We start from the raw sequence: 56827 nt of genomic DNA, 5'->3' as shown, positions 1-56827 counted from the left end.
CCTCACGTACGCCGTCGGGTTCGCCGCCCGGCCGCTGGGTGCGCTGGTCTTCGGTCACTACGGGGACCGGCTCGGACGCAAGAAGCTGCTGGTGATCAGCCTGTTGATGATGGGCGGCGCCACCTTCGCGATCGGGCTGCTGCCCACGCATGCCACGGTCGGCTCGGCCGCGCCGGTGCTGCTGACCGCGCTCCGGCTGGTCCAGGGCTTCGCGCTCGGCGGCGAGTGGGGCGGTGCGGTCCTGCTGGTGTCCGAGCACGGGGACGCCGAGCGCCGCGGGTTCTGGGCGTCCTGGCCGCAGACCGGCGCCCCTGCGGGCCAACTCCTCGCCACCGGTGTGCTGTCGGCGCTCACCGCGCTGATGTCCGACGCGTCGTTCACGTCATGGGGCTGGCGCATCCCGTTCCTGCTGTCCGGGGCGCTCGTCATGGTCGGCCTGTGGGTCCGCCTGTCCGTGGACGAATCGCCGGTCTTCAAGGCCGCGTTGGCCCGCGCCGAGGCCCGCAAGGCGGCCGACAGCGAGACGGTGGAGAAGATGCCGCTGGTCGCGGTCCTCCGCCACCACTGGCGCGATGTCCTCGTCGCCATCGGCGCCCGGATGGCCGAGAACATCAGCTACTACGTCATCACCGCCTTCATCCTCGTGTACGCGGTCCAGGCCGCCGACGTCTCCAAGCAGACGGCGCTGAACGCCGTACTCATCGCCTCCGCCGTGCACTTCGCGGTGATTCCGGCCTGGGGCGCCCTGTCGGACCGGATCGGCCGTCGGCCGGTCTATCTGCTGGGGGCGGCCGGTGTCGGCCTGTGGATGTTCCCGTTCTTCTCCCTCGTCGACACGGCGAGCTTCGGCAATCTGATCCTCGCGGTCACGGTCGGCCTGGTCCTGCACGGCGCCATGTACGCCCCGCAGGCCGCGTTCTTCTCCGAGATGTTCGCGACGCGGATGCGCTACTCCGGCGCCTCGATCGGTGCGCAGTTCGCCTCGGTCGCGGCCGGTGCGCCGGCCCCGCTGATCGCCACGGCGCTGCTCGACAGCTCCGGCGGGTCCACGCTGATCTCGCTGTACGTGATCGCCGCCGCGGTCGTCACCCTGATCGCCGTCGGTGTCGCCAAGGAGACCCGGCACCGCGACCTCGCCGACGTCGACGGGACCGACAGCACGGAGGCCGCGGTCGGCAGTCCCCGGGCGGCCGACGCCGCGCACCGCGTCTGACAGCGCCCGGTCCGCCGACCCCGTACGCCCCGCGCGTGCGGGGTCGGGCGTACCGGGTCAGCGTATGTCCGGGCCGGACAGCCGGTGCAGCCGCAGCGCGAGCTGGATCTCCAGGGAGCGCTCGGGCGACTGCCAGTCGGGGCCGAGCAGATGACCGATCCGCTCCAGGCGCTGCGCCACCGTGTTCACGTGGACGTGCAGGGCGTCCTTCGTACGGGCGGGGCTCGACCCGGCCGCGAAGTAGGCGTCGAGGGTGCGGACGAGGTCGGTGCCGCGGCGCGCGTCGTAGGTGACGACCTCGCCGATGGTGCGGGTCACGAAGCCGGTGAGGTCCCGGCTGTCGGCGAGCAGCAGTCCCAGGAATCCGAAGTCCTCGGCCGCCGCGCCCTCCCCCGTCCGGCCCAGGACGCGGAGCGCGTCGAGGCAGCGGCGCGCCTCCGCACAGGCGACGGCGGCCGTCTCGGTGCGGATGGCGAGCCGGTCGACCGGGGCGGAGGCGCCGACGGTGACCGTCTCGTGGATCGCCGTGGAGAGCCGCTTGGCGACCAGGGAGGCGAGCGCGGACGCCGTGTCGTTCGCGGCGAGCGGGAGCAGCAGCACCGTGCCGCCGTCCCGCGCGGCGGCCAGCCCGTGCCGGGTCGCCGCGAGATGTCCGGCGGCCGCCCCCAGGCGGCGGCGCGCGGCCGCCTCCTCCTCGGCGTCGGCCGCGACGGTCTCCAGACGGGCCGCGAGCACCACATGGGTGGCGTCCAGGTCGGCGTCGAGCCGGGACGCGCGCTCGCGCAGCAGCCGCGGGTCCCGGTCGCGCGCGTCGAGCAGGTCGTCCAACAGCTCGCCGCGGACCCGCTGTTCGGCCTCGGACGCGGAACGCCGGGCGAGCAGCAGCAGTGAGGTGACCATGGCGGCGCGCTCCAGGGTGCGCTGGTCGACCGGGTCGAGGCCCGGGTGGCCGCGCAGTACCAGGGCGCCGAGCAGCTCGCCGCCGGCGGCGACGGCCGCGACCCAGTCCTGGTCCCGGCGCACCGCGTGCCCTTCGGCGCGGGACGCTTCGAGTGCCTCCGCGGGGGCGGCCCCGGCGTCGGTGAACTCCACGGTGCCGTCCAGGACCTGGGAGACGGCGGCGGCCACGTCGTGCACGCCGCCGCCGCGCAGCACCAGCTCGGCGAGCCGGTCGTGCACGTCGGACGCGCGCTCGATGACTCCGCTGCGGTCCCGGATGATCTCGTTGGCCCGCTCCAGGCCGGCGAGTGCCTCGCGGGTCTCGGTGAGCAGGTTCGCCGCGTCGATGGCCGCGGCGGCGAGCGCGGCGAAGGAGCCGAGCAGCGCGATCTCCTCGCGCTCGAAGACCCGGGTCCTGCGGTCGGAGGCGAACAGCACGCCGATCACCTGGGAGCCGAGCATCAGCGGCACCCCGAGGATCGCCTGGAGCCCTTCTTCCTGGACGCCGGCGTCGATGGTGCTGGTGTGCTGGAACCGTACGTCCTGCCCGTAGTTGTCCGTCACGTACGGGCGGGCGGTCTGGGCGACGAGCCCGCCGAGCCCCTCCCCCATGCCGAGCCGCAGCTGCTGGAAGCGGGCGGCGACCGAGCCCTCGGTGACGCGCATGCGGGTGTCGCCCCTGACCGGGTCGTTCAGCGTCAGGTAGGCGACGTCCGTGCGCAGCAGGGAGCGGGCGCGCTGCACGATGGCCTGGAGGACGGCGTCGAGGTCGCGCAGGCCCGCAAGGTCGTGCGCGGTCTCGAACAGAGCGGACAGCTCGGCCTCGCGGCGCCGTCTGCCCTCCATCTCCTCGCGCACCCCGAGCGCGAGCCGCTTGGCGGCCTCCAGGGCCGTGATCCGGGCGGCCGGGGCGCCGTCGGCGCGCGCGAGCAGCACGGGCTGCTCGTAGGCGTCGGCGGACGCGCCCCGGGCGAGCAGTTCCAGGAACGGGGCCTGTGGATCCGCCGCGTGCGGCGGGTCGGCGGCCGCGGCCGTGTGCGGTTGGTGGTGCGACATGCTCAACAGGATTACCCGTCGTACGGCCGGCCCCGCCAGCCCTGTGGACAACTCGAACGATCACAGAATTGCGGTCACTCGACCGAGTGACCGCAGAAGCCGAGAAAGGCCCGAAAACGCAGCAATCAGCGCATCAGTGGGCGGTCCAGCCGCCGTCGAGGACCATCGACGTCCCGGTCATGAACGACGCCTGCGGCGAGCAGAGATGGGCCACCGCCTCGGCGACCTCCTCGGGTTCGATGAGCCGCTTGACGGCGCTGTCCCGCAGCATCACCTGAGCCAGCACCTCTTCCTCGGGGATGTCGTGCGCGGCGGCCTGGTCGGCGATCTGCCGTTCGACGAGGGGGGTGCGCACATAGCTCGGGTTCACACAGTTCGAGGTGACGCCGTGCGCGGCGCCCTCCAGAGCGACGGTCTTCGACAGTCCTTCGAGCCCGTGCTTGGCGGTGACGTAGGCGGACTTGTAGGCGGAGGCGCGCAGCCCGTGCACCGACGACACGTTCACGATGCGGCCCCAGTTCTGTCCGTACATGTGCGGCAGCGCGCCGCGGATCAGCCGGAACGGCGCCTCCACCATGAGCGTCAGGACGGTGTGGAACACGTCGGTGGGGAACTCCTCGACGGGGCGCACCAGTTGGATCCCGGCGTTGTTGACGAGGACGTCGGTGCCGGCCGCCGCGGCCTCGGCGGCGTCGAGGTCGGTCAGGTCCAGGACGTACGGCTCGATCCCGGGGGCCGCTTCGGCCAGCGCGTCGAGTCCGGCGGCGTCCCGGTCCACCGCGCGCACTTTGGCGCCCGCGGCGGCGAGGCGCAGGGCGCAGGCCCGGCCGATGCCGCCGGCGGCGCCGGTGACGAGTGCGGTGCGTCCGCCGAGGTCGAGCGGCGCGGCGGAGGGTGCGGTGGCAGGCGTGAGGGGCGTCATGGTCCGCACCCTAGGCAGTCGCTGAGCACCCCCCGATGTGGTCAGAACCCATACTTCACTGCCCGATCATGGCCGCGGACCACGTCGGCCGCTCACGGCTGTGTCGGCGGCCCGTGGGCAGGTCGACCGGGGCGGCGGAGCCCGGTGGTATCGCCCCGTCCGCAGCCGCGACGCCGGACACATCTGGCTGCGGGAGGCCGCCGTTCACGTGGGCCGAAGGCTTTCGGACCACGCTGTCCCTCAGGCTCCGCCGGCCCTGACGAGTCCGGCCTCGTAGGCCATGACGACGAGTTGGGCGCGGTCGCGGGCGCCCAGTTTCGTCATCGCCCGGTTGGCGTGGGTCTTGACGGTGAGCGGGGTGACGAAGAGGCGTTCGGCGATCTCGTCGTTCGACAGGCCCATGGCGACCTGCGTCATCACCTCGCGCTCCCGCGGTGTCAGGGAGGTGAGACGGTCCGACGCCGGGGCACGGTTCGCGTGCGGCTGGGACAGGACCCGGGCGATGAGTTTCTGCGTGGCGGTCGGGGACAGCAGGGCCTCGCCGCCCGCCACCACGCGGATCGCGGCCAGCAGGTCGGGCGGGTCGATGCCCTTGCCGAGGAATCCGCTCGCGCCGGCGTGCAGCGCCTCGAAGACGTAGTCGTCGTCCTCGAAGGTGGTCAGGATCAGGACGCGTACGCCCGCGAGGTCCTCGTCCTCGCCGATGAGGCGGGTGGCGGCGATGCCGTCGGTCTCCGGCATGCGGATGTCCATGAGGATCAGGTCCGCGCGGTGGGTGCGGGCCAGTTCGACGGCGGCCCGGCCGTCCGCGGCCTCGGCCACGACCTCCATGTCCGGCTCGTTGTCGATGAGCAGCCGGAAGGTGCCGCGCAGCAGCGCCTGGTCGTCGGCGAGCAGGATTCGGATGGTCACGCGGCGTCCTTCGGGGTTTCCGGCAGGGGCAGTCGGGCGTGCACGTGGAATCCGCCGTGCGGTGCGGGTCCGGCGGTGAGGGTGCCGCCGAAGGCGGTGGCGCGCTCTCTCATGCCGATGAGTCCGTGGCCGGTGCCGGGACCCTGCTTCGCGGTGCCATGGCCGTCGTCGGCCACCTCGATCTCCAGTGTGCGTTCGCCGTAGGTGAGCGTGACCTCGGTGAGGGAGGCCCTGGCGTGCTTGTGGGTGTTGGTGAGCGCTTCCTGGACGATGCGGTAGGCGGCCAGGTCCGTGGCGGGGGCGAGTTGTCGGGGCGTGCCGTCGCGGGTCACCCGGATGTGCTGGCCCGTCTGCCGGAATCCGTCCACGAGACCGTCCAGGTCGTCCAAGCCGGGGGTCGGTGCGAGGGAAAGAGGTGTGTCGTCGTCCGAGTAGCGCAGCAGTCCGACCGTGGCCCGGAGTTCGTCCAGGGCCGATCGGCTGGTCTCCTTGATGGCGCCCAGCGCCCGGTAGGCCTTCTCGGCGTCGGTGCGTACGAGGTGCTGGGCGACGCCCGCCTGGGCGTTCACCAGGGTGATGTGGTGGGCGACGACGTCGTGCAGTTCACGGGCGATGCGCACGCGTTCCTCGGTGACCCGGCGACGCGCTTCCGCTTCGCGGGTCTCCTCGGCGTGCAGGGCCCGTGCCTCGATCGACGCGAGCCGTTCGCGGCGCACGCGCACGACGACGCCGAGGCCGGTGGCCAGCATCAGCAGGTCGAACCAGAGCAGCATGTCGCCGCTGACCGCGGCCGGGCGGGCGAGCACCGTTCCGGCGGCGGAGAGGGTCGCCGCGGCGATGGCGCCGGAGATCCACGCGATGCGCCCGGGGCGCAGCAGGCCCACGGTGTAGAGGGCGACGATGGCCGGTACGGCGACCATGGCGCTGTTCTCGCCGACCGTCACCTGGGTGATCTGCGCGGCGACGACCGCGGCCACCACCTGGACCGGCCATCGGTAGCGCAGCAGCAGGGGCAGGCAGCTGAGGGCCACCCAGGCCACGCCCGCCATGCTCGGCCGGTGCCAGTGGCCCCCGCCGGCGAAGGCGGTCGCGGGTACCGCCGCGAGCGTGATCACCAGAGGCGGTGTCACGTCCCTGACCCCGGTGTGGGCGGCCAGCCACTCGCGCCAGCGCTTTTCCATGTCCTGCACTCCTTCACCGTACGTACTGCGGGCCGGGCCACGACGTCGCGTCGTCGCCCGGCCCTGCTGCGCCGGACCCCGGCGCGGGGGTTACAGCCGCACGGATTCGGTGCCTGCCCGGTCGCCGTCGGGCGTCTGGGGCGTGGGCGGAGCGGCGGACCGGCGGGCCAGGGCCTCGCCCTCGATGTCGACCTTGGGCAGGAGGCGTCCCAGCCACTTCGGGAGCCACCAGGCGTGCCGGCCGAGCAGCGCGAGGACGGCCGGTACGAAGGCCATGCGCACGACGAACGCGTCGAACAGGACGGCGATGGCGAGCCCGAAACCGATCATCTTGATCATGGATTCGCCGGCGCCGACGAATCCGGAGAACACGGCGATCATGATGAGCGCGGCGGCCACCACCACGCGGGCGCTGTGCCGGAACCCGGACTCGACCGCCTGCCGGGGCCGCTCCCCGTGGGCGTGCGCCTCCCGCATCCGTGAGACCAGGAACACCTCGTAGTCCATGGCGAGTCCGAAGACGATGCCGACCAGGAAGATCGGCATCAGGCTCATGATCGGGCCGGTCTGCTGCACGCCCAGGAGCCCGGCGAGCCAGCCCCACTGGAAGACCGCGACGACCGCGCCGAGGGACGCCAGCACCGACAGGAGGAAGCCGGCGGCCGCCTTGAGGGGGACGAGGACCGACCGGAAGACGATCATCAGGAGCAGGATGGCCAGCCCGATCACGAGGGCGAGGTAGGGGATCAGCGCGTCCTGGACCTTCTGGGCGATGTCGATGTTCATCGCGGTGCTGCCGGTGACCTTGAAGGTCGCACCGGTCGTCTTCTCGGTGGCGGGGCGTTCCGCCCTGATGGTCTTGACGAGGTTCTTGGTCTGCTCGGCGGTGGGGCTGGTCGACGGGGTCGCGGAGAACATGGCGGTGTCGCCCGCGTCGTTGAACCGGGCCGGGGTGACGGAGACGATCCCGTCGGTGCCCTTGATCTCCCGGCTGATCGTGGAGACGGCCGCCTTCGCGTCGTCGGCTCCCCGGGCGTCCACGACGATGGTCAGGGGGCCGTTGAACCCGGGGCCGAAGGCCGCGGCGAGGTCGTCGTAGGCGCGGCGCTCGGTGGTGGACGTCGACTGGGCCTCCGCGCCCGGCATGCCCAGTTGGAGGTCCTTGGCCGGGAGCGCGATCGCGCCGAGTGCCGCGACGGAGGCGAGGAGGACCAGCAGCGGGCGGCGCAGGACGAAGCGGGCCCAGCGGCTGCCGCCGTTGTCCCTGCTGCCGCCTTCTGTCGCGGGGCGGCTCTTGCGGGAGCGGCGGGAGAGGACCGCGTTCGGCCAGAAGCCGAGCAGCGCGGGGACGAGGGTCAGCGCGATGAGCACGCTGATGACGATGGCGCCCGCGGCGGCCAGACCCATCTTGGTCAGCATCGGGATGCCGACCACGGAGAGCCCCGCCAGGGCGATCACGACGGTCATGCCCGCGAAGACCACGGCGGACCCGGCGGTTCCGGCGGCGATGGCGGCCGCTTCCTGCGGCACGTGGCCCTTGGCCCGCTCCTCGCGGTAGCGGGACACGATGAACATCGCGTAGTCGATGCCGCAGGCCAGGCCCAGCATGCTGGCGAGGGTGCCGGTGGTGGAGGACAGGCCGAGTGCGCTGCCCAGGGCCGTGACCGCGGCCATGCTCACGCCGACGCCGAGGATCGCCGTCAGCAGCGGGAGCCCGGCGGCGGCGAGCGAACCGAAGGTGATGAGCAGGACGACGGCGGCAAGGACGATGCCGATGACCTCGGACGACCCGCCGGCCTCGGTCTGGGCCGACAGAACGTCTCCGCCCGCCTCCACGGTCAGGCCCGCGTCCCTGGCGTCGTCGACCGCGTCCTCGAGAGAGGACTTGCCGGCATCGCTCAGGTCGGCGGAAGCCACCTTGTAGGTCACGGTCGCGTACGCGGTCGAGCCGTCGTCGCTCACCGTGCCCGCGGTAAACGGGCTCACCGCCCCGGAGACCTGCGGGGAACTGTGAGCGGCCTCGTCGACGAACTCCGTGATCGCCGCCTTGTTCGCGGCGGCGGTGACCTGCTGCCCGTCAGGGGCCACGAACACGATGCGGGCGCTCGCCCCGTCGGCCGCCGCGCCGGGGTAGCGCTGCTGGATCAGGTCGAACGCCTGCTGGGCCTCGATGCCCGACATGGCGTGGGAGTCGTCGGGCGCGGCGGGCGCCAGCACGGCGCCCACACCGACGGCCGCCAGGATCGCAGCCCACGCCAGGGCGAAACGCCATCGCCGCCAGAAGGCCAGCCGCGCCAGTCGGTAGAGAAATGTAGCCACGGGGAGATGTCTCCAGAGTCGGCGTCGAGGAATTCGGGTCTCCTCGACCCTCCTCGACCGCCGGTCTCACGTCGTCGCCCCAGCGCAGACATCCGGATCTACTACGAACGCGGCAGACGCAGGCCCTGCCGGCTCACGACTCCGGGCCGCTCGCCCCAGGACCAGGACCAGGACCAGGGCCGGTGCCGGGGCCAGGGCTGGTGGTGCGACGTTCGGTGGGCCCGGTCGCGGTCATGTCGAGCAGGAGCAGGGCGTCGTGGTCGGGGCTGCCGGGTTCGGCGGTGTAGACCCCGATGCGTTGGCCGGGGGTTCCCTCGACGTGCAGGGACTGTGAGGTGAGGGTGACCGGTCCGACCTGCGGGTGCTGGAAGACCTTCTGCGCGGGCTTGCGGCCGGTGACCTCGTAGCGTTCCCACAGGCCCGCGAAGTCCGGGCTCTTGAGGAGGAGTTCGCCGACGAGGTGAGTGAGGTCGGGGGCGTCGGGGGCGGTACCGGCGACGGCGCGCAGCCGGGCGACGCAGTGGGTGATCTGCCGGTCCCAGTCGGGGAAGAGATCGCGGGCCGCGGGGTGCAGGAAGAGGTAGCGGGCCAGGTTGCGGTGCTTGCCCGGCCAGTCGTCCAGGCCCGCGTACAGGGCGAGGCCGCCGGGATTCCAGGCGAGCAGGTCCATGCTGCGGCTGATGACGTAGGCGGGGTTCGGGCGCAGCGACTCCAGCAGCAGCTTCAGGTGGGGTCGGACGGTGCGGCTGGGCGCGGGCGGCGGTTCGGACACGTAGCGGGCGGCGCGGGCGGCGAGCTCACGCAGATGCTGGTGTTCCTGGTCGTCCATGCGCAGAGCGCGGGCGAGGGAGTCGAGGACGGCGGGGCTGGGGCGGGTCTCCTTGCCGCGCTCCAGGCGCACGTAGTAGTCGATGCTGATCCCGGCCAGGGTGGCCAGCTCCTCGCGGCGCAGCCCGGGGGTGCGGCGGATGCCGGCGCCGACGGTGAGGCCGGCGTGCTGGGGGCTGGTCTGGGTGCGGCGGGCGCGGAGGTAGCGGCCCAGCTCGGCGCCCTCACCGTGCGCGCTTGTCGATGCCATGACGCCAGTCTCACCCGCCGGGCAGCCGCCGCGCAGGGCAGAGGGGGGCCCTGTCATTACCCCGAAGAGCCCGCCCTGCCACAGCGGCGCGATCGGGGCGAGGGTGGAAGCACAGGACGCCGGCCCCTCGCCGCCGACCGGCACGACCTGCCGGGCCGGGCGAGAGTGAGAGGCCGGGCGACATTACGGATCGGAAGAAGCCGAGATGCGGTACATCGAGCTGCGTGACCTGGAGGTTTCCCGGACAGGTCTGCCGCCCGCCGCGGGCGACGCCCACAGTTCGGCCCGGGCTCGGCTGCTCGAACGCTGATCCCGTCCCACCCGGCACGCCGCGCCCCGCGCGCGTGTGCCACCTCAACCCTCGTTTGGAGTAACAGCTCTCATGCGTGCAGCCGTGATGTACGGAGCCGGCGACGTCCGCGTCGAGGACCGGCCCGACCCGAAGATCGTGAAGCCGACCGACGCGGTGGTACGCACGCTGGCCGCGTGTGTGTGCGGCAGCGATCTGTGGCCCTACGCCTCGATGCCCGCGACCCGCACCGGCCGCCCCATGGGCCACGAGTTCCTCGGCGTCGTCGAGGAGACCGGTGCGGACGTGACCGGCCTGAGGACCGGTGACCTGGTCGTCGCCCCGTTCACCTACAGCGACAACACCTGCGACTACTGCGCCAAGGGCCTGCACATCTCGTGCCGCAACGGCGGCCGGTACGGCTTCGAGGGCGTCGACGGCGGGCAGGGCGAAGCCGTCCGCGTCCCGTACGCCGACGGCACCCTGGTCAAGCTCCCGGTGGCCGCGGACTCCGCGCTGCTGCCGTCCCTGCTGGCCCTGTCCGACGTGATGACGACCGGCCACCACGGCGCCGTCACCGCCGGGGTCACCCACGGGGACACCGTCCTCGTCGTCGGGGACGGCGCGGTCGGCCTCTGCGCGGTCATCGCAGCGAAGCGGCTCGGCGCCGAGCGGATCGTGCTCGCAGGCCGCCACGAGAGCCGTACCGGCCTGGGCCGCCACTTCGGCGCGACCGACGTCGTCGCGGCACGCGGCGAGGAGGGCGTCGCCCGCATCCGCGAGCTGACCGGCGGCGTGGACAAGGTCGTCGAGGCCGTCGGCACCCGCCCGGCCCTCGACACCGCCATCGGCGCGGTCCTGGACGGCGGCACCATCAGCCGTCTCGGCGTCCCCCAGTACGAGCAGGGGCCCATCGGCCCTGCCGAGTTCATGCGGAACATCACCCTGACCGGCGGCGCCAGCCCCGCCCGCGCCTACATCGAGCAGCTGCTGCCCGACGTCCTGGACGGCACCATCGCCCCCGGCCGCGTCTTCGACCGGACCTTCAGCCTCGACCAGACTCCGGACGCCTACCGGGCCATGGCCGACCGTCAGGTCCTCAAGGCCCTCGTCCGCCCCTGACCACCGGCCTACTGGACTGCATGACGGAAAGCGCACTCCGACGGGACCGATGCCGTCGGCCCTGCCCGGGGCCGACGGCGGCGCCCCGCCCGGACCGATCCCGTTTGCCCGACTGGAGGCGGGGCAGGCGAAGTGGAGTGCTTGGGACCACAGGCGCAGCCGCGGGAGCAGTGTGCCCGGACGCCGGTCCACGTGCCTCTCGCGGTGACATCCTTGGCCGCACGTCTTGAGGAGCACTCCCTGATGGCGACGCGTCACTCGCACGACGACGCCCCTGACACCCAGCAGACCTTCGAACGTCTCGCCCAGGCGGATTCGGGGCCCGAACACGACTTGTTGAGCACGGAACTCGTCGAAGCATGGCTGCCCATGGCTCACCGCATCGCCGGCCGCTTCCGCAACAAGGGCGAGAACCAGGACGACCTGAGGCAGGTCGCGGCGATGGGCCTGGTCAAGGCCGTCGACCGCTACGATCCCGAGCGCGGCGCCTTCGTGCCGTACGCCGTGCCGACCATCACCGGCGAACTGCGCCGCCACTTCCGCGACCACACCTGGGACGTGCGCGTGCCCCGACGCGTGCAGGACCTGCGGAACCAGGTCCGCAGCACCCGCCGCGAGCTGATGGACCGGCCCGGCCGCCACCGCGAGCCCGACATCGAGGAGATCGCCGCGGGGGCCGGTCTGACCCTCGACGAGGTCCGTACCGGTCTTGGGGCACTGGAGAGCTACAGCGCCCTGTCACTGGACGCCGAAGTCGGCGCGTCCGACGACGAGTTCAGCTTGACGGACACGCTCGGCGAAGCCGAGCCCGGCTACGACCTCGTGACCGACCGCGAAGCCGCCAAGGACGGCCTCAAGCACCTCGCCGAACGCGAGCGGACCATCCTCTACCTGCGCTTCTTCGAGGACATGACGCAGGCGAACATCGCCGAGCGGCTGGGCATCTCCCAGATGCACGTGTCCCGTCTGATCACGCGCAGCTGCGCACAGGTCCGCGAGTACGCCGACGGCCCGGCGGCAGAACGGCAAGCCGCCTGAGTTCCGGTGCGGGCGACCGGCGCCGGCTCCGGACTGCCTTCAGCCGACCTTCGGGCCGTGCCGCAGCGAGGCGCGGACGCTGAAGGAGTGGCCGGCCGGGTCCGCGTACAAGCGGGCCCTGGTCGGGCCACCGCGGCCCGTCGCCTCGATCGGTGTGCCGCCCAGGGCCACGATGCGGCGCTCGAGTTCGTCGAGATCATCGGCTGCGACCAGGAAGTCGACATGGGCCTGGAGCGAGTCCTCGGGCCGGGGCCAGCTGGGCGGGGTGGCGTTGAGATCGCGGCGGAACCCCATGCGCAGCCCGCTCGGCGACTCGATGTCGATGCGGTCCGCGGTGGCCTCGGGGCACAGCTCGGCCTCCAGCAACTTCACGTAGAAATCGGCGAGTTCCTCGGGTTCCGAGCAGTCCAGCACGATCGCGCCCGTGGTGATCAGTCCCATGTCCCCTCCTTGGCTTGCGCACCGGGTCCGCGGCCGGAGGCCGACGAAGCGACTTCCGCCTCCGGGACCACAGATCATGTACCCAGCCCCTGTGCCCACACGCCTTCGGTGTGCACCGGCGGGCGATGAGAACGCCGAACGGCCAGGAAGGAGGCGCTAGCCTTCACAGGTGCAGACACGCTCGCAGGACAAAGACCCACATCAATGGGCTGCCGTGCTCGTCGCGTCCTCCGCCGGTGGCATCGAGGGCCTCGGCACACTCCTGGGCGGGCTGCCGACCGGCCTCTCGGTTCCGGTACTGGTGGCCCAGCACCTGAACCGCTCCCGCGAGACGCACATCGTGAGCATCCTGCAGCGCTCCACCGGCCTGCCGGTCACCCTCGCCGAGGACGGGCAGCACGCCGAGGCGGGCACGGTGTACATCGCGCCGCCCGACCATCACCTGTGCGTCCGGGCCGGAGGCATGCTCGCCCTGACCCGTGAGGAGCGGGTCAACGCCGCCCGCCCGGCCGCCGACCCCCTCTTCGAATCAGCGGCCCAGATCCTCGGCCCCGGGATCGTCGCCTGTGTCCTGAGCGGCTCGGACGGCGACGGCGCCCACGGGGTGGAAGTGGTCAAGGCCCGCGGCGGCATCGTCGTCGTACAGGACCCCGCGACGGCCGACTTCCACGGCATGCCCAGAGCCGCGATCCGTACAGGACAGGTGGACTTCGTGCTGCCGCTCGAAGCCATCGCGCCGGCGATCGTCGATCTCCTGCGGCAGAGTGTCGATCAAGCGCCCGGCCCGGGGCAGCTCCCCTCCGCGTAGCCCGTATGCGAACGGACCGCTACCCGTCCTCCGAGCGCCGCCCGGGACGTCTCACACCGCCGACGAACCACTCTCGAACCATGTCGGCCCGTCCTGCGCGGCCTGCTTGATCCTGAACGTGCCGTGCTCGTCCAGCGGCGGCAGGGCGTCCAGTTCGAACCAGCCGACTTCGAGCGACTCGTCGTCGTTGACCCGGGCCTCGCCGCCGGTGGCACGGCACAGGAACGTGATGTCCATGAACTGGCACTGGTCGCCGTTGGGATAGGTGATCGGGCTCTTCGTGGCCTGGACGAGGACGACGCGCTCGGCGACGCACTCGACCCCGGTCTCCTCGAACACCTCGCGCGTGGCGACGTCCGCGGGCTGCTCGCCCGGCTCGGCGATGCCCGCCGGCACGGCCCAGCGGCCGGTGTCGGTGCGGCGGCCGAGCAGCACCCGACCCTGGCCGTCGAAGACGACGGCGGTGACGCCGGGCAGGTAGAGGAGCTGGTGGCCCGCCGTGGCGCGGATGGCGCGGATGTATTCAGGGGTAGCCATACGCGCGACCCTAACCGTTCGCCGGTTCGCTGTTCGATCGGGTGGTGGCTCCGCGTCCCCTGCGGGAGCGGACGACCGCCCAGGCCAGCCCGCCGGCGCCGAGAGCGGTCAGCAGCACCTCGGGCAGGACACCCACACGCGTGGCCAGGGTCTTGGTGGTCCGCCTGGGAACCTCGGCGATCAGGGTGTCCGCCTCGAACATGCCGGTCTTCTGGGCGATGGAGCCGTCGGGGCGGATGACGGCGCTGACGCCGCTGGTCACCGGGACCATGACGGCGCGGCCGTGCTCCACGGCGCGCACCCGGTCCATGGCGAGCTGCTGGTAGGTCATCTGGCTGCGCTCGAAGGTGGCGTTGTTGCTCGGCACGGACAGGATCTCGGCGCCCTCGTCGACCTGGTCGCGGACCACGTCGTCGAACGCGGCCTCGTAACAGGTGACGTTGCCGATCTTGGTGCCCGCCATGTCGAAGACGACGGCCTTGTCACCGGGGACGAAGTTGCCCGCCCGGTCGACGTCCTTGCTGAAGATCCGGAAGAAACTGCGGTACGGCATGTACTCGCCGAAGGGCTGCAGGTGCCGCTTGTTGTACGTGGCGCCGGGACCGGTCTTCGGGTCCCAGAGGATCAGCTGGTTACGTGCGTTGCCGTCCTTGTCGGTGACGACGGCGCCGACCGAGATCGGGGCGCCGACCGCCGTGGCGGCCTTCTGGATCTCGTCGTAGGCGTCCATGTTCACGTACGGGTCGATGTCGGAGGAGTTCTCCGGCCACAGCACCAGGTCGGGCTTCTCGACCGTGCCCGCCTTTATCCTGGCGGCGAGCTTCATGGTCTCGCGCACGTGGTAGTCGAGCACGGCCCGGCGCTGGGAGTTGAAGTCGAGGCCCATGCGCGGCACGTTGCCCTGGATGAGCGCCACGCGCGCCGTGCCGTTCTCGGCGTCGTTCGACACGAGCGGCATGGCGGCGACTCCGGCGATCACCGGCGCGACGGCGCACACGGCCGCGACGGCCACGCCCCGGTCGCGGAGCAGACGGGCGCCGCTCTCGCTCCGTGATCCGCTCCCGCTCGGTGCCGCGGCCTCATCGGTGGTCTTGTCGGCTGCGAGGGCCCTGTCCGCGTCGCGCACCTTCTTGAGGTGCAGTACGCGGAGTACGAATCCGCCCAGACCGAAGCCGCAGAGCACCACGCCGAAGCCGAGCAGCGGGGTGCCGCCCAGCGAGGCGAGCGGCAGGAACACGCCGCTGGGCTGCCCGAAGGCGACCTTGCCCCAGGGGAACCCGCCGAACGGGAACCGGGCGCGCAGCGCCTCGTCGGCGACCCACACACCGCTCGCCCACAGCGGCCACAGCGGCAGCCGCGACACGTAGGCGATGCCCAGGCCGGCCAGCGCGAGGATCAGGGCCTCGGCGGCGGCGAGCGCCAGCCACGGCAGCGGGCCCACGTCCACGCCCGTCCAGGACAGCAGCGGCACCAGGTAGGCGAGCCCGAAGACGAGGCCGAGGCCGAATCCGGCCCGCAGCCGCCGCCCGTGCACGGCGATGCCGAACAGCGCGAACGCCAGCGGCGCGAGCCACGGCAGTTCGCGCGGCGGGAAGGTGACGTACAGGAGAAGCCCGGCGATCGCCGCGAGGACGACCGGTGCGAACCGTCGCAGGCGAAAGCGGCGTGCGGGCTGCGCGTCGGGCTCGTCGGACGGGGCGACGGGAGGTGCGGTGGCGGTCACCCGGGGAGTGTACGGCGCACTGCTGTCACGCAGGTCGGCCGGGCTTCGGGGGCGCCCGGCGAACACGTCGGCCCTGCCCCGCCCGCACGGGAGCGGTGACTGCCACAGTCACCACGGTCGGGTCCGGTGCGGTGGCGATGCGCGAGGCGCTCATCATGTCCTCCTCGTCCCTCAGCAGATACGGGGCAATTGCTCTCCCTGCGGCATGTCGACGAGGCGTCCCGCGCCGACCAGCGTCCGCAGCTCCACCCGCCCGGCCGGTCCGGGCGCGGCGGATCCCAGCCGTACCGCTTCCGTGCCCTCCGGCAGCGTGCGCAGGGCGTCGAGGGCGGCGTCCGCGGTCTCCGGGGCGACGAACGCCACCAGGCAGCCCTCGTTGGCGACGACCAGCGGATCCAGTCCCAGCAAGTCGCAGGCGGCGCCGACCGCCTCGGGCACGGGCAGCGCGCGCTCCTCGATCGTGACGCCGATGCGGGCGTCCCGCGCGATCTCGTTCAGCGCCGCCGCGAGTCCGCCGCGGGTGGGGTCGCGCAGTGTGTGCACGGACTCGCCGAACGGGGCGAGCGCGGTGACGAGCCGGTGGAGGGGGCGGGTGTCGGAGGCGATGCTCGTCTCGAAGCCGAGCCCCTCGCGGGTGGAGAGGATGGTGGTGCCGTGCAGGCCGATGGGTCCCGAGAGCAGAACCGCGTCGCCCGGGCGGGCGCGGGCGACGGACGGGGTGAGGCCGGGGATGCGGCGGCCGATGCCTGTGGTGGTGAGGAACAGCCGGTCGGCAGCGCCGCGTCCGACGACTTTGGTGTCGCCCGTGAGGACGGGCACGCCGACGTCACGGGCGGCCTTGCCCGCGGACTCCAGCGCGCCGCGCAGTTCCTCCAGCGCCAGGCCTTCCTCGGCGATGACGGCGACGGCGAGCGCGATCGGCAGGGCGCCGCGCATGGCGAGGTCGTTGACGGTGCCGTGCACGGCGAGGGATCCGATGTCGCCGCCCGGGAAGACGAGCGGGTCGACGACGAACGAGTCGGTGGAGAGGGCCAGGTCACTGTCGCCGGGCAGCAGCGCGGCGTCCTCCAGCGCGCCGTCCTGCGACGCGCCCAGGGCGGGCAGGACGAGCTCGCGCAGCAGTTCGGCGGACATCCGGCCGCCCGCGCCGTGCCCCAGGAGGAGCGTCTCGCGGTCGTGGCCCGGGGGCGGGCAGGCGAGGGTCATGGCGCGCTCCTCACGGTCGTGGCGTCGTCGCGGTCGGCGGTGCGGCGGCGCCCCGCCGAGTGGAACGCCGCGCAGGTCCCTTCCGTGGAGACCATGGGGGCGCCGAGTGGCGTGCGGGGTGTGCAGCGGGTGCCGTAGGCCGGGCAGTCGGTGGGCAGCGCGGCGCCGGTGAGGACGGCGCCCGCGATGCACTCCGGGTCCTCGACCGGGTGGAGTCCGTCGACCTCGAAGCGGCCGGCCGCGTCGAACCGGGCGTACTCCGGGGCGAGTTCGAGACCGCTGTCCTCGATGAGGCCGATGCCGCGCCAGGCGCGGTCGGTGACGCGGAAGACCTTCGCGAGGGTCTCCTGCGCCGTGGTGTTGCCGTCGCGGCGCACGGCACGCGCGTACTGGTTCTCGACGATGTGCCGCCCCTCCTCCAGCTGGGTCACGGCCATCAGGACGCCTTCCAGGAGGTCGAGCGGCTCGAACCCGGTGACGACGACGGGGACCCGGTAGTGGTCGGCGAGGGGTTCGTAGGCGCGCCAGCCCATGACCGCGCAGACGTGCCCGGCCGCGAGGAACGCCTGCACCTCGCAGTCCGGGTCGTCGAGCAGTGCGGTCATCGCGGGCGGCACGAGGACGTGGCTGACGAGGACGGTGAAGTTGGTCAGGCCGAGCCGGGCCGCGTGCAGCACGGCCATGGCGTTCGCGGGGGCGGTGGTCTCGAAGCCGACGGCGAGGAACACCACCTGCCGGTCGGGCAGCCGCGCGGCGAGCCGGACGGCGTCCATGGGGGTGTAGACGACACGGACGTCCGCGCCGCGGGCGCGCAGCGACAGCAGGTCGGTGGTGGAACCGGGGACACGCAGCATGTCGCCGAAGCTGGTGAACACGGTGCCCGGCGTGGCGGCGATCGCCATGGCCCGGTCGAGCGTCTCCAGCGGGGTGACGCAGACCGGGCAGCCGGGGCCGTGGATCATACGGATGCCGGCGGGCAGGAGTTCGTCGATGCCCTGGCCGACCAGGGTGTGCGTCTGCCCGCCGCACACCTCCATGATCCGCCAGGGGCGGGTGGCCGTGGCCGTCAGCTCCACGATCAGCCGCCGGGCCAGGACCGGGTCGCGGTACTCCGCCAAGTACCTCATCAGGTGGCCGCCGCCGGTCCGGCGAAGTCCATCCGGACGTCGACGACCCCCTCGACGGCTCGTGCGAGGCGGGCGGCGACGGGCACCAGGTTGCGATTGCCCAGTGCGCCGCCGAAGGTGACCACGCCGTCGGTGACGGTGACGGTGACGGGCGCGTCGGGGAAGAGGTACGCGGCCACGGTGCGGCGCACCTCCTCGGCGATGTCCTCGTCGGAGCGGAGGAACACTTTCAGCAGGTCGGAGCGGCTGACGATGCCTTCGAGCATGCCCTCGGTGCCGACGACGGGCAGCCGCTTCACCCGGCGGTGGGCCATGATGCGGGCCGCCTCGGAGAGGGTGGCGTCGGGGCGCACGCACACGGCGGGACTGGTCATGAGCTCGCCGGCGCTGACGGCGCCGGCCTTGGCCAGATCGGACAGGCGGTGCAGTTGCTCGCGCCGGTCGGGGTCGGCGTCGCGGAACTCCTCCTTGGGCAGCAGGTCTGCCTCGGAGACGACACCGACGACGCGGCTCTCGCCCTCCAGGACCGGGACGGCGCCGACCTTCCACTGGTCCATGAGTTCGACGATGTCCTTGAAGAGGGCGTCGCGGCCGACGGCCACGACGGTGTGGGTCATGACGTCACTGACGGTGTGCGGGCTGACGCTCACGGCAGCCTCCTCGGGGGCGGTGGTACTCGCTCGACGGTGAGGTCGAGGAAGTGGGTGGAGCAGGAGATGCACGGATCGTGGTTGCGGATGATCCGTTCGCACAGGTGCGTGAGTTCGGCGTCGTCGGCCGCGGCCCGGGGGCCGTCCTGAGCGCGCAGGCGCTGTTCGACGACGCGCCGCAGGTCCTCCTCGATGGCGCCCTGGTTCTGCGCGGTGGGCGGCACGAGGCGGGCGTCGGTGACGATGCCGTCGGCTTCGAGGACGTAGCGGTGGTAGAGCGTGCCGCGCGGGGCCTCGGTGGCGCCGTGCCCGGTCCCCGCGCGGGGGGTCACGTCGACGAAGGGCCGGGCGGGCGGTTCGTAGGCGTCGATGAGGCGCAGGGCCTCGTCGACCGCGTACACGGTCTCGACGGCGCGGACGAGGATGCTGCGGAAGGGGTTGCGGCACTCGGCACCGAGCCCGGCCTCCTGTGCCGCCTGCCGGGCGACCGTGGACAGCGCGGGGCCGTTGATCGCGTACCGGGCGAGGGAGCCGGTGAGGTGGCGGCGCCCGCGCAGGGTGGCGTGCAGGGCGGTGGAGTGCGGGACCTGTTCCTCGACGACCTCATGGGTGAAGTCGCGCAGTGCGAACCGGCGCAGGCTGCCGCCTCGCCGGGTGAGCACGGTGGGGGTTCCGCGCTCGATGGCGTACGTGCCCGGTTCGGACAGGGCGAGGAGGTCGTGGTCGCAGTCGGCGTCCGGGAAGTCGAATCCGGCGGTCCAGCGGACGGTGGCCCAGGCGTCGTCGAGCGCGCGCCGCAACCGCTCGGCGAGGGGCTCCAGTTCGGCCTTGGCGGGCGCCCGGTGGAAGCCGCCGACGCGGACGTTGACCGGGTGGATCGCGCGCCCGCCGAGCTGTTCGAGAAGGACGTTGCCGGCTTGCTTCAGGCGCAGTCCCCGCTCGACGTCGGCGCGGTGGGTGCGGGCCAGGTCGACGGCGCCGTCCCGGCCGAGGAAGTCGGGGGCGTGCAGCAGATAGATGTGCAGGGTCTGGCTCTCGATCCACTCGCCGCAGTACAGCAGCCTGCGCAACCCCCTTATGTCGTCGGGCACTTCTACTCCGCACGCGTCCTCGATCGCCGCACAGGCGCTCATCTGGTAGGCGACGGGACAGATGCCGCACACGCGGGCCGTGATGTCGGGCGGTTCGGTGTGGGCGCGGCCGCGCAGGAACGCCTCGAAGAATCGCGGGGGTTCGTAGATCCGCAGCCGGGCCGAGGTGACGTCGGCGCCGTCCACCGTGAGGTGCAGGGCGCCTTCGCCCTCGACGCGGGCGAGTGAGCCGACGTGCAGGACACGGGTTCCGCGGTGTGTCACGACCTCGGCTCCTTCGCGAAGGCGGCCACGTTGAAGGTGCTCAGTAAGCGCTCGGTCGCCGGGTCGTCGAGCCCGTCGCGGTGCAGTACGGGGATCAGCGCGGGCAGATTCACCGTGCCCGCCGGGCCGAAGCAGCCGTAGCAGCCACGCCCGTACGCGGGGCACAGCGCGCCGCATCCCGCGTGGGTCACCGGCCCGAGGCAGGGCGTGCCGTGGGCGACGGTGACACAGACGGTGCCGCGCCGCTTGCACTCGAAACAGACACTGTGATCGGGGATGTCGGGCTTGCGTCCGGCCAGGAACGCCGTGATCACTTCCAGGAGTTGGCGGCGGTCGACCGGGCAGCCGCGCAGCTCGAAGTCGACCTCGACGTGGGCGGAGACCGGCGTGGAGGTGGCGAGGGTGTCGAGGTACTCGGGGCGGGCGTAGACGACGCGCCGGTATTCCTCGACGTCGGCGGTGTCGCGCAGCGCCTGGATGCCGCCCGCGGTGGCGCAGGCCCCGATGGTGACCAGATGCCGTGCGGCGGCGCGGATCTCTCGGATGCGGGCGGCGTCGGCCGCCGACGTGATCGAGCCTTCGACCAGCGCGAGGTCGTAGGGGCCGGGCCGCACCGCGCCGGAAGCCTCCAGGAAGTGGGCGATCCGCACTTTCCCCGCCAGGGCGAGGAGTTCGTCCTCGCAGTCGAGCAGGGTGAGCTGACAGCCGTCGCAGGAGGCCAGCTTGAAGACGGCCAGCGAGGGTGTGCCCATCGGGATCACAACTCCCTTGTGGACATGAGGGGTTCCGCCCGGTCGAACCCGATGACGGGGCCGTCGCGGCAGAGCAGGACCGGGCCGAGCTGGCAGTGCCCGCAGTGGCCGGTGGCGCAGCGCATGTTGCGTTCCAGGGAGACCCGGATCCGGTCGGCGGGCACGCCGCGGTGGACGAGGTCGCGGGCGGTGGCCCGGATCATCGGTTCGGGTCCGCACACGAAGGCCGTGGTGGAGGCGGGGTCGAAGTGCGCGCGGTCGAGCAGGCGGGTGACGAGGCCGATCTCGCCGCGCCAGTAGGGGTCCGGGTGGTCGACGGTGACGCCCGTGTACGCGGTGGGCCAGCGCCGCGTCTCCACCCGGGAGACGAGGTCGCCGGGGCTGCGGGCGCCGACGAGGACGTTGACGCGGCCGTAGTCCTCCGGTGCGGCGACGGCGTGTCGCACCAGGGGGCGCAGCGGTGCGAGTCCGATACCGCCGGCGACCACGAGTACGTCCCGCCCGCGCGCCGCCTCCAGCCCCCAGCCGGTGCCGAACGGGCCGCGCAGGCCGACGGTGTCGCCGATCCGCTTGCGGCACAGGGCGGCGGAGACGGCTCCGACCTCGCGCACCGTGTGGGCGAGTCCGTGGCCGACGGTCGGCAGCGAGCTGACCGACACCGGGATCTCCCCCACCCCGAACGCGTAGACCATCGCGAACTGGCCCGCCTCGAAGGGCGCGAGCCACCGCGCGTCCGGTTCGAGGCGCAGGGTGACGGTGTCGTGCGTCTCGTCCCAGCGGTCGGTCACCCGGTAGGCGACCGGCACCGGGCACGTGGTCATCGGGGGAATCCGCTGCCGTGCGGTGCGTACAGGTCGAGGAGGCGGATGCGGGCCGCGAGCAGCCGGTGGCCGATCACCTCGCCGACCCAGTGGCCGATCCGGCGGCCCAGTTCCGGGTCGGCGTCGCACATCTCCCGCACGCGCGCCGCGTCGAACTCGTGGGCGCGCACCGGGCTCACCGTCTCCGCGCCGAGCTGCCACAGGTACGGCGCGAACAGCCAGGACCAGCCGACGAGTTCGCCGAAGCCGAGCGTCTCGATGACAGCGGCCCGGCGTCCGGGGACATGCATGTCGAGGGCGACCGTGCCGGAGCGGATGATCCAGAAGCGGTCGGCCCGGCCGCCCTCCTCGAACAGGCGCGCGCCTTCGCGGAAGTTGACCGGCCGCGCCAGGCTCATCAGACGCCCTCGGTGCTCGGCGGGGAGCGCCTGTCCCATCCGCGGAGTGGTCGTGGCGATCATCGTCCTGCCTCCTTCGCGAGTGCGGTGACTTCCTCGGTGATGTCGATGCCGACGGGGCACCAGGTGACGCAGCGGCCGCAGCCGACGCAGCCCGTCGAGTCGAACTGGTCGTGCCAGGTGCCGAGTTTGTGGGTGAGCCACTGCCGGTAGCGGCTGTGTGGGGTGGCCCGTACCGGACCGCCGTGCAGCGACGAGAAGTCCAGATCGAAGCAGGAGTCCCAGCGCTGCCACCGCTCGGCGTGGTCGCCGGTGAGGTCGGTGACCTCCTCCGTGGTGGTGCAGAAGCAGGTGGGGCAGACCATGGTGCAGTTGCCGCAGCTCAGACAGCGGGCGGCGACGTCGTCCCAGCGTTCGGCGTCGAGGCTCGCGCCGAGCAGGGCCCGCAGGTCGAGCGGGGGCATGGCGCGGCCCATCCGGTCGCGGGCGGCGTCGACGGCCGCCCCGGCGCGCTCGGCGGTGGCCGGGTCCCCTTCCTCGTAGGTCCCGTTCGGCAGCCGGTCGAGGATGCGTGCGCCCTCCGGACTTCCCGCACGCGTCAGGTAGCGGGGTCCGGTGGCGTCGGCGAGTTCGGTCAGGGCGAGGTCGTAGCCCGGGTCTGCCGCGGGGCCGCCGCCCATCGACACACAGAAGCAGGTCGCCCCCGGTTCGGTGCACTCGACGGCGACGAGGAACGCTCCGTCGCGGCGGCGGGCGTATCCGTCGTCCTTGTAGTGGCCGCCGGCCAGGACCCGGTCCTGGAGGGCGATGGCCCGCAGGTCGCAGGGGCGTACGCCGAGGAACGCGTAGGACGGCCGTTCTTCCTGGTACGCGGTCACGGTCAGGGAGCCGTCCGCGTCCTGTGCGGCGTCCCAGACCTTCTGGCGCTGCGGGTGCAGGAAGTTCTTCCAGGACTGGGGTCCCGAGGTGTGGGCGAAGGCGGCGCCGTCGGTGCGCCGCGTCAACCGGTAGCGTCCCGCGTCGAGTTCGCTGCCCACACCCCAGGGCAGGTCGTCGGCGCCGTCGAGCGGGGCGAGGACGACGGCGCCGTCCCTGACGGTCGGCCCGACGACGGTGCGGCCGTCGGCGATCAGCACCGCGACGAGGGCGTCGAGCCCCGCCCGGCCGAGGACCACCGCGTCCCGGGCGGCCGGCTCGGTGGCATCGCGTTCGCTGGAAGCACCCATGATCGTCCTCGCGTCTCCCTCGTCCGCTGCGTCGGGCCGTCACCTCCACGGTCGGCGCCCGGGGCGGACCGCGGCAGGGGCCGACCGGTCCCCCGCCGTGCCCGGGTCGCCACCCGCCGACGGCCGTCCGGCCCTGCCGTCCGGTGGCGTGCGGTGCCACGGTGGGACAAGGCTTCGACGCCGTTCCCGAGAGGTGGTGTTCGCCGTGGGGTTCGAGGGTTCGACGGCGGGTCCGCGGGCGACCGGCCGGAGGGTCGGCGAAGCCGCCCGGCACCCGCGCGGGACCGACCGGTCCGGCACCGCCGAGCTGCTGATGGCCGGCGTCCGGCGGCGGCCCGGTCGTGCCGGTCCGCGACCGGGCCGGGCGGGTCACGCAGTGCTGTGCCCGGTGACCGTCGCCCCGCGGCACGGTGACCGCCCGCGTTCCGCAACCGTCCCTCGTCCGGAAGGAGTCGGCCCGTGAGGGGGATCGCCGCACCGCTGCGCGGCGTAGCGGCGGTGGTGCTCGACACCGACGGTGTCATCACCGATTCGGCGCATCTGCACGCCGCGGCGTGGAAGTGTGCGTTCGACACCTTCCTGCGCGCGCACCCGCCCGAACTGCTCGAGAAGCAGGGGCCGTTCGACGTACTTGTCGACTATCCGCTGTACGTGGACGGCAGGGCGCGGCGGGACGGCGCGGCCGCGTTTCTCGTCTCCCGCGGGGTGCGGCCCGACGCCGCCGTGGTCGACGCGATCGCCGCGGCCAAGGACCTCGCCTACGGCGAGCGGCTGCGCACGGGAGCGCCGGTACCCGCGTTCCGGGGCACCGTGGACCTGCTGCACACGCTGTTGTCCGAGGGGGTGCTGCTCGCCGCCGCGTCGGCGTCCCGGCACGCGGGGGAACTCCTGGAACGCGCCCATGTGGCGGATCTGTTCGACGCGGTGGTGGACGGCGGGGAGGCGGCCCGGCTGGGGCTGCGGGGCAAGCCGTACCCCGACCTGTTCCTGGAGGCGGCCCGCAGGCTGCGCACCTCGCCCGGCGCCACGGCGGTCGTCGAGGACGCGACGGCCGGGGTGACGGCGGCCCGGCGCGGCGGCTTCGCCGTCGTCGTCGGCGTCGCCCGCGGCGGCGCCGCGGACCGGGGCCGGCTCGTCGCCGCGGGGGCGGACGTGGTCGTCGGCGATCTCGGCGAGCTGGTGACGCAAGGCGCTGTCCGGTGATCCCCGCGGGGCCCGCCACCTGGTCGTACGAGGGGTACGACCCGGACCGGGAGCGGCTGCGCGAGGCGCTGTGCACGCTCGGCAACGGCGTCTTCGCCACCCGGGGCGCGCTGCCCGAGTGCACGGCGGACGAGGTGCACTACCCGGGCACGTACGCGGCGGGCTGCTACGACCGGCTCACCTCGCACGTCGCGGGCCGCGCCGTGGAGAACGAGGACCTCGTCAACCTGCCCGACTGGCTCGCCCTGCGCTTCCGGCCCCGCGACCACCGCGGCCCGGCCGACTGGCTGCACCCGGACCGGGCCCGGACGCTCGACCACCGCTGCGTCCTGCAACTGGAGCGTGGGGTGCTCGAACGCTTCACCCGGTACCAGGATGCGCAGGGCCGCCGCCTCGCCGTGCGGCAGTTGCGCCTCGTCCACATGGCTGATCCTCAACTAGCCCTGCTGCGAACGTATTTCACCGCGGAGAACTGGTCGGGCGAACTCGATGTGGAGTCGGCGCTCGACGGCACGGTGCGCAACGCCGGGGTGCCGCGCTACCGCGATCTGAACGGGGCCCACCTCGTCGACGTGCACCCGGGTCGCGCAGGCCCGCACGGCATCACCCTGCGCTGTCGCACCCGTACCTCCGATCTGCGGATCGCCCTGGCGGCGCGCACCACCTCCCCCGACCCGGTGCGCGCCCAGGTGCTGGACCAGCACACGGCCCGCGCCGCCCAACTGCTGCACCTGCCGATGGCGGAGGGACGCACGGTCAGCGTGGACAAGACCGTGGCCCTGTACACCTCCCGGTCACCGGCGATCGGCGACCCGCTGTGGGCGGCCGTCGACGCGGTGGGCCACGCGCCCGGCTTCGACGAGCTGCTCGCCTCCCATCTGACCGCCTGGCGCCAGCTGTGGCGGCGGGCCGAGCTCGACGTGCCGGGCGAGGCGGGCCGCATTCTGCGGCTGCACCTCTTCCACGTGCTGCAGACGCTGTCGCCGCACACCGCGGAACTCGACGTCGGCGTGCCGGCCCGCGGACTGCACGGCGAGGCCTACCGCGGTCATGTCTTCTGGGACGAACTCTTCGTGCTGCCCTACCTCAATCTGCACTTCCCCGAGGTGTCGCGGGCGCTGCTCACGTACCGCCACCGCCGGCTCGGCGCCGCCTGCCGGGCCGCCCGCGACGCCGGTCACCGGGGTGCCATGTATCCGTGGCAGAGCGGCAGCGACGGCCGCGAGGAGACCCAGCGGCTGCACCTGAACCCGTGCTCGGGACGCTGGCTGCCCGACCACACCCACCTGCAGCAGCACGTCGGCTCGGCGATCGCCCACAACATCTGGCGGTACGCGGAGGCGACGGGCGACACCGAGTTCCTGCACACCAAGGGCGCGGAGACGGTGCTGCAGATCGCCCGGTTCTGGGCGGACCGGGCGGCGTACGACGGGGATCTGGGCCGTTACCGGATCCGCGGCGTCGTCGGCCCGGACGAGTACCACGACGCCTATCCGGACGCGGACCGGCCCGGTATCGACGACAACGCGTACACCAATGTCACCGCCGCCTGGGTGCTCGCCCGCGCCGTCGGTCTCCTGGCCTCGCTGCCCGAGCCGCGGCGGGTCGAACTCTCGGAGCGGATCGGCCTCGACGACGGTGAGGAGGAGGTCTGGCGGGATGTCGCGCACCGGCTGTACGTGCCGTTCCACTCCGGGGTCATCAGCCAGTTCGAGGGCTACGCGGGGCTGGCCGAGCTGGACTGGGACGCGTACCGGCGGAAGTACGACGACATCCGGCGCCTGGACCGGATCCTGGAGGCCGAGGGCGACAGCGTCAACCGCTACCGGGCCTCGAAGCAGGCGGACGTCCTGATGCTCGGCCACCTCTTCTCACCCGGCGAACTCGCCTCACTTTTCCGGCAGTTGGGATATGTCATGGACGACACCGGATGGCGGCGCACGGTGGACCATTATTTGCGGCGCACCAGTCACGGCTCCACGCTGAGCGGCCTGGTGCACGGCTGGGTGCTCGCGCGGGCACGGCGGTCGGAGGCGTGGACGTTCGTGCACGAGGCGTTGACCGGGGACATCGCCGACGTGCAGGGCGGCACCACCGGCGAGGGCATCCATCTGGGCGCCATGGCGGGCACGCTCGACCTCGTGCAGCGCGGACTCACGGGGCTGCGGACGCGCGACGACGCCCTGTCGCTGGATCCGGCACCCCTGCCCGAACTCACCGGCTCCGGATACGGGTTCACGATCCGCTACCGCGGGCACTGGGGAGTGCGGCTGCGGCTCTCGCACGGCCGGCTGCGGATCACCGTGCCGATGTCCGACCGGGCGCCGATCCGCGTGGAGCTGCCGGACCGGGCCGTCACGGTGCGGCCGGGCGAATCGTGGGAGCTGCTGCTGGACCGCTCCCCCGCGTCCGACGGCCTGCGCGCGTCCGGCTGAGCGGTGTCCGGCGGGCCTTCACACCCAGGCCTCCCACGCGCGGTCCCACTCGGCGAGCCGCCCGCGGTCCAGGTGACTGCGCACCGACCAGCCCGCCAGCAGGGCCACGCCGGCCACGCCACCTCCGGCGGCGGCGCCCGCCGACACCCCGCGCAGCCAGATGTCGGAGTCGTCCAGCGGGGCGTCCGCGAGCCGGTCCCGGCGGTCCAGCCAGATCAGGGTGGGAGCGCCTTCGACGGTACCGGCGGGCACCCGTGCGGTGTCGGTCCGGAAGGTGCCGTCGGCCGTCTTCCAGCGCACCGGCACCCGGTGCACGGTCCCGACCGTCCCCGCCGAGTCGGCCCAGGTCACCGCCTGCGGCGCGTCCCGCAGGACCCGGGCGTGCACCGGGTGACGCTCCCGGTGCTGTGCGCGGGACTCGGCCCGCGCCCCGGCGACGGCCGGCGCGCCGACGGTGAGGGCCGTGACGGGCGCGCCGACGCACACCGACGCCGTCACACACAGCACCGTCCACGCCTCGACGACGTCGGAACGGCGCCGCAGCGGGTTCTTGCGCAGGCGCCACCCCCACCACATGACGTCACTCCCCTTCCCTGCGCTCCGCACCGCTCGGGGCGGCGAGCAGTTCGCGGGCGATCTGCTCGGCCCAGCCGGTGATCCGGGCGAAGTCCCGGAAGTCACCGCCTCGGCCGGCGTGGACGATCGTCCGGGCCAGGCGGCCTCGGGCGTGCTCGTCGAGCCGGCCGCCGAAAGTGATGTGCCCGCACACGTCGAGCCGGTCGGCGACGCGGCGCACACCGCGCACGGGCGGGATGTCGCGCTCGCCGGCCGACGCGTCGAGCGGGCCGCTGCTGAACAACCACAGCGGGCGGGCGCCCAGTGCCGTCGCGGCCCTCCGGGCGAAGCGGCGGGCGTCGCGGTGCCAGTGGCCCGAGTAGAGCGCGCCGCCGAGCACCACGGCGTCGTACGCGGCCACGTCGTCGGCCGCTTCGCGCGCGGGGCACACCGCGGTGGCGCAGCCGGCCTTGCTCAGGACGTCGCCGATCCGCTCGGCGATCTCCGCCGTGGAGCCGTTCTTCGACCCGTAGGCGACCAGTACACGGGGCTCCCCGCACTTCACCATCGTCTCGTGACCTCCTTGGGGTCCCGGCGGGTCACAGCTTGCGCAGCCAGTCGTCGGCGATACCGCGCACGGCCGGTTCGTCGGAGCGCAGACGGGAGTCGTCGAGCCGGTAGGTCAGCTTGTCGACGACACCGATCACACCGTCGATGTGGCCGGTCATCCGTCCGGCGATGTCCTTCTCACTGCGCCGTTCCACCTGTCCGTCGAGGGTGACGACACCCTCGTGCACCTGCACGGACACGGTCTGCGGTGTCAGCCACAGGGTGCGTACGAAGACCTCGTCGAGGATCTCGCGGCGGATCTCGTCGTCCGGTCGCAGGAACACCTGGAGCAGGTCGCGGCGGGTGACGATGCCGACGAGCCGTTCCTCCTCGTCGACGACGGGCAGCCGTTCCACCTTGCGGTGGGCCATGGTGCGGGCGGCCTCGGCGATCGTGTCGTCGGCGTGCACCGTGACCGGCGGCGCGGACATCAGCTGTCCCGCGGTACGCGCCTGTTCCTTGCGCCGCTCGGCGCGCCCGCTCCGCCCGGGCCGGTGCCACCGGTGGGCGGGCACGTCGGGCTCCGCGGTCCGTGCCTCGCGGGTCAGCAGGTCCGTCTCGGAGATCACTCCGACGACCCGCTCGTTGTCGTCGACGACCGGCAGGCCGCTGATGCGGTGCCGGTTCAGCAATCGCGCGACCTCCTTGAACGGGGTGCCGTACTCGACGCGTACGACGTCACCCACCATCACCGAACCGACCTTGCTGTGCTTCATGTCTCCTGCCTCCTTGCCGTGTTCGGGTTCAGCGCAGCCGCCGCAGATAGGGGTCCTGGGCGTGTGCGGGTGTGAGCCGCACCTGTACGTCCACCGCCGCGACCCCGTCGGGCCACGCGAGCACCGGGTTGAGGTCGGCCTCGGCCAGCTGCGGCAGGTCGCCGGCCATCCGCGACAGGCGCAGCAGCAGTTGTTCGAGGGCGGCCAGGTCGACGGGGCCCGTGGCGCCCTCGCCGAACAGCAGCGGGGCGCACCGCGGCGCGGTGATCAGCTCGTGCACGTCGTGGTCGGTGAGCGGGGCCAGGCGGGCGGCCCGGTCGGCGAGGACGTCGGTGGCGGTGCCGCCGAGGCCGAAGAGGACCAGCGGACCGAAGACGGCGTCCTGGACGACGCCGGCGAGCAGTTCGACGCCGCGCCTGGCCAGCGGCTGCACGACCACGCCGGTCAGCCGTCCGGCGAACCGGGTGTCGAAGTCCCGCCAGGCGGCGCGCACTTGGCTGCTGCCGCGCAGATCGAGGTGGACGGCGCGCTGCTGGGTCTTGTGCAGCAGCCCCGGCCAGTAGGCCTTCATGACGGTCAGGCCGCCGGGTTCCTGGAGGCGTTCGGCGGCGATCACCGCGTCGTTCTCGGTGTCGGCCCAGGCCCAGGGCAGTTGAGGGATGCCGTAGCAGTCCAGGAGCGCCGAGCAGGTGCGCGGGTCGAGCCGGCCGCCGCCGTCGTGGTCGGCGAGCCACTGGGCGACGAGGTCGTGGGCGCGACCGCTGTCGATGCCGTCGAGTTCGGGCACGGTGCCGTCCGGGCGGGCCAGCCGCCTCGCGCGGGTCACGGCGTGCGCGAGGGCGCGGGCGGCGGCCTGCGGGTCGGCGTAGGACGGGATGTGGCCCGCGTCGGCGGGCAGCAGGCGTACGGGTTCCGGCTGGTCGAGGAGGACCGCGGCGACCGTGCGGGGGCGATGCCGTCCGGCGGAATGGGTGAGGGATCGGACGAGATCGTCGCCGGTCGCCGCGGAGACCGCGGTGGGGACCAGCGCCACCAGGACCGCGTCGACGGCGTCGGAGGCGGTCAACCGGTCCAGACAGGCGCGCAGTTCGCTCTCGGTGACGGCGGCGGTGGCGTCCACCGGGTTGGCGGCGGTGGCGCCTTCGGGGAGCACGGCCAGCAGCGCGTCGGCGAGCGTGATGTCGAACGGGGGCACGCCGAGTCCGGCTTCGGCACAGGCGTCGGCGGCGAGGACCCCGGCGCCGCCCGCGTTGGTGACGACGGCGACGCGGGCGCCGGGTGGCAGTGGCTGGCTGTGCAACAGGGCCGCGGTGTCGAGGAGTTCGGGCACGGTGCGGGTCGCGATGACGCCGGCCTGGGTGAACAGGGCCTGGCGGGTCATGGTGCGGGTGGCAGCCGCCGCGGTGTGCGAGGCGGCCGCTCGGCGCCCGGCCTCGGTGCGGCCCGCGTCCACGGTCAGGATCGGCATCCGACGGGTGACGCGGCGGGCGGTGCGGGAGAACGCGCGCGGGTTGCCGAACGACTCCAGGTGCAGCAGCGCCAGTTCGGTGCGGCCGTCGCTCTCCCACCACTGGAGGAGGTCGTTGCCGCTGACGTCGTACTTGTCGCCGAGCGAGACGAAGCTGGAGACTCCGATGCCGAGCCGGGCCAGGCCGCCGAGGAGCGCGATGCCGACGCCGCCGGACTGCACGGCGACGCCGCAGGCGCCGGGGCTCGGGTGGGCGGCGGCGAAGGTGGCGTCGAGGCGCACGGTGTCCTCGGTGTCGGCGAGGCCCAGGCAGTTGGGGCCGACGAGCCGCATGCCGTGGGTGCGGCAGGTGGCGAGCAGGGCGGCGGCCTGCGCCGCGTCGAGCCCGGCGGTGACGACGAGCAGCCCGTGCACTCCGGCCTTGCCGCACTGCTCGGCGACGGCCCCGACCTCGGCGGCGGGCACCGCGACGACGGCCAGGTCGGGGGGCTGGGGCAGTGCCGTCACGGAGGGGTGGGCGTGCACGCCGAGGATCGCGGAGGCCTCGGGGTGGACGGCGTACAGGCGGCCGGTGAAGCCGGCTCCGAGCAGGTTGCGCAGGATGGCCCGGCCGACGGAGCCGGGGGTTCGTCCGGCTCCGATGACGGCCACCGACCGGGGCCGCAGCAGCGGTCGGAGGCTGGCCACGTCCGCGGCCCTACCCCGCTCCTCGACGGCCGTCAGGTAGGTCTCGTCCTGGTCGAGTCGTACGGTGCAGTGCACCTCGGGTCCGTCGAACCGGCGGGCGGTGCGCAGCCCCAGGTCGGCGAAGACCTTCAGCATCTCGTGGTTCTCCGCGAGGGCGTCGGCGGTGAACGCGGCGATGCCGTCGGCCCGCGCCGCCGAGACCAGGTGTTCGAGCAGGAGGGTGCCCACGCCCCGCCGGTGCCAGGCGTCACCGACGGCGAGCGCGATCTCGGCGAGGTCGTCCTCGCCGCTCCGCTCGTACTCGGCGACACCCACCAGCCGTCCCGCCACCTCGGCGACCAGGCCGCGGTACCCGGCGGGAGCGGTGCCCCGGCACATCCGGTCGGCGGCCGCGCGGGCCGAGCCGCGGCCGGCGCCGAAGAAGCGCAGCCGCAGGTTCTGCGGCGACATCTCCTCGTAGAACGTTCGCACGCGGGTGTGATCGCCGGATCCCGACGGGCGGATGTGCACGGTGGTGCCGTCGGTGAGCAGTGCGTGGACCCTGCGGATCGCCTTGGCGGTGTCCGACATGACGGCTTCCCCTTTCCGTGTCCGGTCGTGGCGAGCGGGTCCGCCCGGGAGCCGTGCGGCCCTCTCATCCAGCCTCCGGCGGACGCCCGTCGGCCGTGAGGGGCTGCCCGGGCACGAGGGCGGGGCCGGGTGGCCCCGGGTGTCCGCGGCCCGGCTCGCGCGGCAGCGGTTCGCCGAGCTCACCCTCGACGGTGTCGGCCATCGCGCGCAGCACGTCGAGGGTGCGCCGGGCCTCGGCCTCGTCGACGGTGGTGATGGCGAAGCCCACGTGCACGACGACGTAGGTCCCCACGGCGGCGACCGGGGTGTACTCCAGGCACACCTCACGGCGTACGCCGCCGAAGTCGACGGTGGCCATCCGCAGACCCTCGCTGTCGTGGATCTCCGTGATCCGTCCGGGAATTCCGAGACACATGTGTCCTCCTCGCGGGTTCACTGCTCGGCGCGGGCGAGCCGCGCGGCGGCGACGGCGGTCTGCCCGTAGGCGATACCGCCGTCCCCGACGGGCACCTCGCGGCCCACCAGGACACGCAGTCCCTGGGCGCGCAGCAGCCGGCGCACATCGCCGAGCAGCCGCCGGTTGACGAAGCAGCCGCCCGCGAGGCAGACCGTGCGCGGCGCCCCGGACCGGACGGCGTGGGCGACGAGGGCGGCGGTGACGTCGGCGAGCGTGGTGTGGAAGGCGGCGGCCAGGTCCGCGGACGGTTCGCCGTCCGCCTGCCGGCGCAGCAGGTCGATGAGGGTGGGCACGGGGTCGTACACCCACAACTCACCCTTCTGTACGAGACGGTGGGCCAGCGGCGCGACCCGGCGCCGCCCGGCCGCCGCTTCCAGGCGGACGGCCGCCTCACCCTCGTAGCTCACCTGGTCGGCGAGTCCCAGCAGGCTCGCCACGGCGTCGAAGAGGCGGCCTGCGCTGGACGCCCGCGGGCAGTTCACGCCGCGCGCGATCATGGTGCGCACCGCCGCGACCTCGTCGGGATCGAGACGTCCGGTGAAGCGCCGGGTCAACTCCCCCACGGGCGAGGCGGATCCGAGGGGTTCACCGCCGTACAGATAGCCGAGCGCGGTGCGCCACGGGTGGCGTACGGCGGCGTCCGCGCCGGGCAGCGCCGCGGTGCCGAAGCGGCCCACGCGCCGGTAGGAGGCCAGATCCGCTACGAGCACCTCGCCGCCCCACAGCGTCCCGTCGTCGCCGAGTCCGAGCCCGTCGTAGGCGACGCCGGTGAAGGGGCGGGTCAGTCCGTGTTCGGCGGCGCAGGCGGCCAGGTGTGCGTGGTGGTGCTGGACGGCGATGCCCGGCAGGGGCTGCGCGCGGGCCCACTGGGTGGAGAGGTAGCCGGGGTGCGGGTCGTGGGCGACGGCACGGGGCTCGATGCCGACCAGCGGACGGAGCGCGTCGTAGCAGGCGAGGAAGGCGTCGTACGTCGAGGTGGCGGCCAAGTCACCGATGTGCGGCGAGAGATGGGACCGGTCCGCGGTGGCGAGCGCGAAGGTGTGCTTGAGCTGCGCGCCCGCGCCGACGAGGGCCACGGGGGTGGCGCGGGGCAGGGGAAGCGCGGCCGGGGCGAGACCACGGGCCCGGCGGATCGTCATCAGCGAGCGGCCGGCCGGCTGCACCACGGAGTCGTCGTAGCGGGCACGGATGGGCCGGTCGTGGTCGAGGAAACCGTCCGCGATCGCGTCCAGCAGGCGATGTGCCTCGCTGGCGTCGACGGCGATCGGCGCGTCCACGGTGTTGCCGCTGGTGACGACGAGCGGCCGGCCGAGCGCGCGCAGGAGGAGGTGGTGCAGGCCTGTGGTGGGCAGGAACAGGCCGATGCGGTCGGTGCCCGGATGGACGGCGGCGGCCAGTCGACGCGGACCGGCGTCGACCAGCACCACGGGCCGTACGGGGGTGGTCAGCGCTCCGGCCGCGCGTGCGCCGATCCGGCCGAGGCGGCGCGCTCCCGCCAGGTCGCCGACCATGACGGCGAACGGTTTGGCGGGCCGGTGCTTGCGCCGCCGCAGCTCGGCGACGGCTGCCGCGTCCTCGGCGGCGCACACGAGCTGGTAGCCGCCGAGTCCCTTCAGAGCGATGATGCCGCCGTCCTCGACGGTCCGCACGGCGGCCCGCAGGGCGTCCTCGCCACGCAGACCGTCCCAGGCGAGCCGCGGGCCGCACGCGGGGCAGGCGATCGGTTCGGCGTGGAAGCGCCGGTCGGCGGGGTCCGCGTACTCGGCGGCGCACGCGGCACACATCGGGAAGCGGCGCATGGTGGTACGGATCCGGTCGTAGGGCAACGCGTCGATGACGGTGGCGCGGGGTCCGCAGGCGGTGCAGTTGATGAACGGGTAGCGGTACCGGCGATCGCGCGGGTCGAACAGTTCGTCCAGACACGGCTCGCAGGTCGCCGCGTCCGGCGGGATCTCACACGGACCGTCCGCGCCCGGCCGGGACCGCTCGCTGCCGAGCACGCGGAACCCCGTGCCGGGGGCGGGGGCCCGCCCGCCGAGTGTGACGATCCGGATCCGGCGCACCCGGGCCCGCGGCGGCGCGGCCGTGCGCAGCAGTTCGGCGAACGCGTCGATGTCCGCCTGCTCACCGGCCACGACTCCCGCCACGTGCCCGTCGACGTTCGCGGCCCAGCCGTCCAGGCCGAGGCCGACGGCCGTACGGTGCACGAAGGGCCGGAACCCGACGCCCTGGACGACACCGGTTACGTCGAACTCCCGGGCGATGCGCGCCATATGGCCACCTCCGGCCGCGTTCGTGGATCACACCCGGGCGGCGGCGTCCCGGTGCCGCACGATCTCGTCCTCCACCGCGGACGCCAGGTGTTCCACGCTCGCCACAACCTCGGGTGACATCCGCGTCCCGAGAGAGTTGTCGGCGCCTTCGACGGCGTAGACGACGAGGCAGCCCGGCAACCGGCCGAGGACCCGGGCCAGTTCGACGGCCTCGCCGAGGCCCAGGCCGTGCGAGCCGGCCTCGGGCGGCCGGTGCAGGCGCGGGGTGTCGAGCTCGATGCGGTGCACACGTCCCGGCCGGCCGGGGTGTGCGTGCGCGGCGTCCAGGACGACGGCCAGCTCCGCGCCCTCCCACAGCCCGATCAGCCGCCCGGGATCCCCGTCGCAGACGGCGAGGCGCGTACCCGGTGGCAGCGGCCTGCGCCGCGCGCGCTCCTCCAGCAGGGCCACGACCGCCCAGCCGGCGCCGTCGTCGCGCCGGAACGCATTGCCCACTCCGATCACCGCGATACGTGTGCGTCCTGCCCCTGCCCCGGCCGCCATGGACCGCCTCCTTCGCTCTCTCCCACTGTCGGGCGCGGCACGTCTCGGGCGCATGGGCCGAACGGGCCCGCCCAGCGGGACCGGTTCGCCCCTCCACCCGGCGCGCGCCGGGTGCCAGCGTGTGCACGACGGGTCCCGCCGGGGTGCGCCCGTAAGGAGGCGAGCAGCGTGGAAGGTCCGCTGATCATCGGGGTCGACGGCTCTGAGCCGAGCCTTCAGGCACTGGACTGGGCGGTCGACGAGGCCGTCCGCCGGGCCGGCACGCTGCATGTGCTGCACGCTTCTCGCTGGGAGCGCTACGAGAGCCGTCAGCCGTCGTTCGGCACAGGCCGGGGCGCCATGGAGCGGTACGCGGAGCACATCGCGGCGCAGGCCGTCGAGCGGGCCCACAAGCGCGCCCCCGAACTGGAGGTCACCGCGGAGGTGGTGGCGCAGGATCCGGCCACCGCGCTGACCGAGGCGTCGCACGACGCGGGAGTGCTGGTGGTCGGCAGCCGTGGGCACGGCACGTTCGTCGGGCTGCTGCTCGGCGGGGTGAGTCTGCCGGTGGCCGCGCACGCCCGCTGCCCGGTCATCGTCGTCCGGGGTCACGAGAAGAACGTACGGAGCGGTTTCGGTCAGGTCGCCCTCGGTGTCGGGGATCCCGAGCGGGCCGCGGCGGCGACGCGGTTCGCGTTCCGGGCCGCCGAGCTGCGCAGGGCGCGTCTGGTCGCGCTGCGGGCCTGGCGCTGTCCCGCCCATGAACTCCCCGACCACCCGACGACCGACAGCGAGGCCCACGTCGTGCGCGCCGAGAACGAGCTGACCGCCGCGCTGCACGATCCGGCCGAGCGGTACACCTCGGTGCCGGTGCACGCCGTGCAGGAGGAGGCGCGGGCCCGCGACGTCCTGGTGACGGCGTCCGCCCTGTCCGACCTGCTGGTGGTCGGCGCCCGGCGGCGCGGGAGCGGCTTCGGGCTCCAGCTCGGCCCGGTCGGCCATGCCGTGCTGCACCACTCCGCGTGCCCGGTCGCGGTCGTCCCGCACGACTGACCACCGACGGGCCGGGAGCGGGACATCCGCACCGCTTGTCCCCTGCCCCCTTCCCCTGTCCCCCTCTCCCTGCCTCCCTCTCCCTGTCCCCGAGACCCTTTCCCGGAGGATCCCGATGACGAAGGACCTGACGAAGCGCCGGCTGGCCGCGCTCGACGCGCACTGGCGCGCCGCCAACTACCTGTCGGTGGGCCAGATCTATCTGCTCGACAATCCGCTGCTCACCCGGCCCCTGGCCGCCGAGCACATCAAGCCGCGCCTGCTCGGCCACTGGGGCACCTCGCCCGGCCTCAACCTCGTGCACACCCACGTGAACCGGGCCGTCACGGCGCGCGGCCTCGACGCCCTGTGTATCTGGGGTCCGGGCCACGGGGGTCCCGCGGTGCTCGCCAATTCCTGGCTGGACGGCAGCTACACCGAGGTGTATCCGGACGTGACGCGGGACGCCGCCGGGATGCGGCGGCTGTTCCGGCAGTTCTCCTTTCCCGGCGGTGTCCCGAGCCATGTCGCGCCCGAGACCCCCGGCTCGATCCACGAGGGCGGCGAGCTGGGCTACTCCCTGGCCCACGCCTACGGGGCGGCCTTCGACAATCCGGATCTGCTGGTGCCGTGCGTGGTGGGCGACGGCGAGGCCGAGACGGGGCCGCTCGCCGGGTCCTGGCACTCCACCAAGTTCGTCGACCCGGTGCACGACGGCGCGGTCCTGCCGATCCTCCACCTCAACGGCTACAAGATCGCCAATCCGGCCGTGCTGTCCCGGCTGCCGGAGTCCGAACTCGACGACCTGCTGCGCGGCTACGGCCATGAGCCCGTCCACGTCAAAGGCCGCGAACCCCTGCGCGTACACCGGGAGTTGGCGCACGCGCTCGACCGCTGCCTGGACCGGATCGCACAGATCCAGCACGAGGCCCGTACCGCGGGAGCCACCGCGCGACCGCGCTGGCCGATGATCGTGCTGCGCACCCCGAAAGGCTGGACGGGCCCGCGCACGGTGGACGGCGAACCGGTCGAGGACACCTGGCGGTCGCATCAGGTGCCGCTCGCGAACGTGCGCGAAAACCCCGAGCACCTGGGCCAGTTGGAGAAGTGGCTGCGCTCGTACCGGCCCGAGGAGCTCTTCGACACTCAGGGCCGGCCCACTCCCCAGGTCCTCGCGTACGTGCCCGAGGGCGCCCGGCGCCCGGGGGCGAACCCGCACGCGAACGGGGGTCTGCTGACACGGCAGTTGCCGATCGCCCCACTGGAACGGTTCGCCGTTCCCGTCGACAAGCCGGGCACCACGCTCCACGAGCCGACCCGCGTCCTGGGCGACCTCCTCGCCCAGGTCATGCGGGACACCTCCCGGCGCCGCGACTTCCGTGTGGTCGGCCCGGACGAGACCGCCTCCAACCGGCTCCAGGCCCTGCTCGACGCGACGGGGAAGGCATGGCAGGCCGGGACCAGGCCGACCGACGAACACCTGGCGCGCGACGGCCGCGTCATGGAGGTGCTCTCGGAACACCTGTGCCAGGGCTGGCTGGAGGGATATCTGCTCACCGGACGGCACGGCCTGTTCTCCTGCTACGAGGCGTTCGTGCACATCGTCGACTCGATGGTGAACCAGCACATCAAGTGGCTCAAGACGGCACGGCAGCTGACGTGGCGACACCCGGTGCCCTCGCTCAACTATCTGCTCACGTCACACGTGTGGCGTCAGGACCACAATGGCTTCTCGCACCAGGACCCCGGTTTCGTCGACCACATCCTCAACAAGAGTCCCGATGTCGTCCGCGTGTATCTGCCGCCGGACGCCAACACCCTGTTGTCTGTCGCCGACCACGTCCTGCGCAGCCGCGACTACGTCAATGTGATCGTCGCCGGGAAGCAGCCGTGCTTCGACTGGCTCTCCCTCGACGAGGCCCGCGCCCACTGCGCGCGCGGCGCCGGCATCTGGGAGTGGGCGGGCACGGAGAACGGCTCCGGGGAGCCGGACGTCGTCCTCGCCTGCGCGGGCGACGTCCCCGCCCAGGAGGTCGTCGCCGCCGCCGGCCTGCTGCGCCGGCATCTGCCGGACCTGTCGGTACGCGTCGTCAACGTCGTCGACATGACCCGGCTGATGCCGCACGAGGAACACCCGCACGGCATGGCCGACTTCGCGTACGACGCGCTGTTCACCCGCGACAAGCCGGTCGTCTTCGCGTACCACGGCTATCCCTGGCTGATCCACCGGCTCACCTACCGTCGCGCCGGGCACGCGAACCTGCATGTACGCGGCTACAAGGAGTCCGGCACCACGACGACGCCCTTCGACATGGTCGTCCGCAACGACCTCGACCGCTTCCGGCTCGTCATGGACGTCATCGACCGCGTTCCCGGCCTCGCCGTCCGCGCGGCCGGGGTCCGCCAGGAGATGGCGGACACCCGGACCCGGCACCACGCCTGGATCCGCGAGCACGGCACCGATCTGCCCGATGTCGCAGCCTGGTCCTGGACCGGCTGACCCGCGCCCCGAGGAGGTCCGCCTCATGTCATCCCTGTCCGCGCGCCCGATCACCGTCGGCATCGACGGCTCCGCCGAGAGCCGGGACGCCGCCGACTGGGCCGCCCACGAAGCCGCACGGCACGGTCTGCCGCTGCGCCTGCTGCACGCGGGCTCCGGCGTGGCCGGTCCGACCCGGCTGCCGGAGCTCGACGCCCCGGCCGAGCGGGCGGCCGTCGCGCTGCACGAGTTGCCCCGCCAACTGTCCTACGCGCACCCGGCGCTGGAGATCCGGTTCGGGCACACGCCCGGAGCGCCGGTGCCCGTCCTGCTCGACGCCGCGACCGCGTCGACGATGCTGGTGCTCGGCTCGCGGGGTCTGTCCGGGTTCACCGGCTTCCTCGTGGGCTCGGTGGCGGCCTCCGTCTGCGCCCGCGCCACCGCTCCGGTCGCCCTGGTCAGGGCGGGACAGCGACCCGAGGACGAGCGCACCGGGCCGGTTCCCGCGCCCTACCGGCCCGTGCTGGTCGGCCTCGACCTCGCGCACCCGGGCGACGAGCTGCTCACCCACGCCTTCGAGGCGGCGGCGGTCCGCGGGATGGACCTCCAGGTGCTGCACGCCTGGACACTGCCGGCGCTGCACGACTACGCCCCCGGGGTGACGCCGCCCGGCGACGCGGCCGGGGCCGAGACCGAGCGGCTCAAGGCGCTGCACGCGACGCTGCAGCCCTGGCGGCACAAGTTCCCCGAGATCCGGGTCGTGGAGCGTCTCGAGTACGGCCACCCGGGCCACCATCTGCTCAAGGCGGCCGAGACCGCGGGCCTCGTGATCGTCGGGCGCCGGACGACGGCCGGGGCCCGCCTGGGCCATGTCGCGCACACCCTGATCCATCGCACGGCGTGCCCGGTGCTGCTGGTGCCGCACGACTGACCAGCGGCGCCCGATCGCCGTCGGGTCAGCTCTTCCGCAGCCGGCCGTCGTCGCCGTCACCCGTGGCGTCGGCGGCCTCGGTCCCGCCGGGCCGTCCGGTCAGGACGGCCCGGCGGCGCCGGTACTCGTCCTCGTCGATGTCGCCGCGTGCGAACCGTTCGTCGAGGATCGTCCCGGGCGCTGCCTCCCGCGACGGCACGGTCCGCTCCGAGCGGGACAACACCCGGAAGGCCAGCACGGCGATCACGCCCACGAGCAGCCAGAACAGCAGCATCCCGGCCGACATGGCGTACCAGCCCCAGCCGCCGGTGTCGTGGTCGTTCCAGAACATCACGGTCGTTCACTCCCTCACGGGCCCAGAGCACGAGAGGCCCGGCGCCCCCGGTACCTGCGCCTCGCTTCCACCGTGGCCCCGAACTCCCGGCCCGTCATGGGCCGAAGGGGGCAACGCTGCCCGGCTCAGTGGGGAACGGGTCGGCCGGATCCGGTGATCCGGCCGCGTCCCGTCGGCTAGCGTGCGCCGATGACAACGACGCCATCGACCTCCGCCATCGGCCCCGACTTCACCACTCCCGTCGAGAAGCGGTACTTCGAGGATTACGTCCCCGGCGCGACCTACCGGTACGGCAGCATCGCCGTGACCGAGGCGGACATCCTCCGGTTCGCCGCCGAGTTCGATCCGCAGAGCATCCACACCGACCCCGTCGCCGCCGCGACGGGCCCGTTCGAGGGGCTCATCGCGAGCGGCTGGCACACCACCTCGGTGATGATGCGGCTCTACGCCGACCACTACGTCAGCAGGATCGCCAGTCTGGCCTCGCCCGGCATCGACACCCTGCGCTGGACCCGCCCGGTCCGTCCCGGGGACCGGCTGTCGATCCGTACGACGGTCGGCGCGGCGCGGCTGTCGCGCTCCAAGCCGGACCGCGGGATCGTGCACACCGACATCGAGGTGCTCAACCAGCGCGACGAGACCGTGCTCACGCTCACCGCGATGAACATGCTGCGCAGTCGCGACGCCGGCTGATCCCCGCCACAGGAGCGGCGGAACCGAGCCAGGAACGTTCCTGCGCAACTGCGACCCAAAGCGCCGCACCAGCCGTTACCGTGTGCCCGAGTCCCCGCCGCAACGCCGGAACCGGCCATCTCGCGCGGGGCCCGTCTCAGTCGGGGGGCGACGGGGTTGGGATCGACGGGGTGGTCCACGAGTGCCGGGCCGGGAGCGGAGAGGCGCCGGCGCGGGGTGTCGGACGCCGTGGGCGTCGCCGTCCTCGGCGGCTGCGCGGCATGGTCACTGATCTCGGCGACCGCTCGTGCGGGCCGCCCCGAAGGGGTGCTGCTCGCGGTGCTGGCCGTCGCCGCGGGGTACGCGGGCGGCCGGATCGCCGGCGGGCTCGCCCCCGTCGCCACGTCCTGCGCGGTCGCGGCCGGCGGCCTGTGCCTGGCCGTCGCGGCCCCGCAGGCGGTGCCCGCGCCGAACACCGCGACACCTCTGGGCGACGCCGGAGCGACGGCCGCGCTGCTCGTCCTGTCGACGGGCGCGCTGTGCTGCGCCGCCTGGGCGGCGCGGTCCCGGCGCCGGCGGATCACGCTGCATCTGCTGTCCGCCGGGTCGGTCGTGGTGGCGGCCGTGGCCGGTTCGGCCGCCGGGGCGGTGGCGAGCTGCGGCGTCGTCCTGTGCTCGCTCGCCGCGGCCCGGTTGCGGCACCGGGCGGCCGGACTCGTGGGCCTCGGCGTCATCACCGCGGTGGTGGCGGGGCTCGGCATCGCGCTCGCCGACGGTTCCCTGTCGCCGGGGCCGGCGTCGTTCCTGGAGGGCGAGCTGTCCGAGCGCCGCGTCCAGCTGTGGCACCGGGCGCTGGACCTGGCCGTGGCCGACCCGGCGCTCGGGGCGGGTCCCGGCCGGTTCGAGGAGTTCAGCGGCGTGTCCCCGCAGTACCCGGTGCCGGACGCCCGGCCGCACTCGGCCGTGCTTCAGGTCGCCGCGGAACAGGGCTTCATCGGGCTCGCGCTGCTGACGGCCGCGTACTGCTGGCTGCTGTACGTACTGTGGCGCTCGACCCGCTCGACGCCGGTGGTCCTCGCGGCCGGCGCGGCCCTGACGGCGGTGGCGGTGCTGGCGACGGTCGGCAACGCGCTCAGCTTCACGGCCGTGACGGCGGGCGCGGGACTGCTCGCGGGCATCGCCACCGCCGTGCCGCTGGGCGACGAACCTCCGGACGACGACGAGGCCGCCCCGGAAATCGTCCGGGGCGGCCTCGGTTGATCTGGTCGTCGAGCGGGCGGGGTCAGGCCGACGGCCGCGCGGCCGTCGGCTTCAGCCGGTCGCGGATGTGCCGCACGGCGCTCTCCGCGTCGTCGACGGTCACCGTGAACTTCCGGCCGTCACCGAGGCTGAGCACCACGCCCTCGCCGCGCCGCACGACCACGGCGGTGCCGATCTCCGGCCGCCAGCGGTAGCCCCAGCCGCCCCACTGGCGGGGGGTGACGCGCGGCGCGAAGTCGGCGTCGACGACATGGGCGAGCGGAATCCGGCGGCGCGGCAGCCCGACGTGGCCGCAGCGCACTTCGAGGTGGTCCTTGTCGACCTTCACCGCGACGTGCAGGAACGCGAGGGTGCCGAAGAGCACGAGCAGGCCGACGGCGATCAGCCCGACCACGGACATCGCCAGAGCCGCGATCCCGGTGGCCCAGGAGTTGTCCACGGCGAGCTCGATGCCGAGGGCCAGGCAGGCGAAGCCGCCCATGGCCAGCAGCCACTGCACACGGTTGTGTGCGCGGCCGGTCCAGGTCTCGGTGGCCCGGTCGGACGTGCGTCGCCCGGGGTGCGCGTCGGCGGCGTCTTCCCTCATGCACTCGAGACTACTCATGTTCCGCCGCGGGGGCACCGCCTCGCGGAGAGTCACTGCTCCGGACCGGGCCTTATCGTCACCCGGCGTGGCTGACCGCCTGGAGCGCGCGGCCCTCGGCGTAGGTGAGCGCCGCCCGCGGAAGCGTTTCCGCACGGCCACTGAGGAGCACGGTGAGTCCGCTGCGCCCGGTCCGCGCACGGGCCGGCTCGCCCGCCCGGCGCAGCGCCTGCGCGGCGACGGCGCCCGCACTGCCGGTCAGCACGAGCGGCTCGGCGCCGGGCTGCCGCAGCGCCGCGCGGATACGCTCCGCCACCAGCTCGTAGTGGGTGCAGCCGAGGACGACGGCCCGCACGTCACGCGGGGTGAGCGCGGCGGCGGCCGCGATGGTCCGGTCGATGGCGTCCTCGTCGGCCCACTGCACCGCGTCGGCGAGCCCCGGGCAGGGCACCTCGGTGACCTCGACACCGGCCGCGAAGTCGCGGATCAGACCGCGCTGGTACGGGCTGCCGGTCGTGGCCGGTGTGGCCCAGATCGCGACGGGGCCGCCGCCCGACGCCGCGGGCTTGATCGCGGGGACGGTGCCGATGACGGGGATCTCCGGCTCCAGGCGGGCCCGGACCGCGGGCAGGGCGTGCACGGACGCCGTGTTGCAGGCGATGATCAGGGCGTCGGGGCGGTGTGCGGCGGCGGCCTCGCAGACGGCCAGCGCCCGCTCGGTGACGTCCTGCGGGGTGCGCGGACCCCAGGGCATGCCGTCCGGGTCCGAGGAGAGCACGAGATCGGCGTCCGGCCGCAGGCTCCGTACCGCGGCGGCGGCCGCGAGCAGTCCGATTCCCGAGTCCATGAGCGCGATCTTCACCCGGAAACCATAGACGATGGGCCCGACAGGACCGCGCCGGTGGGGCAGACTGCGGCGGATGGACGTCGTTGGGTGGATCACCGCGGCCTCGCTCGCCGCATGGCTGTGGCTGCTGCTGTGCCAGGGCTTCTTCTGGCGCACCGATCTGCGGCTGCCGCCGCGGGCGGATCCGACGCGCTGGCCGGACGTCTGTGTGGTGGTCCCGGCCCGTGACGAGGCGGAGGTGCTGCCCGAGAGCCTGCCCTCCCTCCTCGCCCAGGAGTATCCGGGCAACGCGGAGATCTTCCTGATCGACGACGGCAGTTCGGACGGCACCGGCGAGCTGGCCCGCGCCCTGTCCGACCGGTACGGGGGTCTCCCGCTGACGGTCGGCTCCCCCGGTGAGCCGCCGGCGGGCTGGACCGGGAAGCTGTGGGCGGTGCGGCACGGCATCACCCTGGCACGCGCGCGTGAACCGGAGTTCCTGCTGCTGACCGACGCGGACATCGCCCATGAGCCGGAGAGCCTGCGGGAGTTGGTGGCGGCGGCCCGCACGGGCGGTTTCGACCTCGTCTCCCAGATGGCCAGGCTGCGGGTGGCGAGCGGGTGGGAGCGGCTGGTCGTGCCGGCGTTCGTGTACTTCTTCGCCCAGCTGTACCCGTTCCGCCGGATCGCCGATCCCACATCGCGCACGGCCGCGGCGGCGGGCGGCTGCGTCCTGCTGAGCACCGGGGCGGCCGAACGGGCCGGGATCCCGGACGCCATCCGGCAGGCGGTCATCGACGACGTGGCGCTCGCGCGGGCCGTGAAACGCTCCGGCGGCCGCATCTGGCTCGGTCTCGCCGAGCACGTGGACAGCGTGCGCCCCTATCCGCGCCTCACGGACCTGTGGCGCATGGTGTCGCGCAGCGCGTACGCGCAGCTGCGGCACAACCCGCTGGTGCTGCTCGGGACCGTGCTGGGACTCGCGCTGGTCTACCTGGTGCCGCCCGCCGCCGTGTTCTTCGGTCTGGTCGCGCAGAACAGCGTGGTGGCGCTCCTCGGTGGCCTCGCGTGGGCGGTGATGACGGCGACGTACGTCCCGATGCTGCGCTACTACTGCCAGACCCTGTGGCTGGCTCCCCTGCTGCCGTTCACCGCGTTCCTGTACCTCCTCATGACGGTGGATTCCGCGGTGCAGCACTACAGGGGGCAAGGCGCGGCGTGGAAGGGGCGGACGTACGCCCGGCCGGACGCCACCTCCTGAACCCCGCGCCCGGCCCTGGGCTTGTCACTTGCGGCCCGGAGTCCAGTTCATGCCCCATCCGTAGGCGTGGTCCACGGTGCGCTGCGGGCTGACGCCCCGCTCGGGCACCAGGTAGCGGGCCTCGCGCTGCACGGTCAGGTCGCCCCCGCTGTTGGTGATGAGGGCGAGCGCGCACACCGTGGAAGGGACCGTGCACTCGTCCAGGGAGAAGTCGATCGGCGCTCCGCCCAGGGGCGCCAGGGTGACCGTGGCGTGGAGGTCGGCGAAGCTGCGCGCGCCCTCGTAGATGGTCACGAAGATGAGGACGCGGCGGAGCGCGTCCTTGTGGTCGAGGTTGATCGTGAGGTTCTCACCGGCGGCCACGCCACCGGTGCGGTCGTCGCCGTCGAGATGGATGTACGGGGCCTGGTACAGCGATCCGAAGGCGTTGCCCAGCGCCTGCACGACCCCTTTGCGGCCGTCGGTGAGTTCGTACAGGGCGCACAGGTCGAGATCGAGGTCGCGGTGGCGGGCGGTCGCCCGGCCGCGCTTGCTGCCCCAGCCGCTGAACTGCTTGCGCACCTCCCAGTTGAGGTTCACGCGCATCGCGCCCGAGGTGCCGCCCTGCTTGGCCAGGGACACCGAGGGTGCGGCCTTGGTGAGTGTCACCTTGGTGAGGCGGACGGACCCGGCGGCGGGCGGCGGCGCCGTGGGCATCGGCGGCGGGCCGGCACGCTCCGGTGCGGCGGGCGGGGCCGCCCGCTGCGGCTCGTCGACGGTGATCCCGTAATCGGTGGCCAGTCCGGCCAGGCCGCTGTCGTAGCCCTGGCCGACCGCGCGGAACTTCCAGGCTCCCTGGCGCCGGTACAGCTCCCCCAGGACGAACGCCGTCTCGACCGTGGCGTCCGTGCTGTCGAAGCGGGCGAGTTCGGCGCCGGAGTCCGCGTCGAGGACGCGGATGTACAGGCCGGGCACCCGGCCGAACGCGCCGCCGTCGGCCGAGGCGGCGAGCACGACCCGCTCGACGGCCGGCTCCACGCGCGCGAGATCCACGAACAACGTGTCCGTCACGGCGCCGCCCGTGGTCGCCTTGCCTTCGTGGCGCACCGCGCCGGACGCGTGTGCGGGCTGGTTGTAGAACACGAAGTCGGCGTCGGAGCGGACCTTTCCGGAGGCGAGCAGGAGCGCCGAGGCGTCCGCATCGGGCACTCCGGGGCCGCCGCGCCAGCCCAGTTCGACCCGTACCGCCGAAGCCTGCACGGCGACATTGGTTCCCTTGCTCATGCTCATGTCTGCCCCCATCACAGGCCAACTGCTTACCCACCGAGAACTCGGCCTTTACCAGAATCTAGCGTCGCACAACGACCGTTTTTGACGAGTTCGCTCACATTGGGGACGCACGGTCACACCCGACACGCAAAAGAACCCTCTTATCGGGCTACCCCATCGACCACATCGTGGGCTTAACTTATGTGCCATGACCTCCCCCCGCTCCACCTATGGCGGCGGTTACTACTCCGCGCCGTCCTTCCCGGACACCCCGATCTACGACTCCCTCGTCGCCGAGCGGGGCACACCCCAGATCGCCCCGATCCGGGTCCCTTCCGCGTACGACACCGGTAGCCATCTTCCCGCGCTTCCGGCCGCGTTGCCCGCACTGCCGTCCGGTCCCTCCGCGCCGGCCCCGCAGTACGGCTATCCGCCCCAGCAGTCCGCACAGATGCAGCCGGCGCACATGCAGCCCGCCCACATGCAGGCGGCCCCGACCGCGTACATCCCGCAGCAGACGGCCACGCCGCGCGGCTACCAGCCTCAGCAGCCCCAGCCGCAGCGGCAGGCCCCCGGCACCGGCTACGAGGCGATGCGTCCGGCCGCGCCGCGGCCCGCGCCCGCTCCGGCGTCGTACGAGGATCCGTACAACCGTCAGCAGTACCGCGGTTACTGATCCCGGCCCGCACATGGGGCTGTCGGCGCCTGCTGGCAGGATGGCCCCATGTCGCAGCAACCTGTGCTCAGTTCGATCCATGTCTACCCGCTGAAGGCGGTTCGGGGGCACGCACCGCGTGAGGCGGTCGTGGAACCGTGGGGGCTCGCGGGGGACCGGCGCTGGGTCCTGGTCGACGCGGCGAACAAGATCGTCACGCAGCGGCCGCATCCGCGTCTGGCGCTGGCCGCCGCCGACCTGCTGCCCGGCGGCGGAATCCGGCTGTCCGCGCCCGGGAGGCGCCCCCTGAGGGTCGAGGTGCCCGAGCCGGGCCCGACGGTCACCATCGAGGTGTGGCGCGACAAGGTGGAGGTCGTGCCCGCGGCGGACGCCGCGCACGCCTGGTGGAGCGCCTGCCTGGACACCGAGGTCCGCCTGATGCACCTCGACGATCCGGCCACCCGCCGCCCCGTCGATCCCGCGTACGCCCGGCCCGGCGAGACGGTCAGCTTCGCCGACGGCTATCCCCTGCTGCTCACCGCCCTCTCCTCCCTCGATGCCCTCAACTCCCTCATCGCCCAGGGAGATCATGCGGACGAGGGCCCCCTGCCCATGGACCGTTTCCGGCCGAATGTGGTCGTCTCGGGCACCTCTCCCTGGGCCGAGGACGACTGGAAGCGCGTCGCGATAGGCGAGGTCACGTTCCGGGTCACCAAGAAGAGCGGCCGCTGCGTGGTGACCACCACGAACCAGGAGACCGCGGAGCGTGGCAAGGAGCCGCTGCGCACCCTTGCCCGCCACCGGCGCTTCGGTGATCAGTTGTGCTTCGGCACGAACCTGGTGCCGGAGTCGGCCGGCTCGATCCGGCTCGGGGATCCGCTCACCGTCGTCGAATAGCGTCGAATAACCGTCACCCGGATGGGGAACCCGGCGGCGCGACAGACTCGTTGAGGGACAATGGCAGTGCCGGAGACACCGGCGAGCCGGTCGGGCGGGGCGAGGTCCCTCTCTCTTCGCTCCACTCGCGCGTAGGCGCTGCCGTTCGGGGTGAGGACGGACGCGGAAGGGGGTGCAGGCCGTGCGGGCGGTCATCGGAATCTGGCGCTGGCGGCACAATCCACTGCGCCGCGGCACCGATCTCGCCGAGGCATGGATCGCGCTCGTCGCGCTGGTCCTCATCGTCGTCGCCGCACCGGTCGCCGGGGTGGTGGCGGGCTCCCTCTCCCGCGACGCGCTGTACCGCTCGGTGGACGAGCAGCACCGTCTACGTCACGAGATCGCCGCGACGGTCGTACGGAAAGTGGCGCAGCCGCCCCTCGACTCCGATCCGGAGACGTCGACCGCGCAGGACGCGCACAGCCGCGTCGTCGCGACCTGGACGGCGCCGGACGGCAGCGCGCACCGTGACCGGGTCGTCGCCGCGCTCCAGTCCCCGCACCGCGGTGACGTCTTCCCGCTGTGGACCGACGAGCAGGGCCGTGTGGTCGGCCGCCCGCTCGACCGGGCGACGGCGACGACGCACGCGGTGCTGGCCGGTTTCGGCACGGCCGTCGCCGTCGGCGGCCTCTTCGAGGGCACTCGCAGGGTCGTCGTGTGGCGGATGATCCGTCGCCGGTACGCGCGCTGGGACCACGCCTGGGACATAGCGGGCCCTGACTGGGGCAGGACCGGCACGGGCAGCTGACAGGGTCCCGCCTCCGGTCAACTGCCGTGCTCCGCGCGCGCTACGGTGGACCCACCTTTCCCAGGAAGAGCGCCCGTCGGGGCGTGAGCAGGACCCGCGTACGACGAGGTGGGGGCACAGCACCGTTATGGCACAGGGCACGGTCCAGGTGACGCACACCGGCACATCACGGTGGCGGCGCCGCACAGGTGAGTACGCGTCGTTGGCCGCCGCTCTCGAAGCGGCCGGAGACGGCGACGTGCTGACCGTCGCCCCGGGCACGTACCGGGAGAATCTGGTCGTGGAGCGCGCGGTGACGCTGCGCGGTCCCGAGGGCTCCCCCGGATCGGTGCGCATCGCGCCGGTCGACGGGGTGCCGCTGACCGTCCGGGCGTCGGCGACGGTGCAGGACCTGCACGTGGAGGGCCAGGACTCGGCGGCGCCCGCGCTCCTCGTCGAGGAGGGCGCGCCGGAGCTGGTCGACGTGCGGGTGGTGACCCGGTCCGCGTCCGGCATCGAGGTGCGCGGCGGGGCCCGCCCCACCGTGCGGCGCTGCACCGTCGACAATGCCGGCGGGATCGGCATCGCCGTCCTGGACGGCGGGGGCGGTGTCTTCGAGGAGTGCGAGGTCGTCGCGGCCGGGCAGGCCGGCGTGGCGGTGCGCGGCGGGGCGCACCCGCGCCTCGAGCGCTGCCGGGTGCACCACGCCTCCGGGTCCGGGCTCTCGGTGACGGGCGAGGGCAGCGGCATGGAGGCCGTGGGCTGCGAGGTCTACGAGATCAAGGGCTCGGGTGTGCAGATCACCGGCCGGGCCACCGCCCACCTGACCAACTGCGACGTGCACCGCACCACGGCCGACGGTGTCACCCTCGACACGGACGCGTTGCTCACCCTCGCGGACTGCCACATCCACGACATCCCGGAGAACGCGGTGGACCTGCGCTCCCGGTCCGTCCTGACGCTGACGCGTTCCACGGTGCGCCAGTTCGGGCGCAACGGCCTGTCGGTGTGGGACCCGGGCACGCGCGTGGACGCCAATCAGTGCGAGATCCACGACAGCACGGGCGACTACCCGGCGGTGTGGGTCAGCGACGGGGCGACCGCCGTCCTCGACGCGTGCCGGGTGCACGACGTGCCGGACGCGCTCTTCGTGCTGGACCGCGGCTCGCGCGTGGACGTCGTGGACAGCGACCTGTCCCAGGTGCGCAACACGGCGGTGTCGGTGAGCGACGGGGCCACGGCGCAGCTGGACGACTGCCGGATCCGGGAGGCCGCCACCGGTGCCTGGTTCCGCGACCACGGCAGCGGGGGCACGCTCGCCAACTGCACGGTCGACGCGATCCAGACGGGTGTCATCGTCACCAAGGGCGCCGACCCGACGATCGAGCGCTGCACGGTGACGTCCCCCGCGGAAGCGGGTTTCTATGTCTCCGCTGGCGGCCGGGGCACGTTCCAGGGCTGCCGGGTGACGGGCAGTGAGGGCTATGGCTTCCATGTCATCGACGGCTGCCGCACGACCCTCAAGAAGTGCCGTACGGAGCGGTGTTCACGGGGTGGCTACGAGTTCGCCGAGGACGGCCCGGTCGTCGAGGAGTGCACGAGCGACGAGAGCGGCGGGATAAGGCCCGGTGCGGCCGCCACCGCGCAGCCGGCCGTGCAGACGCAGGCCGCGACGCAGACCGTGGGCCTGCTGAGCCAGGTCCCCGACCAGCGGGCCGAGGCGCCCGCCGACGAGCCGCCCGCCCGTACCTCGGACGCGGTGCTCGGGGAGCTGGACACGCTGGTGGGCCTGGAGAGCGTCAAGCGCGAGGTGCGGGCGCTCACCGACATGATCGAGGTGGGGCGCAGACGGCAGGAGGCCGGTCTCAAGGCCGCCTCGGTGCGCCGGCACCTGGTGTTCACGGGCTCCCCCGGCACCGGCAAGACGACGGTCGCGCGTCTGTACGGCGAGATCCTGGCCTCCCTCGGTGTCCTCGACAAGGGGCATCTCGTGGAGGTGTCGCGGGTCGATCTGGTCGGCGAGCACATCGGCTCGACCGCGATCCGCACCCAGGAGGCCTTCCAGCGGGCCCATGGCGGCGTCCTGTTCATCGACGAGGCGTACGCCCTCTCCCCCGAGGACTCGGGCCGTGACTTCGGCCGTGAGGCGATCGACACGCTGGTGAAGCTCATGGAGGACCAGCGGGACGCGGTCGTCGTGATCGTCGCCGGCTACACGGCGGAGATGGAGCGGTTCCTGTCGGTCAACCCCGGCGTGGCGTCCCGCTTCTCACGCACCATCACGTTCTCCGACTACGAGCCCGAGGAGCTGCTGCGGATCGTGGAGCAGCAGACGGACGAGCACGAGTACCGGCTCGGCACCGGGACGCCGGAAGCACTCCTGAAGTACTTCACGGCGCTCCCGAAGGGCCCGGCGTTCGGCAACGGCCGTACGGCGCGGCAGACGTTCGAGTCGATGGTGGAGCGGCACGCGGGGCGGGTCGCCCAGCTCGGCGAGCCGAGCACGGACGACCTGACGCTCCTCTACCCGGACGACCTGCCCGAGCTGCCCTGACCCTGAGCGCGCGGTGTGGGGACCGCGTGCTTGAGGCGGGCCAGCAGGCGGTCCCGCTCCTCGGCGAACACCGGGTCCGCCTGATAGTCGCCGTGGCCCAGGATCGGTGCGGGCAGCGGGTGCCGCTCGGTGCGGCCGTAGGCGAGCGGGTCCAGGAGGGCCGGGTGGTCGACCTGGGGGCCGCAGTCCCCGGGCAGGTTGATGGGCCCGCCGATGGGGTCGGTGTCGCGGTGCAGATTGCGCCAGCAGTCGACCTGGCGGTGCAGGGAGGCCAGTGCCGCCGGGCCGAACTGGGCCGGGAACCAGCGTCCGTACAGCCGCTCCAGGGGCGAGCCGTAGGTGAGCAGTCCGACGCGCCGCCGTACCGAGAGCGGCAGCTGCCAGGCGGCGGCCGCCGCGAGGACGCTGCCCTGGGAGTGGCCGGACAGGATGAGCCGGCCGCCGGTCGTCCGGGTCCAGGTGGCCATGCGCCAGGTCAGGTCGGGCACCGCGCGCTCGGCGTAGCAGGGCGGCGCGAAGGGGTGGGCGGCGCGCGGCCAGAAGGTGCCCACGTCCCACAGGATGCCGATGGTGCGGCGGGCCGCGGGGTCCTTGTAGGCGCGGCGGCCCCACGTCACGAACAGTATGAAGCCGGCGCCGATCAGCCAGGAGCCGAGCGCCTGAGCGGTGTCCGCGGCGCCCTCCAGGAGGGGGAACGTGCCGTCGGCGGCGCTGCCGGGGACCTTGCCGGTGCCCCAGGCTCCGGCCACGGCCAGGCCGCCGAGGAGCAGCGACACGGCCGAGACCACGCCGATGATCACGGGGGCTCGGTCGGTGAGAGCGGCACGCGCGCGCGTACCCGCGATGGCCGACGTACGCGCGGCGTCCGGGCGTTCCCCGGTCGGGTCGGCGTGCTCGTCCAGGTGGTAGTCGGCCTCGACGCGGACCGTCTCCGTCTTCTTCCTGCGGACCGTGCGCACGGCGAGGGCGCCGCACACGACGGCGAGGACGACCAGCAGCGGCGGGATGACGGAGGCCTGCCAGGACAGCAGCACGGGCGGGCCCGGGATCAGGCCGCTCGTGCCGTCCAGCCAGTCGGCGACGCGCTGCGCGATGCCGCCGGTCATCACGCCGCCGAGGCCGCAGGCCAGCATCGCGGTGGCGGGTCCGCCGAGGCCCCGCAGGGCGGTGCGCCGGTCGACGGCCGTGCGGTAGATCGCCTTCGCCACCACGGCGAGCACCACGATGAGGGTCACTTGCGCGAGCGCGATCCCGCCGAACGCCGCGTCGCCCGGCAGGCGCCCCGAGGAGTGCCAGTGCGGGCGTGACCAGCCCGCGTACACCATGGTCAGGGCGAGCAGTGCGAGCGCACCGTAGGGCAGGACGCGGACCAGGGTGCGGTCCAGGTCGAGGTCGAGCCGGTCCTCGGTGCGGCCGCGCAGGACGACGACGGCGAGGACCGCGAGGAGGCCCGCGACCAGGGCGCCGACGAAGACCCGTCCCAGGACGTCGAGGAGTACGGGGCCGCCCGCGCGCAGGTCGTAGCGGGCGGCCGAGGTGCCGACGGCCGCCGCCACGGTGAGCAGTCCCGCGGCGGTGTGCGCGGCGCGCAGCCGGGACACCAGGCGGCGCCCGTACCAGAATCCGGGCCTGGCCAGCGCGTTGTCCGCCGAGCCGTCGTCCGGCTCGGGCTGGTGCGGCAGCGGGCGCTGGGCCTCGTAGGCGCTCCAGGTGCGGTGCGAGAGGTACCAGAGCAGGACGCTCAGCGCGGTCGGCACGAGCGCGGCGAGCGCGAGGCGGCGGCCGGGCTGGCTCCACCAGCCGTCGGCGAGGAAGCCGAGCCAGGTCCGCCGCGCGGCGCAGGCGGGAGTGCCCGCGCACTGCCAGGCCGTCAGATCGAGCGCGACCTCGCACGCGCCGGCGATGAACAGCACGGTGAGGGTGAGACCCGCGAGCCGGACGAGGAGGCCGTAGAGGCGCACGGTGCGGGTTCTGCTGCGCGCGTTGGGACGCATCCAGTGGGCGAGGTTCACCACCATGAAGGGGAGCAGCAGCAGCCACAGCGCCCGTGAGCCGTTGCCCGACGTGAGGTTGCACCAGACGTACGCCTCGGGGACGGGCTTGCCCCGGTAGTCGTCCGGTCTCGCCTCCGCGTCGACGTCCTCGCCGCGGCGGTGGACGGCCGCCGTCTCGTCGCCCGACACCCGCACGGTGCGCGGGTCGCCGAGCATCTCCTGCGGTGTGGTGCCACCGACTCCGTGGACGAGAAGCTCCAGGGCGGTCTCGTCGGTGGCGGTGCTGGTGTCGGTGTCGGTGGCGTGTTCCGGCGCCGTGGTCATGGGCGTCCCCCGTTCTTTGCGGATACCAGGATTCCGGCTCATCGCCCTCCCGTGCACCCCTCGTCACGGAATCTCCTCGGTCCTTTCGAGCCGTACGCGCTGGTGGCGGGTGCGGGCGGTGGGACGGGTGTCGGTGGCGCGTGCGAGGATGACGGGACCTCCGGCCGGCAGGCCGTGCGGCGATGGGGACGAGTCGAAGGGACCCGACGGGACGTGAGCGAGAATCAGAACCTCCTCGCGGAGCAGCGCCGCTCCCTGATCCTCGACGAGGTCCGGCGTCGCGGCGGCGTCCGGGTCAATGAGCTGACGCGCAAGCTCGGGGTCTCCGACATGACGGTCCGGCGGGACCTGGACGCCCTGGCCCGGCAGGGTGTGCTGGAGAAGGTGCACGGCGGCGCGGTTCCGGTCGTCGAGGCGAGCAGCCACGAGCCGGGCTTCGAGGCCAAGTCGGGCCTGGAGCTGACGGCCAAGGAGGACATCGCGCGGGCGGCGGCGCCGTTGGCCGCGCCCGGTACGGCGATCGCGCTGTCCGGGGGTACGACGACGTACGCGCTGGCGCAGCATCTGCTCGACGTACCGGACCTGACGGTGGTGACCAACTCGGTGCGGGTGGCCGATGTGTTCCACGCCGCGCAGCGCACCTCGGGGTCCCGGCAGGGCGCGGCGACGGTGGTGCTCACCGGTGGGGTGCGCACGCCGTCCGACTCGCTGGTGGGGCCGGTGGCCGACCAGGCGATCGCGGCGCTCCACTTCGACGTGCTGTTCCTCGGGGTGCACGGGATAAGCCCGGAGGCGGGCCTGTCGACGCCGAACCTGGCGGAGGCGGAGACCAACAGACGCCTGGTGCAGTCCGCGCGGCGGGTGGTCGTGCTGGCCGACCACACCAAGTGGGGGACGGTGGGCCTGAGTTCGTTCGCCGCGCTCGACCAGGTGGACACGCTGGTGACGGACGCGGGGCTGCCGGTCGAGGCGCGTACGGAGATCTCCGAGCACATGCGCCTCGTCGTGGCCGGTGACCCGGATTCCGGTCCGGGCGGTACAGACATCTGACAGACCGCCAGCTATGGTGACCGTACCCGGTCAACTGGTCTATTCCTGCTGCCCGTTGGGCCGGCCCGGCATGTGGATCGTCGTCCTGTTTGGGGGCTGAGCGCTCATGGCACGTCACCTTCTCCCGGTCGGGCTCGACTTCATCGAGACCGCTCCCCTGCGACTGGTGTTCGCCCGCGAGGTGTCCGCGTCGCCCGGCGCCGTGTACCGGGCGCTGGCGGACGACGTCGAGGGCTGGTCGCAGTGGTTCTCCGCGGTGACCCTGGCGCGGCCGGCCGAGGCCGGTCCCGACGGTCCGCGGCGGGAGATACGGCTCAAGGGCGGCGGCCGTTTCCTGGAGACGATCGTGGCCGCCGAGCCCGACGAGGTCTACGCGTACCGGATCGACGAGGCCAACGCGCCGGGTGTGCGGGCGATGCTGGAGGAGTGGCGGATCACGCCGGTGCCCGGTGGGGCGCGGGTGCAGTGGACGTTCGCCGCCGACGGGGCCGCGCTGTTCAAGGCGGGCGTGAAGGTGGGCCGGTCCGGGCTCGGGCGGGCGTTCCGGGACGCGGTGGGAAATCTCGAGCGGCGGCTGGCCACCACTCCCGCGTGACGTGCCGGTTCCGCGGAGGCCCGGCCCCCGCGGTCTCTGCCGGGTGTGACCCTCAGGTTCCCGAGGCGCTCGACGTGAGCAGCCTGTTGATCGCCTCCAGGTACGGCGTGACGTCCAGGCCCTGTTCCGCCAGCCACTGGTCCGAGTAGTACTTGTCCAGGTAGCGGTCGCCCGGGTCGCACAGCAGTGTGACGACGCTTCCCTTGCGGCCCTCCGCCACCATCTCGGCGACGATCTTCAGGGCGCTCCACAGGCCCGTACCGGTCGAGCCGCCCGCCTTGCGGCCGATGGTGGCCTCCAGGGCGCGGACCGCGGCGACGCTCGCCGCGTCGGGGACCTTCATCATGCGGTCGATGGCGCCGGGCACGAAGCTCGGCTCCATGCGCGGGCGGCCGATGCCCTCGATGCGGGACCCGCAGTCGCTGGTGGCGTCCGGGTTGTTCGTCGTCCAGCCCTCGAAGAAGCAGGAGTTCTCCGGGTCGGCGACACAGATCCGGGTGTCGTGCTGCATGTAGTGGACGTAGCGCGCGAGGGTCGCCGAGGTGCCGCCGGTGCCGGCCGTGGCCACGATCCAGGTGGGGCAGGGATAGCGCTCCAGCTCCATCTGCCGGTAGATCGACTCGGCGATGTTGTTGTTGCCGCGCCAGTCCGTGGCCCGCTCCGCGTAGGTGAACTGGTCCATGTAGTGGCCGCCGGTGCGCGCCGCGAGGGCCGCCGACTCCTCGTACATCGTCCTGGAGTCGTCGACGAAGTGGCACTGCCCGCCGTGGAATTCGATCAGTCGGCACTTCTCGGCACTCGTCGTACGCGGCATCACCGCGATGAAGGGCACGCCGACGAGCTTCGCGAAGTAGGCCTCCGAGACCGCGGTCGAGCCGCTGGACGCCTCGATCACCGGGCGGTCGGGGCGGATCCAGCCGTTGCACAGACCGTAGAGGAAGAGCGAGCGGGCGAGACGGTGCTTGAGGCTTCCGGTGGGGTGGGTCGACTCGTCCTTCAGGTAGAGGTCGATGCCCCAGTGCTCAGGGAGGGGGAAGCGCAGCAGGTGGGTGTCGGCCGAACGGTTGCTGTCGGCCTGAACCTTGCGCACGGCTTCTTTCAGCCAGCTTCGGTAGCCGGGGTCCGTGTGGTCCACGTCCAGCGTCGGCATCGGCTCCGCGGAGGGGCGCCCGCCCCCGGTGCCGTCTTGCTCAATGGTGCTCACCGCTCGGCTCCTTCGCGTCGTTCCGAGCGTCGGCCCCGGCGAGATCCCGCTGAGGGAGCACCGAAGGAACCTCTGCCGGGTCGGTCGAACATGACCGGACGCCTCGATCATAGACACCTTCCACACGCTTCTCACCTGCATAAACGTACCTTTGAGCGCCCCAAAGGCACGCCTGGCCCCACAGGAAAACGCCCGGGTGAAGGGGGCGCGAACCCGGTTTGCGCCCACTGCTTCACGTCGCGTCCACATGCACACTGGTGCTCCTGGCCCGGTGCGTGCAGACTGCACCGCACCAACGCACTCAGAGGGGGCGACGCGGCATGACGGAGCCGGAGTTCACGGCGACGGGCGTGCGGATCGGGCGGCGCCTGCGCTCGCTGACCCGGGCCGGACAGGTCCGGATCACGGGTGGCAGGCTGGAACTGCTCACGAGCTACGGCAGCGAGATAGACAGCGCGCCACTGCGCGAAGTCCGCGCGGGCAAGCCCTGGTTCGGCTCCGACGACCGCGCGACCGCCGAGGTCGACGGCAGGCGCTACCTGCTGCGACTCGGCGGCGGTCACACCGGGGACGCGGGGCCGCCCTCGGCCCGCCGGTTCATCGACGCCGTACGCAAGGCGACGGGGCGCGCGACGTAACGTCGCGAACCGCCCGCACGCCTCCCTCACCGCTCACCCGGGCACGAGCGTCAACGGCCGAAGTTGCACGCCCGCACCCCCTGGGTCACGCTGGTCACACATCACTACTCAGGGTTTACCGGCGATGACGCTGCGAACCAGCCCGCCGGACACTGCAGCGGGCGACCCTGTCACAGCACGGTCGCTCCGCTCGATCCGTTCTCGTCTTCTTCCGGACTCAATTCGGGGAGTCGCAGCCGTGATCAGCCAGCCGAGCAGGCATTGCATGGTGGAGCTTCAAGCCCTGCCGTCGCGGATAGGCCAGGTCCGCAGAATCGTATCGGCGCAGTTGCGCTACTGGCATCTCGATCCCTTGATAGACCTGGCGGCGCTCGGGATCACCGAGCTGCTGACCAATGTCCACCGGCATGCCGAGCCGGACAAGCTGTGCACCGTGGAGATCGAGCTCTTCCGCAACTGCCTCACGTTGTCGGTGCACGACCACGACCCGCGGCTTCCCGAGGTGCGCGCCGCAGATCCGCTCGCGACCTGCGGGCGGGGCCTCGCGATGGTCGCCTCGGTGAGCGAGAGCTGGGGGGTCCGGCCGCACATCGACGGCGGCAAGGTCGTCTGGTTCGCCCTTCCGGTGCCGTCGCCCGCGGTGGCGCTGCCCGCGCTGCCGGTGTATGCGACAGCGGCCACGCTCCGCACCGAAGCACCCCAGCATGCTCCCGCCCGGTCGGCCGTCGCAGGCTGACCGGGCGGTGATCTCTCACCGGGTGCCCCTCGCACGAGGGGCACCCGGTGCCTGTACGGGCCGGCCCGGGCATCCGCCCTGGGGGCGCCCCCCCCCCCCCCCCCCAACCACCCGGGAGGGGAGGATGGCCCTTCGTTTGGGGGGGGGGGGGGTCCCAGCCCAACCCACTCCGCCACACGT

Annotated in this window: 50 protein-coding genes (1 of these 50 running past the window's edge); 20 read left to right on the top strand and 30 right to left on the bottom strand. The window is 73.1% G+C overall.

The annotated features are described in order from the left end of the window. Window positions 1-1213 carry the 3' portion of an MFS transporter gene (locus ACFVDP_RS23945; RefSeq protein WP_383492983.1) on the top strand. It extends 191 nt beyond the left edge of the window, so only the last 1213 of its 1404 coding nucleotides appear in the window; its start codon lies beyond the left edge, outside the window; the stop codon is at window positions 1211-1213. Window positions 1214-1270: 57 nt separating this feature from the next. On the opposite strand, the gene ACFVDP_RS23940 is transcribed toward ACFVDP_RS23945, so the two are convergent. The 6 genes from ACFVDP_RS23940 to ACFVDP_RS23915 form a co-directional block, all read right to left on the bottom strand. After that, window positions 1271-3208 carry a helix-turn-helix domain-containing protein gene (locus tag ACFVDP_RS23940; RefSeq protein ID WP_383492980.1) on the bottom strand — a complete coding sequence of 646 codons (1938 nt, stop codon included), beginning with the start codon at window positions 3206-3208 and terminating at the stop codon, window positions 1271-1273. A gap of 133 nt (window positions 3209-3341) precedes the next feature. After that, a complete protein-coding gene (locus ACFVDP_RS23935) occupies window positions 3342-4130 on the bottom strand; it encodes a 3-hydroxybutyrate dehydrogenase (protein WP_383492977.1) in 789 nt (262 codons plus the stop codon). 240 nt (window positions 4131-4370) lie between these two features. Beyond that, entirely contained in the window at window positions 4371-5042 is a 672-nt protein-coding gene (locus ACFVDP_RS23930) for a response regulator (RefSeq protein ID WP_383492974.1), read from the bottom strand. Further along, entirely contained in the window at window positions 5039-6223 is a 1185-nt protein-coding gene (locus tag ACFVDP_RS23925) for a sensor histidine kinase (RefSeq protein ID WP_383492971.1), read from the bottom strand. The genes ACFVDP_RS23930 and ACFVDP_RS23925 overlap by 4 nt, the downstream gene beginning before the upstream one ends. Before the next feature lie 90 nt (window positions 6224-6313). Further along, window positions 6314-8542 (bottom strand): MMPL family transporter, encoded by a 2229-nt coding sequence (locus ACFVDP_RS23920; RefSeq protein ID WP_383492968.1) that lies wholly within the window; start codon window positions 8540-8542, stop codon window positions 6314-6316. Between the two features lie 133 nt (window positions 8543-8675). Then, window positions 8676-9620 carry a helix-turn-helix transcriptional regulator gene (locus ACFVDP_RS23915; protein ID WP_383492965.1) on the bottom strand — a complete coding sequence of 315 codons (945 nt, stop codon included), beginning with the start codon at window positions 9618-9620 and terminating at the stop codon, window positions 8676-8678. 382 nt (window positions 9621-10002) lie between these two features. Here ACFVDP_RS23915 and ACFVDP_RS23910 point away from each other — a divergent pair, with 382 nt between their 5' ends. Both ACFVDP_RS23910 and ACFVDP_RS23905 read left to right on the top strand, forming a co-directional pair. Next, complete coding sequence (locus ACFVDP_RS23910) at window positions 10003-11031, top strand: zinc-binding dehydrogenase (RefSeq protein ID WP_383492962.1); 1029 nt, start codon at window positions 10003-10005, stop codon at window positions 11029-11031. Window positions 11032-11274: 243 nt separating this feature from the next. Then, window positions 11275-12069, top strand: coding sequence for a SigB/SigF/SigG family RNA polymerase sigma factor (locus ACFVDP_RS23905; RefSeq protein ID WP_383492959.1), 795 nt, complete (start codon window positions 11275-11277; stop codon window positions 12067-12069). A 39-nt stretch (window positions 12070-12108) separates the two neighbouring features. Here ACFVDP_RS23905 and ACFVDP_RS23900 read toward each other — a convergent pair whose 3' ends face one another. Then, window positions 12109-12510: a VOC family protein gene (locus ACFVDP_RS23900; RefSeq protein WP_383492957.1), complete on the bottom strand. Its 402-nt coding sequence runs from the start codon at window positions 12508-12510 to the stop codon at window positions 12109-12111. Between the two features lie 169 nt (window positions 12511-12679). On the opposite strand from ACFVDP_RS23900, the gene ACFVDP_RS23895 reads away from it, so the two are divergent. After that, complete coding sequence (locus ACFVDP_RS23895; protein ID WP_383492954.1) at window positions 12680-13318, top strand: chemotaxis protein CheB; 639 nt, start codon at window positions 12680-12682, stop codon at window positions 13316-13318. 51 nt (window positions 13319-13369) lie between these two features. Here ACFVDP_RS23895 and ACFVDP_RS23890 read toward each other — a convergent pair whose 3' ends face one another. The 10 genes from ACFVDP_RS23890 to ACFVDP_RS23845 all read right to left on the bottom strand — a co-directional run bounded on the left by ACFVDP_RS23890 (window position 13370) and on the right by ACFVDP_RS23845 (window position 23113). Then, a complete protein-coding gene (locus ACFVDP_RS23890) occupies window positions 13370-13855 on the bottom strand; it encodes an NUDIX domain-containing protein (protein ID WP_383492951.1) in 486 nt (161 codons plus the stop codon). Between the two features lie 10 nt (window positions 13856-13865). Beyond that, entirely contained in the window at window positions 13866-15578 is a 1713-nt protein-coding gene (gene lnt / locus ACFVDP_RS23885; RefSeq protein ID WP_383492948.1) for an apolipoprotein N-acyltransferase, read from the bottom strand. 171 nt (window positions 15579-15749) lie between these two features. Then, a complete protein-coding gene (gene hypE / locus ACFVDP_RS23880; RefSeq protein ID WP_383492945.1) occupies window positions 15750-16784 on the bottom strand; it encodes a hydrogenase expression/formation protein HypE in 1035 nt (344 codons plus the stop codon). Continuing rightward, entirely contained in the window at window positions 16781-17911 is a 1131-nt protein-coding gene (gene hypD / locus ACFVDP_RS23875; RefSeq protein ID WP_383492942.1) for a hydrogenase formation protein HypD, read from the bottom strand. The genes hypE and hypD overlap by 4 nt, the downstream gene beginning before the upstream one ends. Then, on the bottom strand, window positions 17911-18561 hold the full coding sequence (locus ACFVDP_RS23870) for a CBS domain-containing protein (protein WP_383492938.1): 651 nt from the start codon (window positions 18559-18561) through the stop codon (window positions 17911-17913). Before ACFVDP_RS23870 ends, hypD begins: the two co-directional genes overlap by 1 nt. Beyond that, window positions 18558-19916 (bottom strand): Ni/Fe hydrogenase subunit alpha, encoded by a 1359-nt coding sequence (locus tag ACFVDP_RS23865; RefSeq protein ID WP_383492935.1) that lies wholly within the window; start codon window positions 19914-19916, stop codon window positions 18558-18560. Before ACFVDP_RS23865 ends, ACFVDP_RS23870 begins: the two co-directional genes overlap by 4 nt. Beyond that, complete coding sequence (locus tag ACFVDP_RS23860) at window positions 19913-20668, bottom strand: oxidoreductase (RefSeq protein WP_383492932.1); 756 nt, start codon at window positions 20666-20668, stop codon at window positions 19913-19915. Before ACFVDP_RS23860 ends, ACFVDP_RS23865 begins: the two co-directional genes overlap by 4 nt. A gap of 5 nt (window positions 20669-20673) precedes the next feature. After that, complete coding sequence (locus tag ACFVDP_RS23855; protein ID WP_383492929.1) at window positions 20674-21489, bottom strand: FAD/NAD(P)-binding protein; 816 nt, start codon at window positions 21487-21489, stop codon at window positions 20674-20676. Next, window positions 21486-21950: a cyclic nucleotide-binding domain-containing protein gene (locus ACFVDP_RS23850; RefSeq protein ID WP_383492926.1), complete on the bottom strand. Its 465-nt coding sequence runs from the start codon at window positions 21948-21950 to the stop codon at window positions 21486-21488. Before ACFVDP_RS23850 ends, ACFVDP_RS23855 begins: the two co-directional genes overlap by 4 nt. Then, a complete protein-coding gene (locus ACFVDP_RS23845; RefSeq protein WP_383492923.1) occupies window positions 21947-23113 on the bottom strand; it encodes a 4Fe-4S dicluster domain-containing protein in 1167 nt (388 codons plus the stop codon). Before ACFVDP_RS23845 ends, ACFVDP_RS23850 begins: the two co-directional genes overlap by 4 nt. A gap of 459 nt (window positions 23114-23572) precedes the next feature. Between ACFVDP_RS23845 and ACFVDP_RS23840 the strand changes: the two genes are divergently transcribed. Both ACFVDP_RS23840 and ACFVDP_RS23835 read left to right on the top strand, forming a co-directional pair. Then, window positions 23573-24316, top strand: a complete 744-nt coding sequence (locus tag ACFVDP_RS23840) for an HAD family hydrolase (protein WP_383492921.1) — start codon at window positions 23573-23575, stop codon at window positions 24314-24316. Further along, the gene (locus ACFVDP_RS23835; RefSeq protein WP_383492918.1) at window positions 24313-26751 is read left to right on the top strand and encodes a glycoside hydrolase family 65 protein; all 2439 of its coding nucleotides are present in this window, start codon (window positions 24313-24315) and stop codon (window positions 26749-26751) included. The genes ACFVDP_RS23840 and ACFVDP_RS23835 overlap by 4 nt, the downstream gene beginning before the upstream one ends. Window positions 26752-26769: 18 nt before the next feature. On the opposite strand, the gene ACFVDP_RS23830 is transcribed toward ACFVDP_RS23835, so the two are convergent. The 7 genes from ACFVDP_RS23830 to ACFVDP_RS23800 all read right to left on the bottom strand — a co-directional run bounded on the left by ACFVDP_RS23830 (window position 26770) and on the right by ACFVDP_RS23800 (window position 34629). After that, a complete protein-coding gene (locus ACFVDP_RS23830) occupies window positions 26770-27327 on the bottom strand; it encodes a hypothetical protein (RefSeq protein ID WP_383492915.1) in 558 nt (185 codons plus the stop codon). A gap of 4 nt (window positions 27328-27331) precedes the next feature. Beyond that, the gene (locus ACFVDP_RS23825) at window positions 27332-27874 is read right to left on the bottom strand and encodes a flavodoxin domain-containing protein (RefSeq protein WP_383492913.1); all 543 of its coding nucleotides are present in this window, start codon (window positions 27872-27874) and stop codon (window positions 27332-27334) included. Between the two features lie 31 nt (window positions 27875-27905). Then, window positions 27906-28631 (bottom strand): CBS domain-containing protein, encoded by a 726-nt coding sequence (locus tag ACFVDP_RS23820; protein ID WP_383492910.1) that lies wholly within the window; start codon window positions 28629-28631, stop codon window positions 27906-27908. A gap of 28 nt (window positions 28632-28659) precedes the next feature. After that, a complete protein-coding gene (locus tag ACFVDP_RS23815) occupies window positions 28660-31356 on the bottom strand; it encodes a GNAT family N-acetyltransferase (RefSeq protein ID WP_383492908.1) in 2697 nt (898 codons plus the stop codon). Window positions 31357-31420: 64 nt separating this feature from the next. Beyond that, a complete protein-coding gene (locus ACFVDP_RS23810; protein WP_383492905.1) occupies window positions 31421-31771 on the bottom strand; it encodes a HypC/HybG/HupF family hydrogenase formation chaperone in 351 nt (116 codons plus the stop codon). A 17-nt stretch (window positions 31772-31788) separates the two neighbouring features. After that, window positions 31789-34086, bottom strand: coding sequence for a carbamoyltransferase HypF (gene hypF, locus ACFVDP_RS23805; protein ID WP_383492902.1), 2298 nt, complete (start codon window positions 34084-34086; stop codon window positions 31789-31791). 27 nt (window positions 34087-34113) lie between these two features. Continuing rightward, complete coding sequence (locus tag ACFVDP_RS23800) at window positions 34114-34629, bottom strand: hydrogenase maturation protease (RefSeq protein ID WP_383492900.1); 516 nt, start codon at window positions 34627-34629, stop codon at window positions 34114-34116. Window positions 34630-34797: 168 nt separating this feature from the next. On the opposite strand from ACFVDP_RS23800, the gene ACFVDP_RS23795 reads away from it, so the two are divergent. The 3 genes from ACFVDP_RS23795 to ACFVDP_RS23785 all read left to right on the top strand — a co-directional run bounded on the left by ACFVDP_RS23795 (window position 34798) and on the right by ACFVDP_RS23785 (window position 39050). Further along, window positions 34798-35661 carry a universal stress protein gene (locus ACFVDP_RS23795; protein ID WP_383492898.1) on the top strand — a complete coding sequence of 288 codons (864 nt, stop codon included), beginning with the start codon at window positions 34798-34800 and terminating at the stop codon, window positions 35659-35661. Window positions 35662-35776: 115 nt separating this feature from the next. Continuing rightward, window positions 35777-38140 (top strand): phosphoketolase, encoded by a 2364-nt coding sequence (locus tag ACFVDP_RS23790; RefSeq protein WP_383492895.1) that lies wholly within the window; start codon window positions 35777-35779, stop codon window positions 38138-38140. Between the two features lie 25 nt (window positions 38141-38165). Next, a complete protein-coding gene (locus ACFVDP_RS23785; RefSeq protein WP_383492892.1) occupies window positions 38166-39050 on the top strand; it encodes a universal stress protein in 885 nt (294 codons plus the stop codon). A 25-nt stretch (window positions 39051-39075) separates the two neighbouring features. On the opposite strand, the gene ACFVDP_RS23780 is transcribed toward ACFVDP_RS23785, so the two are convergent. Beyond that, window positions 39076-39381 carry an SHOCT domain-containing protein gene (locus tag ACFVDP_RS23780; RefSeq protein ID WP_383493268.1) on the bottom strand — a complete coding sequence of 102 codons (306 nt, stop codon included), beginning with the start codon at window positions 39379-39381 and terminating at the stop codon, window positions 39076-39078. Window positions 39382-39573: 192 nt separating this feature from the next. Between ACFVDP_RS23780 and ACFVDP_RS23775 the strand changes: the two genes are divergently transcribed. Continuing rightward, window positions 39574-40077, top strand: coding sequence for a MaoC family dehydratase (locus ACFVDP_RS23775; protein ID WP_383492889.1), 504 nt, complete (start codon window positions 39574-39576; stop codon window positions 40075-40077). A 216-nt stretch (window positions 40078-40293) separates the two neighbouring features. Then, a complete protein-coding gene (locus ACFVDP_RS23770; RefSeq protein WP_383492886.1) occupies window positions 40294-41316 on the top strand; it encodes an O-antigen ligase family protein in 1023 nt (340 codons plus the stop codon). Between the two features lie 22 nt (window positions 41317-41338). On the opposite strand, the gene ACFVDP_RS23765 is transcribed toward ACFVDP_RS23770, so the two are convergent. After that, window positions 41339-41902, bottom strand: coding sequence for a hypothetical protein (locus ACFVDP_RS23765; RefSeq protein WP_383492883.1), 564 nt, complete (start codon window positions 41900-41902; stop codon window positions 41339-41341). Window positions 41903-41978: 76 nt separating this feature from the next. Beyond that, the gene (locus ACFVDP_RS23760) at window positions 41979-42761 is read right to left on the bottom strand and encodes a glutamate racemase (RefSeq protein WP_383492881.1); all 783 of its coding nucleotides are present in this window, start codon (window positions 42759-42761) and stop codon (window positions 41979-41981) included. A 58-nt stretch (window positions 42762-42819) separates the two neighbouring features. On the opposite strand from ACFVDP_RS23760, the gene ACFVDP_RS23755 reads away from it, so the two are divergent. Continuing rightward, window positions 42820-43986, top strand: coding sequence for a glycosyltransferase (locus ACFVDP_RS23755; protein ID WP_383492878.1), 1167 nt, complete (start codon window positions 42820-42822; stop codon window positions 43984-43986). A gap of 24 nt (window positions 43987-44010) precedes the next feature. Here ACFVDP_RS23755 and ACFVDP_RS23750 read toward each other — a convergent pair whose 3' ends face one another. Next, window positions 44011-45249, bottom strand: a complete 1239-nt coding sequence (locus ACFVDP_RS23750) for a TerD family protein (protein ID WP_383493265.1) — start codon at window positions 45247-45249, stop codon at window positions 44011-44013. Between the two features lie 193 nt (window positions 45250-45442). Between ACFVDP_RS23750 and ACFVDP_RS23745 the strand changes: the two genes are divergently transcribed. The 4 genes from ACFVDP_RS23745 (at window position 45443) to ACFVDP_RS23730 (ending at window position 50106) form a co-directional block, all read left to right on the top strand. Next, window positions 45443-45910 (top strand): DUF6643 family protein, encoded by a 468-nt coding sequence (locus ACFVDP_RS23745; protein ID WP_383492875.1) that lies wholly within the window; start codon window positions 45443-45445, stop codon window positions 45908-45910. 48 nt (window positions 45911-45958) lie between these two features. Further along, window positions 45959-46786: an MOSC domain-containing protein gene (locus ACFVDP_RS23740; RefSeq protein WP_383492872.1), complete on the top strand. Its 828-nt coding sequence runs from the start codon at window positions 45959-45961 to the stop codon at window positions 46784-46786. Between the two features lie 181 nt (window positions 46787-46967). Next, complete coding sequence (locus ACFVDP_RS23735) at window positions 46968-47573, top strand: hypothetical protein (RefSeq protein ID WP_383492869.1); 606 nt, start codon at window positions 46968-46970, stop codon at window positions 47571-47573. A 127-nt stretch (window positions 47574-47700) separates the two neighbouring features. Next, complete coding sequence (locus ACFVDP_RS23730; protein ID WP_383492866.1) at window positions 47701-50106, top strand: right-handed parallel beta-helix repeat-containing protein; 2406 nt, start codon at window positions 47701-47703, stop codon at window positions 50104-50106. Here ACFVDP_RS23730 and ACFVDP_RS23725 read toward each other — a convergent pair. Beyond that, a complete protein-coding gene (locus ACFVDP_RS23725) occupies window positions 50076-52424 on the bottom strand; it encodes a hypothetical protein (RefSeq protein ID WP_383492863.1) in 2349 nt (782 codons plus the stop codon). The two genes, ACFVDP_RS23730 and ACFVDP_RS23725, sit on opposite strands and share 31 nt — an antisense overlap. A gap of 213 nt (window positions 52425-52637) precedes the next feature. On the opposite strand from ACFVDP_RS23725, the gene ACFVDP_RS23720 reads away from it, so the two are divergent. Both ACFVDP_RS23720 and ACFVDP_RS23715 read left to right on the top strand, forming a co-directional pair. Further along, on the top strand, window positions 52638-53474 hold the full coding sequence (locus ACFVDP_RS23720; RefSeq protein ID WP_383492860.1) for a DeoR/GlpR family DNA-binding transcription regulator: 837 nt from the start codon (window positions 52638-52640) through the stop codon (window positions 53472-53474). A 106-nt stretch (window positions 53475-53580) separates the two neighbouring features. Then, window positions 53581-54069 (top strand): SRPBCC family protein, encoded by a 489-nt coding sequence (locus tag ACFVDP_RS23715; RefSeq protein ID WP_383492857.1) that lies wholly within the window; start codon window positions 53581-53583, stop codon window positions 54067-54069. 52 nt (window positions 54070-54121) lie between these two features. On the opposite strand, the gene ACFVDP_RS23710 is transcribed toward ACFVDP_RS23715, so the two are convergent. After that, the gene (locus tag ACFVDP_RS23710) at window positions 54122-55219 is read right to left on the bottom strand and encodes a PLP-dependent cysteine synthase family protein (protein WP_383493262.1); all 1098 of its coding nucleotides are present in this window, start codon (window positions 55217-55219) and stop codon (window positions 54122-54124) included. 374 nt (window positions 55220-55593) lie between these two features. Here ACFVDP_RS23710 and ACFVDP_RS23705 point away from each other — a divergent pair, with 374 nt between their 5' ends. Both ACFVDP_RS23705 and ACFVDP_RS23700 read left to right on the top strand, forming a co-directional pair. Beyond that, window positions 55594-55911, top strand: a complete 318-nt coding sequence (locus tag ACFVDP_RS23705) for a hypothetical protein (RefSeq protein WP_383492855.1) — start codon at window positions 55594-55596, stop codon at window positions 55909-55911. 238 nt (window positions 55912-56149) lie between these two features. Next, window positions 56150-56647 carry an ATP-binding protein gene (locus ACFVDP_RS23700; RefSeq protein ID WP_383492852.1) on the top strand — a complete coding sequence of 166 codons (498 nt, stop codon included), beginning with the start codon at window positions 56150-56152 and terminating at the stop codon, window positions 56645-56647. Window positions 56648-56827 lie beyond the last annotated feature (180 nt).

Origin of the sequence: Streptomyces sp. NPDC057694, assembly GCF_042799415.1 — a bacterium.
GTDB lineage: Bacteria > Actinomycetota > Actinomycetes > Streptomycetales > Streptomycetaceae > Streptomyces.
The sequence above is the reverse complement of the archived record's forward strand: the minus strand, read 5'-3'. Positions and strand labels throughout refer to the sequence as shown.

Bases quoted from the DNA above. Each gene is read 5' to 3' on its own strand.
- ACFVDP_RS23940 (WP_383492980.1), bottom strand. From the start codon at position 3,208: ATGTCGCACCACCAACCGCACACGGCCGCGGCCGCCGACCCGCCGCAC.
- ACFVDP_RS23935 (WP_383492977.1), bottom strand. From the start codon at position 4,130: ATGACGCCCCTCACGCCTGCCACCGCACCCTCCGCCGCGCCGCTCGAC.
- ACFVDP_RS23925 (WP_383492971.1), bottom strand. From the start codon at position 6,223: ATGGAAAAGCGCTGGCGCGAGTGGCTGGCCGCCCACACCGGGGTCAGG.
- ACFVDP_RS23915 (WP_383492965.1), bottom strand. From the start codon at position 9,620: ATGGCATCGACAAGCGCGCACGGTGAGGGCGCCGAGCTGGGCCGCTAC.
- ACFVDP_RS23910 (WP_383492962.1), top strand. From the start codon at position 10,003: ATGCGTGCAGCCGTGATGTACGGAGCCGGCGACGTCCGCGTCGAGGAC.
- ACFVDP_RS23905 (WP_383492959.1), top strand. From the start codon at position 11,275: ATGGCGACGCGTCACTCGCACGACGACGCCCCTGACACCCAGCAGACC.
- ACFVDP_RS23900 (WP_383492957.1), bottom strand. From the start codon at position 12,510: ATGGGACTGATCACCACGGGCGCGATCGTGCTGGACTGCTCGGAACCC.
- ACFVDP_RS23890 (WP_383492951.1), bottom strand. From the start codon at position 13,855: ATGGCTACCCCTGAATACATCCGCGCCATCCGCGCCACGGCGGGCCAC.
- hypE (WP_383492945.1), bottom strand. From the start codon at position 16,784: ATGACCCTCGCCTGCCCGCCCCCGGGCCACGACCGCGAGACGCTCCTC.
- hypD (WP_383492942.1), bottom strand. From the start codon at position 17,911: ATGAGGTACTTGGCGGAGTACCGCGACCCGGTCCTGGCCCGGCGGCTG.
- ACFVDP_RS23860 (WP_383492932.1), bottom strand. From the start codon at position 20,668: ATGGGCACACCCTCGCTGGCCGTCTTCAAGCTGGCCTCCTGCGACGGC.
- ACFVDP_RS23855 (WP_383492929.1), bottom strand. From the start codon at position 21,489: ATGACCACGTGCCCGGTGCCGGTCGCCTACCGGGTGACCGACCGCTGG.
- ACFVDP_RS23850 (WP_383492926.1), bottom strand. From the start codon at position 21,950: ATGATCGCCACGACCACTCCGCGGATGGGACAGGCGCTCCCCGCCGAG.
- ACFVDP_RS23845 (WP_383492923.1), bottom strand. From the start codon at position 23,113: ATGGGTGCTTCCAGCGAACGCGATGCCACCGAGCCGGCCGCCCGGGAC.
- ACFVDP_RS23830 (WP_383492915.1), bottom strand. From the start codon at position 27,327: ATGTGGTGGGGGTGGCGCCTGCGCAAGAACCCGCTGCGGCGCCGTTCC.
- ACFVDP_RS23825 (WP_383492913.1), bottom strand. From the start codon at position 27,874: ATGGTGAAGTGCGGGGAGCCCCGTGTACTGGTCGCCTACGGGTCGAAG.
- ACFVDP_RS23820 (WP_383492910.1), bottom strand. From the start codon at position 28,631: ATGAAGCACAGCAAGGTCGGTTCGGTGATGGTGGGTGACGTCGTACGC.
- ACFVDP_RS23815 (WP_383492908.1), bottom strand. From the start codon at position 31,356: ATGTCGGACACCGCCAAGGCGATCCGCAGGGTCCACGCACTGCTCACC.
- ACFVDP_RS23810 (WP_383492905.1), bottom strand. From the start codon at position 31,771: ATGTGTCTCGGAATTCCCGGACGGATCACGGAGATCCACGACAGCGAG.
- hypF (WP_383492902.1), bottom strand. From the start codon at position 34,086: ATGGCGCGCATCGCCCGGGAGTTCGACGTAACCGGTGTCGTCCAGGGC.
- ACFVDP_RS23800 (WP_383492900.1), bottom strand. From the start codon at position 34,629: ATGGCGGCCGGGGCAGGGGCAGGACGCACACGTATCGCGGTGATCGGA.
- ACFVDP_RS23790 (WP_383492895.1), top strand. From the start codon at position 35,777: ATGACGAAGGACCTGACGAAGCGCCGGCTGGCCGCGCTCGACGCGCAC.
- ACFVDP_RS23785 (WP_383492892.1), top strand. From the start codon at position 38,166: ATGTCATCCCTGTCCGCGCGCCCGATCACCGTCGGCATCGACGGCTCC.
- ACFVDP_RS23780 (WP_383493268.1), bottom strand. From the start codon at position 39,381: ATGTTCTGGAACGACCACGACACCGGCGGCTGGGGCTGGTACGCCATG.
- ACFVDP_RS23775 (WP_383492889.1), top strand. From the start codon at position 39,574: ATGACAACGACGCCATCGACCTCCGCCATCGGCCCCGACTTCACCACT.
- ACFVDP_RS23765 (WP_383492883.1), bottom strand. From the start codon at position 41,902: ATGAGGGAAGACGCCGCCGACGCGCACCCCGGGCGACGCACGTCCGAC.
- ACFVDP_RS23755 (WP_383492878.1), top strand. From the start codon at position 42,820: ATGGACGTCGTTGGGTGGATCACCGCGGCCTCGCTCGCCGCATGGCTG.
- ACFVDP_RS23750 (WP_383493265.1), bottom strand. From the start codon at position 45,249: ATGAGCAAGGGAACCAATGTCGCCGTGCAGGCTTCGGCGGTACGGGTC.
- ACFVDP_RS23745 (WP_383492875.1), top strand. From the start codon at position 45,443: ATGACCTCCCCCCGCTCCACCTATGGCGGCGGTTACTACTCCGCGCCG.
- ACFVDP_RS23740 (WP_383492872.1), top strand. From the start codon at position 45,959: ATGTCGCAGCAACCTGTGCTCAGTTCGATCCATGTCTACCCGCTGAAG.
- ACFVDP_RS23730 (WP_383492866.1), top strand. From the start codon at position 47,701: ATGGCACAGGGCACGGTCCAGGTGACGCACACCGGCACATCACGGTGG.
- ACFVDP_RS23725 (WP_383492863.1), bottom strand. From the start codon at position 52,424: ATGACCACGGCGCCGGAACACGCCACCGACACCGACACCAGCACCGCC.
- ACFVDP_RS23715 (WP_383492857.1), top strand. From the start codon at position 53,581: ATGGCACGTCACCTTCTCCCGGTCGGGCTCGACTTCATCGAGACCGCT.
- ACFVDP_RS23710 (WP_383493262.1), bottom strand. From the start codon at position 55,219: ATGCCGACGCTGGACGTGGACCACACGGACCCCGGCTACCGAAGCTGG.
- ACFVDP_RS23705 (WP_383492855.1), top strand. From the start codon at position 55,594: ATGACGGAGCCGGAGTTCACGGCGACGGGCGTGCGGATCGGGCGGCGC.